The organism is Polyangium mundeleinium (genome assembly GCF_028369105.1).
GTDB lineage: Bacteria > Myxococcota_A > Polyangia > Polyangiales > Polyangiaceae > Polyangium > Polyangium mundeleinium.
Genome location: NZ_JAQNDO010000001.1, coordinates 13,082,228 through 13,139,898, shown reverse-complemented (window position 1 = coordinate 13,139,898; position 57,671 = coordinate 13,082,228). Strand labels below are relative to the sequence as shown.

General features: G+C 65.2%; 37 protein-coding genes and 2 tRNA genes (2 of these 39 running past the window's edge). 22 read left to right on the top strand and 17 right to left on the bottom strand.

What is annotated here, in order from left to right; genetic code table 11:
- On the bottom strand, positions 1-7,863 hold the 5' portion of the coding sequence (locus POL67_RS52050) for a Tc toxin subunit A-related protein (RefSeq protein WP_271930524.1). Its footprint begins 1,473 nt before the window's first position; only the first 7,863 of its 9,336 coding nucleotides appear in the window; it begins with the start codon at positions 7,861-7,863; its stop codon lies off the left edge, out of view.
- A 1,837-nt stretch (positions 7,864-9,700) separates the two neighbouring features.
- On the opposite strand from POL67_RS52050, the gene POL67_RS52045 reads away from it, so the two are divergent.
- Together POL67_RS52045 and POL67_RS52040 are read left to right on the top strand one after the other, a co-directional pair.
- Positions 9,701-9,889, top strand: a complete 189-nt coding sequence (locus POL67_RS52045) for a hypothetical protein (RefSeq protein WP_271930521.1) — start codon at positions 9,701-9,703, stop codon at positions 9,887-9,889.
- A gap of 310 nt (positions 9,890-10,199) precedes the next feature.
- Complete coding sequence (locus POL67_RS52040; RefSeq protein WP_271930518.1) at positions 10,200-10,970, top strand: sigma factor-like helix-turn-helix DNA-binding protein; 771 nt, start codon at positions 10,200-10,202, stop codon at positions 10,968-10,970.
- A 585-nt stretch (positions 10,971-11,555) separates the two neighbouring features.
- Here the strand turns inward: POL67_RS52040 and POL67_RS52035 are convergent.
- Positions 11,556-13,001 (bottom strand): transposase, encoded by a 1,446-nt coding sequence (locus POL67_RS52035; protein WP_271930516.1) that lies wholly within the window; start codon positions 12,999-13,001, stop codon positions 11,556-11,558.
- Between the two features lie 294 nt (positions 13,002-13,295).
- On the opposite strand from POL67_RS52035, the gene POL67_RS52030 reads away from it, so the two are divergent.
- The 5 genes from POL67_RS52030 to POL67_RS52010 all read left to right on the top strand — a co-directional run bounded on the left by POL67_RS52030 (position 13,296) and on the right by POL67_RS52010 (position 19,915).
- Positions 13,296-14,096 carry a hypothetical protein gene (locus tag POL67_RS52030; RefSeq protein WP_271930513.1) on the top strand — a complete coding sequence of 267 codons (801 nt, stop codon included), beginning with the start codon at positions 13,296-13,298 and terminating at the stop codon, positions 14,094-14,096.
- Between the two features lie 29 nt (positions 14,097-14,125).
- Positions 14,126-14,440, top strand: a complete 315-nt coding sequence (locus tag POL67_RS52025; protein ID WP_271930511.1) for a helix-turn-helix domain-containing protein — start codon at positions 14,126-14,128, stop codon at positions 14,438-14,440.
- The gene (locus POL67_RS52020) at positions 14,437-17,268 is read left to right on the top strand and encodes a hypothetical protein (protein WP_271930509.1); all 2,832 of its coding nucleotides are present in this window, start codon (positions 14,437-14,439) and stop codon (positions 17,266-17,268) included. The genes POL67_RS52025 and POL67_RS52020 overlap by 4 nt, the downstream gene beginning before the upstream one ends.
- Positions 17,265-19,268 carry a DNA polymerase gene (locus tag POL67_RS52015; RefSeq protein ID WP_271930508.1) on the top strand — a complete coding sequence of 668 codons (2,004 nt, stop codon included), beginning with the start codon at positions 17,265-17,267 and terminating at the stop codon, positions 19,266-19,268. Before POL67_RS52020 ends, POL67_RS52015 begins: the two co-directional genes overlap by 4 nt.
- A gap of 104 nt (positions 19,269-19,372) precedes the next feature.
- Positions 19,373-19,915: a hypothetical protein gene (locus POL67_RS52010; protein ID WP_271930506.1), complete on the top strand. Its 543-nt coding sequence runs from the start codon at positions 19,373-19,375 to the stop codon at positions 19,913-19,915.
- Positions 19,916-19,976: 61 nt separating this feature from the next.
- Here the strand turns inward: POL67_RS52010 and POL67_RS52005 are convergent, their stop codons facing one another.
- Genes POL67_RS52005 through POL67_RS51995 form a run of 3 tightly spaced genes read right to left on the bottom strand, consistent with a single transcriptional unit; the run spans position 19,977 to position 21,495 of the window.
- Positions 19,977-20,102, bottom strand: a complete 126-nt coding sequence (locus POL67_RS52005; protein ID WP_271930505.1) for a hypothetical protein — start codon at positions 20,100-20,102, stop codon at positions 19,977-19,979.
- Between the two features lie 17 nt (positions 20,103-20,119).
- Entirely contained in the window at positions 20,120-21,238 is a 1,119-nt protein-coding gene (locus tag POL67_RS52000) for a phage antirepressor N-terminal domain-containing protein (RefSeq protein WP_271930502.1), read from the bottom strand.
- Positions 21,235-21,495, bottom strand: a complete 261-nt coding sequence (locus tag POL67_RS51995) for a hypothetical protein (RefSeq protein WP_271930501.1) — start codon at positions 21,493-21,495, stop codon at positions 21,235-21,237. Before POL67_RS51995 ends, POL67_RS52000 begins: the two co-directional genes overlap by 4 nt.
- A gap of 479 nt (positions 21,496-21,974) precedes the next feature.
- On the opposite strand from POL67_RS51995, the gene POL67_RS51990 reads away from it, so the two are divergent.
- Positions 21,975-22,577, top strand: a complete 603-nt coding sequence (locus tag POL67_RS51990) for a hypothetical protein (RefSeq protein WP_271930499.1) — start codon at positions 21,975-21,977, stop codon at positions 22,575-22,577.
- 905 nt (positions 22,578-23,482) lie between these two features.
- Here POL67_RS51990 and POL67_RS51985 read toward each other — a convergent pair.
- From POL67_RS51985 to POL67_RS51975, 3 genes are all read right to left on the bottom strand, one after another.
- Complete coding sequence (locus POL67_RS51985; RefSeq protein WP_271930496.1) at positions 23,483-28,123, bottom strand: DNA polymerase; 4,641 nt, start codon at positions 28,121-28,123, stop codon at positions 23,483-23,485.
- A 292-nt stretch (positions 28,124-28,415) separates the two neighbouring features.
- Positions 28,416-28,880: a MerR family transcriptional regulator gene (locus tag POL67_RS51980; protein WP_271930494.1), complete on the bottom strand. Its 465-nt coding sequence runs from the start codon at positions 28,878-28,880 to the stop codon at positions 28,416-28,418.
- A 1,137-nt stretch (positions 28,881-30,017) separates the two neighbouring features.
- Positions 30,018-31,490 (bottom strand): ParB N-terminal domain-containing protein, encoded by a 1,473-nt coding sequence (locus POL67_RS51975; RefSeq protein ID WP_271930493.1) that lies wholly within the window; start codon positions 31,488-31,490, stop codon positions 30,018-30,020.
- Positions 31,491-31,638: 148 nt separating this feature from the next.
- Here POL67_RS51975 and POL67_RS51970 point away from each other — a divergent pair, with 148 nt between their 5' ends.
- The 3 genes from POL67_RS51970 (at position 31,639) to POL67_RS51960 (ending at position 35,020) form a co-directional block, all read left to right on the top strand.
- Positions 31,639-31,839, top strand: a complete 201-nt coding sequence (locus POL67_RS51970) for a hypothetical protein (protein ID WP_271930491.1) — start codon at positions 31,639-31,641, stop codon at positions 31,837-31,839.
- Between the two features lie 396 nt (positions 31,840-32,235).
- On the top strand, positions 32,236-33,060 hold the full coding sequence (locus POL67_RS51965; RefSeq protein ID WP_271930488.1) for a hypothetical protein: 825 nt from the start codon (positions 32,236-32,238) through the stop codon (positions 33,058-33,060).
- A gap of 391 nt (positions 33,061-33,451) precedes the next feature.
- The gene (locus tag POL67_RS51960; protein ID WP_271930485.1) at positions 33,452-35,020 is read left to right on the top strand and encodes a tyrosine-type recombinase/integrase; all 1,569 of its coding nucleotides are present in this window, start codon (positions 33,452-33,454) and stop codon (positions 35,018-35,020) included.
- A 142-nt stretch (positions 35,021-35,162) separates the two neighbouring features.
- Here the strand turns inward: POL67_RS51960 and POL67_RS51955 are convergent, their stop codons facing one another.
- Entirely contained in the window at positions 35,163-35,789 is a 627-nt protein-coding gene (locus POL67_RS51955) for a hypothetical protein (RefSeq protein ID WP_271930482.1), read from the bottom strand.
- A 249-nt stretch (positions 35,790-36,038) separates the two neighbouring features.
- On the opposite strand from POL67_RS51955, the gene POL67_RS51950 reads away from it, so the two are divergent.
- The 4 genes from POL67_RS51950 to POL67_RS51935 are packed head-to-tail and all read left to right on the top strand — an operon-like array spanning position 36,039 to position 41,338.
- On the top strand, positions 36,039-37,967 hold the full coding sequence (locus tag POL67_RS51950; RefSeq protein ID WP_373372394.1) for a type VI secretion system Vgr family protein: 1,929 nt from the start codon (positions 36,039-36,041) through the stop codon (positions 37,965-37,967).
- A 31-nt stretch (positions 37,968-37,998) separates the two neighbouring features.
- Positions 37,999-39,087, top strand: coding sequence for a DUF2169 family type VI secretion system accessory protein (locus POL67_RS51945; RefSeq protein ID WP_271930477.1), 1,089 nt, complete (start codon positions 37,999-38,001; stop codon positions 39,085-39,087).
- The gene (locus tag POL67_RS51940; RefSeq protein ID WP_271930473.1) at positions 39,084-40,340 is read left to right on the top strand and encodes a DUF4150 domain-containing protein; all 1,257 of its coding nucleotides are present in this window, start codon (positions 39,084-39,086) and stop codon (positions 40,338-40,340) included. Before POL67_RS51945 ends, POL67_RS51940 begins: the two co-directional genes overlap by 4 nt.
- 29 nt (positions 40,341-40,369) lie before the next feature.
- Positions 40,370-41,338: a type VI immunity family protein gene (locus tag POL67_RS51935; RefSeq protein WP_271930470.1), complete on the top strand. Its 969-nt coding sequence runs from the start codon at positions 40,370-40,372 to the stop codon at positions 41,336-41,338.
- Between the two features lie 42 nt (positions 41,339-41,380).
- Here POL67_RS51935 and POL67_RS51930 read toward each other — a convergent pair whose 3' ends face one another.
- From POL67_RS51930 to POL67_RS51920, 3 genes are all read right to left on the bottom strand, one after another.
- Entirely contained in the window at positions 41,381-43,246 is a 1,866-nt protein-coding gene (locus POL67_RS51930; RefSeq protein WP_271930467.1) for a DUF2169 family type VI secretion system accessory protein, read from the bottom strand.
- A 273-nt stretch (positions 43,247-43,519) separates the two neighbouring features.
- A tRNA-Lys gene (locus tag POL67_RS51925) sits at positions 43,520-43,595 on the bottom strand.
- Positions 43,596-43,661: 66 nt separating this feature from the next.
- A tRNA-Arg gene (locus tag POL67_RS51920) sits at positions 43,662-43,735 on the bottom strand.
- 200 nt (positions 43,736-43,935) lie between these two features.
- Here POL67_RS51920 and POL67_RS51915 point away from each other — a divergent pair.
- On the top strand, positions 43,936-44,946 hold the full coding sequence (locus POL67_RS51915) for a penicillin-insensitive murein endopeptidase (RefSeq protein ID WP_271930463.1): 1,011 nt from the start codon (positions 43,936-43,938) through the stop codon (positions 44,944-44,946).
- Between the two features lie 4 nt (positions 44,947-44,950).
- On the opposite strand, the gene POL67_RS51910 is transcribed toward POL67_RS51915, so the two are convergent.
- The 3 genes from POL67_RS51910 to POL67_RS51900 all read right to left on the bottom strand — a co-directional run bounded on the left by POL67_RS51910 (position 44,951) and on the right by POL67_RS51900 (position 47,175).
- Positions 44,951-45,391, bottom strand: coding sequence for a hypothetical protein (locus POL67_RS51910; RefSeq protein WP_136934088.1), 441 nt, complete (start codon positions 45,389-45,391; stop codon positions 44,951-44,953).
- Between the two features lie 119 nt (positions 45,392-45,510).
- Positions 45,511-46,296: an exodeoxyribonuclease III gene (gene xth / locus POL67_RS51905; RefSeq protein WP_271930459.1), complete on the bottom strand. Its 786-nt coding sequence runs from the start codon at positions 46,294-46,296 to the stop codon at positions 45,511-45,513.
- A gap of 42 nt (positions 46,297-46,338) precedes the next feature.
- Positions 46,339-47,175, bottom strand: coding sequence for an alpha/beta fold hydrolase (locus POL67_RS51900; protein WP_271930456.1), 837 nt, complete (start codon positions 47,173-47,175; stop codon positions 46,339-46,341).
- A gap of 62 nt (positions 47,176-47,237) precedes the next feature.
- Here POL67_RS51900 and POL67_RS51895 point away from each other — a divergent pair, with 62 nt between their 5' ends.
- Positions 47,238-47,726 carry a pentapeptide repeat-containing protein gene (locus POL67_RS51895; RefSeq protein ID WP_271930453.1) on the top strand — a complete coding sequence of 163 codons (489 nt, stop codon included), beginning with the start codon at positions 47,238-47,240 and terminating at the stop codon, positions 47,724-47,726.
- 72 nt (positions 47,727-47,798) lie between these two features.
- On the opposite strand, the gene POL67_RS51890 is transcribed toward POL67_RS51895, so the two are convergent.
- Positions 47,799-48,458: a response regulator gene (locus POL67_RS51890; RefSeq protein WP_136934084.1), complete on the bottom strand. Its 660-nt coding sequence runs from the start codon at positions 48,456-48,458 to the stop codon at positions 47,799-47,801.
- Between the two features lie 239 nt (positions 48,459-48,697).
- Here POL67_RS51890 and POL67_RS51885 point away from each other — a divergent pair, with 239 nt between their 5' ends.
- The 5 genes from POL67_RS51885 to POL67_RS51865 all read left to right on the top strand — a co-directional run bounded on the left by POL67_RS51885 (position 48,698) and on the right by POL67_RS51865 (position 56,920).
- The gene (locus tag POL67_RS51885) at positions 48,698-49,111 is read left to right on the top strand and encodes a response regulator (protein ID WP_271930439.1); all 414 of its coding nucleotides are present in this window, start codon (positions 48,698-48,700) and stop codon (positions 49,109-49,111) included.
- A 130-nt stretch (positions 49,112-49,241) separates the two neighbouring features.
- A complete protein-coding gene (locus POL67_RS51880) occupies positions 49,242-52,085 on the top strand; it encodes a glycoside hydrolase family 65 protein (RefSeq protein WP_271930430.1) in 2,844 nt (947 codons plus the stop codon).
- Positions 52,082-52,990, top strand: coding sequence for a universal stress protein (locus tag POL67_RS51875; RefSeq protein ID WP_271930428.1), 909 nt, complete (start codon positions 52,082-52,084; stop codon positions 52,988-52,990). The genes POL67_RS51880 and POL67_RS51875 overlap by 4 nt, the downstream gene beginning before the upstream one ends.
- Positions 52,991-53,093: 103 nt before the next feature.
- Positions 53,094-55,409 (top strand): ATP-binding protein, encoded by a 2,316-nt coding sequence (locus POL67_RS51870; protein ID WP_271930422.1) that lies wholly within the window; start codon positions 53,094-53,096, stop codon positions 55,407-55,409.
- Between the two features lie 194 nt (positions 55,410-55,603).
- On the top strand, positions 55,604-56,920 hold the full coding sequence (locus POL67_RS51865) for a choice-of-anchor L domain-containing protein (RefSeq protein ID WP_271930413.1): 1,317 nt from the start codon (positions 55,604-55,606) through the stop codon (positions 56,918-56,920).
- Between the two features lie 53 nt (positions 56,921-56,973).
- On the opposite strand, the gene POL67_RS51860 is transcribed toward POL67_RS51865, so the two are convergent.
- A protein-coding gene (locus tag POL67_RS51860; protein ID WP_271930408.1) for a TonB-dependent receptor family protein crosses the window boundary here: on the bottom strand, positions 56,974-57,671 show its final stretch. It continues 1,558 nt past the right edge of the window; the window shows 698 of its 2,256 coding nt (coding positions 1,559-2,256); its start codon lies off the right edge, out of view; the stop codon is at positions 56,974-56,976.

Below are 57,671 nucleotides of genomic sequence, written 5' to 3'. Positions count from 1 at the left end.
GCTCCGCTCGGAAGCGGTCATGGCGTAGTTCTGCCCGATCGCTTCGGCGACCCCGGCTGCTTGCACGCCACCAATTTCGACCTGCCACCCCGAGCCCACCGCAAACTGGGGAATCGGCCTAAGGATGGAGGCAATGAGGTGCCACCACTGAGAATGGCCGGTTGCGATTGCGGCGTCGATCGTCAGGGCTCGTTGCTCTTTTTCCTTCGCGATGGTGTAGTCGATCCTCTCATAGAACTGTCGCCGCTCCTCGATGACCGCCCGGGAGCGACGCAGCGCCTCGAGTGATTCCTGGGCCTCGTCGACCTGACGCTTGCGCACCTCGCGCACGCTCTCGAGCAGCTCGATCTCTTGCGTCTGTCGCAGCAGCGAGAGTGCCTCCCCGTCGCGCTTCTCGATCGCCGCGAGGAGCGACGCGCCCAGGGAGATCACGCTGCCCGCGAACTCGACGGCCTTGGGCTGGAGCACCGAGAAACGATAGACGGGGATCGGGGCATTGACCTCGGAGAGCAGCTCGCCGAAATCCAGCCCGTCCGCAGCGGCCCTCACGAGGAGCCCCGGATCAATCGGGGGCTCGAAGAGCGCGAGCTGCCGTACCGTGCCCTCGATGTTCATGCAATGCCGGATCTTGAACAGGCGATCCTCGACGGTATCCCAGAGCGCCAGCATTTCATCGTTCGGCGGCACGCAGAAGTAGAGCGTCCGGAGCACCGGCGTCGGCTCGCGGCGCGGGCGTCGAGGGTTCGGCTCAGGCGGCGCTTGGATGATCGTTTCGATTTCGACCAGCGCATTCGAGAACGCATCGACGTTGGGTTCGAGCTCGGCGTAGGACTTGGGCGGTACGCCCTCGGTCTTCACGAGGCGTGGCCGGTCGCCGAGGATCCGCGACGCGAGGATGTAGAGCTGCGTGGCCTCGTTGATCGACTCCATCGTGTCGCGCCGGAAGAGGCTGTCGCCCCACGAAAGGAGGTTCTCGACGTACTTCATCACGACCGATTTCTGGTAGGCGAGCGGCCGCATGCGCGCGATGAGGTGCGGATTGAAGGGATTCTCTCTCCAGCGGTCGATCTGCGCGGTCATGTCCTGCGTGGCGCTCGAATCGGGAGACACGCCGAAGAGCTCCGCGAGGAGCTTGGCGTTCGGGTTCTCCTCTGCGAGCTGCTCGAGCTGCGCCTGAATCGAGGCGAGATCGATGTTCTCGCGGAAGGGGCGGACGTTCCAGAATCGCTCCGCCCCATTCCCCGGCGCCCCGCCCGTCGGATCGAAGATGTAGCGGAACCAGCGATCCGCGTCTTCGAACCGGCCGTTCGTGGAGAGGCGCGTGGCGACGAGGAACGGCGCGTGGAAGAAGAGCTCCCAGTTGTATTGAGAATAGGCGCCGCCGAAGGAGAAGTCGACGTCTTCGATGGGGAACGGTTTGCCAACGAGAAGCGTCGGCCCGTAGGCATCGTCGAAATACTCGTTCCACGTCTGCTGGAGGGGCGTCGAGCTCGACGTGTCCGAGCGGAGCAGCCCATCGATCCCGCCGCGCTCCAGGCGCCGAACGAACTCGCACACGTAGGGGTGATAGAACGTGTGGAAGCGGTAGTAGCCCTGGACGGTGGCATTGGCCCCCATGTCGAGCTTGGGCTCATTGGCCCATTCGAGGACGATCGGGTCGAGCCAGCCAGAAGCCTGCTGCCCCACGGGCGCCGGAACGTTCGGGAAGGCCTGGGCGATGTCCTTCCACGTGATCGTCGCCCGGTAGCGCGCGTCCATGAAGAACGTGCGCGTGCTGTCGGAGTACACGAGCGCGTCGCGCGCATCGTCGTCGACGACAACGCTGTCGTGGGCCCGATCCATGAGCACGGAGAAGCGTCCCGGCGTTTTCTGGAGCAAACCCATGGTGGACAAGCCCCAGGGCGAAGACAGGAACGATTTGGGCGCCGGGATGACGAAGGAATCGTCGTTCCCCGGTCTCTCACCCACTTCCATCAACCGCATGTATGCCGGTAAGGAGTACTTCGGAGCCCAACCATTGAGGTAAGGCGACTCGTTCACCTGGACGGCGGTCATATCGCCGACGCACGGGTCGAGCAGGAAGTGACCGAATTTCTGGTACGCCACGAACGGCGGATACGGCGGAGGCACCGGCATCCCTGGCAACTGGGGTAGCTGAGGGATCATAGCGTACACGCTGACCATGCAATCGATCCGCAGCGTGCCGTTTTCGTGCGCCGCGACGAACGACATCCAGCCGAGGTCGGAGCTCTCGCCGATGACGATGGGGCTGCTCTTCGTCATCGCGACCGGGCCAAACCCCGTGCTCTGGTACTGGGACCATGCGAGATTGATTCGCTGCCGCTTCTTGTTGGTTTCCGTCGTGTACGGCTCGAACATGGGCCAGAAGAGGTGGAGGCGCCGATTCCAGACGGTGGTCACGAGGTGGTCTCCCTGGATGTCGAGCTCGACCTTCTCCCAGGGCGTCCAGTAGCTCGAATCGATCCGCCTCCGGTAGTAGTACTTTCGCGGCATCGCGTGTGTCCGGGCAATGACGTGAACGATGTCGACGGAGTCGTCGCCGTCCTCGCGCTCATGGCATATCGCCGCCACCTCGAGCCGGCTGACCTCGTGCAGGCTCCCGAGATACTCCCGGTACGCCGCCTCGGCCGACTCCGCGGTGACCTCGCCTTGCAGCAGCCGGCTCTCCAGCGTCTCGAAGAATGGCGTCTTGTCGTCCCGCAGCTCGGGCTCGATCCAGTTCTCCGGGTAGAGGAATACCTTCCGGTTCGCCTCCCAGATCCTGTAGCTCTTCATCCAATCCCATTCACGCGCGGCCTCTTCGCCGAGCTCCGGCACGCATTCCTCGAGCCCGAGGAGCGCCCGCTGCACGAACGTCTGGACGGAGCTGATGGCCTGCTTGATGCGGGAGGTGAGCTGGCACGGGCTCATTTCGACGTCGATGAGCAGCTCGTCGAAGAGCTCGTTCGGCCCCGAAAGGTTCCGCTTCGCGACGAGATACCCGACCAGCGCGTCGCGCTGCTTCGTCCGCAGCGTGTCCCGCAGCGAGCGCGCGACCTCGATCCAGCCGGCGTCGTCGTACTTGGCCCGCGCCATGCGCTTGATGTCGAGCACGATGTCAGCGGCGTTCTGGGCAGCGGGCGGGAGCGGGGCGTCCACGGTGGCCCAGAGAACCGCCTGCTGAGAGGAGACTCCCAGCTGCGCAAGGACCTGAAGTGCGCGGTGCAGGCAGAGTATGGCCTTCTCGTCGAGGAAGTCCGATTCCGCGACGGGGTAGACCTTGAACCCGAAGGCGGTCGCGGCGAGATGCTGGACCTGATCGGGCGCCCAGCCGGTTCGCTCGGCGAGCATCTGGCAGAAGGAATCGAGATCCTCCGGGGCCGAAGCATTGGAAGCTGCTTCGAAAAGAGGGCGCAGGTCCACGTGCCCCTGCGGCAGCGTGTCGAGGAAGGATACGAGGTCGACGAGCCGCATCAGGTCGCCGAAACGTGCCCGCCAATCCGCGGCCTCGTCGTTCCCCTCGACGAGGTGAAGCCTATTCAGACCCAGCCAGATCGACGGTTCATCCGTCGGATAGAGCCACACGAGCTCTGAAGTGTCGAGCCCGAGCCGCGTCACGACCAACGCAGCCTTGTGCAACCGGCGGATCGCATTCTTTCGATCATCGTTCGTCGCAGGCGTGGGCGGCGTGTACTCGACCGACGCGTGCATTCCGGGCATGAAATCGAAGAGCGCTCGTGCTCCGCTCGACGCGAACGAGTCCAGCGTCTGCGTCAGCAGGTGGTCGATCGTCTCGAGCTCGAAGTTCATTTCGGAGGCGAGCGCATGCTTGACCTGGGTCTCGGTCCGCGTCCGGCGCAAATGGTTCAACACGCTCGCGAGCACGTGAGCGAACCGATCTGCCTTGTTACCGATCCCGGGACCATCCTGAATGCCCGCCGGGCCAACCGGACCGACCAGGTTGTTCAGCGTGAGCGCCATCTCGTCCCCGTCCCCGAAGACCTGCTTGAGATGGAGCTGCATGAACGCACGCTCGGCAGTGCGAGCCTCCAGCGACGCGGTCGATGGCGTGTCGAGCACCTGGATGATCTGCTCGGCGACGGCGGGCGCTTCGGCGGGCGCGACGCCGTCGAGCACCTCCACGAGGCGCGCGCGAAGGTGCGCATTCTCGGGATCGCTCTCGAGCATCGTCTCGTTCGAGACCTCGGTGGCGAGCGCTCCGAGCTCGCCCGCGAGCCCGTCGAGCGCCTCATCGGAGAGGCCCGCCTGCGTCCCGGGTGGCGCGGCGTGCCGTACCAGGTAATGCAATTCCGCGATCGTGAGCTTCGAGCGCTGCACCTTCCTCACGAGCTCGACGAACGCCCGCGTCGTGGCCGGCACGGCGGGCGGCTGCGGTGGCTGCGGTGGGTCGACCACGACCGTGAGCGCTTCGAGCCCCGAGAGCTCGAGAAGGACCAGGAACTCCTCAATGCTGATCTGCAACCCTCTGGCCAGCGCGACGATACGGTGGAGCCGGGAGAGGTTGGCCAGCGAAAGAGGCGCGTTCAGGGCGAGCGGGCTCGTGATGCCCATCTGCTGCTGGGCGACCTCGGGAATGGCGAGCAGCCCGAGCTCGAGCACGTTGATGCCCAGGGCGACACAGATCCCAGCCGCATGATCGACCACGGTGCCCGTCGCTGTCCCTCCCGGCACGTTCGCGAGTTCGGCGGATTGGGCCAGCGCCGACTTGGTGAGGAACGTCGTCTCGTAGAGCGACGTGCCCCACTCGGTGGAATACGTCCCGATGTCGCCCCAGAACGAAAGCAACACGGGCAGCGGCAGGTCGAGCTCCTTCCGCAATGCGACGAGATCGGCCACGCGGCGCACGAGCTCCGCGTCGATGTCCGTCGCGCCGAACGCGGAGACCGTCCAGTCGAGCTCGGTGATGCTGAAGCCGAGCCGCTTGCGTAGCCGCAGGAAGCGATGGATCCTGCCGAGCACCTCTTCATCGAGCCCGTCCAGCAATTTCGCATCGATATCGCAACCCGCCTCGGGGTTCAACTTCACCGCTGGGGGGGCGATCTGATTCACGTATTTCGTGGCGAGCAGTTCTCGCAACTCCTCAAACGAGATGCCGGCCTTCCGCAAGAATACGCGGACGTACTTGAGACCATCATCTTGGCGGGTGATCCAGTCCGACCCCGTCATGCCCCAGCAGGCCGCCGTGGTCGGCGGCGTTGGCGATGACTGCGCAGTCACGATCCCCCACTCCCGCTTCGACATGCGCAGCCGCTCGCGCGCGATCTGGTCGGCCGGCGCGAGGAAGGTTTCGAGCAGTTCGTGCCGCTGCACGCCGAGATGTTCGAGGTAAACGCGCGCCTCTTCGCCCCATAGGTGGAATGGCAGCTCGAAGGGATGAATGGCGTCCGCGAGCTCGGCATACGCCGCGAGGCGGGCACTCGGGTGGATGATCTCGGGCTCGGCCAGGAGCTCCTGCGACGTCCCTTCGCTCGTGATGTTCGCCGGCCAGAGGAGATCGGGCTCCTCCACCTCGTTGGCGATGACGACCTCCAGGATCTCGTTGACGAGATCGATGTAGGGCAGGGTCGTGTTCGTGTTCTTGCACGAGAGCAGCAGCCGCGCGATGTCCGGCCTTCGCCCCTTGGGACCCTCGGACTGCCCGCTCAGATCGCCGATGAGAACGTCTCTCGCCGAGAACTTCGGCCCCTCGGGGGGGAGATTGGAGTCTTGCCGATCCAGATACTCGAGCAGATCGACGAGATAGGCGGCAGGGCCGTACACGGAGCGGCAATGCTCGCACGCGCAACCGTCCGGGGAGCCGAAGAGCGAGGCCCAATCCGCGATGAGAGCGTGCGGGGTCTTCGCGGGCGAGACCAGGTCCGGAAGGGAGAAGAGCTGCAGGCCATTGAAGCTGCTCCCGAACTTGGCGAAGAGCGCGGTGGCGGCGGACGCGATCCACTGAGCCCTGCCGAAGATCACCTCGGCTCGCTCCGTTCTCAGGCTGGGGCCAAACTTGGCGACGAACCGACGCTTGCCCATGCGGTAGATGCTCTGCGCCGAGTGGAGACCGGCGTCGAGGAGCAGCTTGATCTCACGGTAGCTGGGCGTGATGCGGAAGAGCCGCTCGATTTTCTTCAGTTGCTCGGTCACCGCGGGGACATTGCTCACGCCCGTCATCCTGTCGTTCGTTTGCGCGAGATACCTCGACACGCGCACCGCGCCGAACTCGAAATTCGGGTTGTTCTCGAAGAATACGCGGATACCGGCCCCCGGCACCTCGTCGGTCACCCGATCCGCGATGACCGCCGTCGGGAAAGCCGTCTCCACCGTGCTCTCGAGGATCTTGGCGTAATTGTCCCAGCGTTGTTCCTCATTCGCCCCGGGCGTGTCCGCAGGGCAACCGATCGGCGTACCCTCCTGATTCTCAAGAATTTCCTTCCAGTCGCTCGCGTCATATTGAGCAAGATCTCGGGTGTTGATCAGGGTCCCCGTGCTGAAACGCTTCGCAAGCTCGGCGACGAGGTCTGCATGGTAGCGAGTCAGGGTGCCTAGCTGCACGACGAGCTTGAGATCCGCGATCGTATCCGGATCCGTGATGTTTGTCGGCGCATTGGCGAGCGCCGACCAGAATTGCTCCACGGTTCCTTCGTGCTGGATGGCCGCGCGCAGAAATGAGAGTCGTTTTGATTCGATAACGGAAACGCGACCGGGAGGAGCACTTTGTACTCCACGCTGGTATGCCAGGAATACCTCGGAAAGAGAATTGCCGCCGGGCCGGGCATCGGACACGAACTCGACCATCTTGTCGGCGAAGATCTGCATCATGGTGTTCACGTCGGCGGGTGACTCGACGGACATGATGTTTGCATCGATGGCCTGCTCGATGGCCTGCCGAAGTATAGAGAGGCGTTGCGAGAGGAGCCCTTGGCGGGTCTGGGGCATGCCTTGCCGAAGCAGGGCGTAGATGAGTGTCGTGTCCATGTGATGAGGGGGTGTGGAAGGGGGCATGAGGCCCATGGCTGGCGCGAGCTGGGCCGCCTTCACAAGGAGCTCGATGAGGTCACGACTCTCACCCGTGGAGCAGGCGATCTCTGCGATCTGGGTGCTATTCAGCAAATGGATGTTATTTGCCCCTACCGCGGCAATGACAGCCGTCTTGACTCGCTCGACTTCTTCCTGACCTCGGAAGGTCGCGTCTCCTTCGACGAGGTCCACGATCGCAGTCGCAGGAGCACGGCAAATCTTCCTTGACGTGGCGGGTGCATTAGGCGCGCGGACGATGAGATCGATGAGATCAGCGCCCATCTTGCCGATGCGCCCAAGCTCCTCGCTGCCATACGTGATACGATAACGTCCCTCATCATCCGTAGTTGCATACGGTGCATTATTGAAGCCATCCAGGCGTGTATCGTCGGACACCGTCTTGTGATATATGCGAATCGTGTACCCAGCGCGTGCATGGCCTTGCGCATTGGTGAGCCGCCCTCGCACGACTCGTTTGCATGGCTGTTCATTGGTGCGCGTCGCGCTGAGGTCGACGGGGATGCGGATGCGCTGCGTACCAGCGGAGGGCTGCCATGTCACGGTGGGAGGCGCGAACTGACCGCTCTTGAAGAGACGGAACTTGAGGTCCGGCCTGCGATCGAGGAAGAGCGAGTCGAGATACGCGTCGTTCAGAGCGATGGTGAAGTCCCCGAGCGCGTCGGTCTTCGCGATGGCTACGAGGTCCTTGCAGAGGCCTTCTTGATCCCACAGCTCGACGTACACATCGCTGACGCCGTACCCGGTCGCAGCATCGACGATCCGGCCCTCGAGCCGGTAGATGGTCACCGTGGCGTTCTCGAATTCGAGCTGTTCATTCATGATCACCGCGCTCCTTGATCAAGTGACGTCGCCTCTCACAGGACGACCAAAGCCATGCCAGCCCGAGGCACAAACCAACGGGCAAGGCGCCTACGAGTACACCACGGCCCGCTTCGTCACATCGAATGCGACGAACACGTTACCCGGAGCACGCGCGGTGTCCCCGGGCGCGAGCATATGCAACTCCATCCAGCTGCATGCTCGCGACGGGACGCGCGCACTCGTTCTATGGATCTACCAATAGATACCACGGGGCAAAAAGCCCCGTCTATTCCTGTTCTTACAATTTAACAAACAATTCGCTTCTGCCCCCGATAAGCGCTGAGAAAATCTCCGCGTATCGCAAGTCAGGTAGCTGGGTGCAGCGACGCAATGCACGAGGCAACGCGACGGGCACACGTCGGCAAGGCTCCCGTGTAAGGGAAGCCATCAGTTGTCTGGCAGATTGTGATTCGCAGAAAACAGTCGTTCCGTCCACGGAAATATTATGGGACGGAGTAGTTCGGGAGGATATGTGGGTACGGTGTAGTCCTGTCTGCGCTGAGCGAAGATGGCCGATCGATGGGAATATGGCTGGATCCGACGGCTTCGCGCGCCCCCGCCTCACGCGAATGCCGCTACGCAGAGGCTCGGCCGGCACCGCCCGGCAGCAATAAAGGAAGTGGCGGGCTGGCACTGGACTGAACTAGGACAGTAAATGTCCTATCTTGTTGGTTGTCTGCACATATTATTAAAAGTCAAGAGGCCGACCTGATGGCGACACGTCGAGGGATCTGCCACCGTGCCAGGTGATCGCTCGACGTCTCCCCAGGTGGAGAGCGAGCGGGGGCTACAGGGCGGTCAACCGCGAAGGTGGAGCTCGAGCAAGGAACGGGGGCCGCGGTCACGGAGCTTGTGAACCTCGCCTCAGGCATCCTGCGAGGAGGGGATCACGCCCGGCGTCGGAAGGCTGCGGCCGCAACAAGGCTCTTCCGATCCTGGCACCGATTCGTATACTTGCACGTGAAGCGTTTGTCCGAACAGACGACAAGGAGCGGGCAAATCCTCAGCCTATCGAAGGGCAAGGGGTGTCGACCTCCGTCCAGCATGAGCTCAAGAAGCGGCGGGGGCTCCCGCGCTCCTGCACGACATCCTCCTCGATGCCGCGGATGAGCGGCTGGCTGAGGGGTACGTGATGATTACGCGCATCGAGCGCACCGTCGTCGAGGTGCCCATGGACATCCTGGAGGGGCACACTGTCTGGGGGGCGATGCTCGCGCTTGGAGACGTCGTGGTTCTGCGGTGGAGGGCCGAGTTGCGAAGCGGGCTGGCCAGCTGTTTGCCAGCAAGACCTACGCCTGCGAGTACCGAGTGCCTTTCCGACCTGGGTGTCTACCCGGGGCAGTCCAGCTGTTCGGGTGATGAACTGCCTGAGGAGCCCACGGACTACTTGCCCGATGGCTTAGGCCCCGAGGGCAGGTTGGAGGGGACCGGCTGCCCGCGCGACTGATAGTACACCGGGTTGGTCGGATTGCCCTGATTGCTCTTGTTATTGCCGGCGGGCGCGCCAGGGGCCGGCTTGCCGCCGCCCCCTCTGGCTCCCGAGCTTCCGCCTGCTTTCCCACCGCCACCCTTGCCCATGACGCACCTCCGATGATGTGGCGCCGGAGAGGATCATACATCTCGCTCACGATGGCGCTACACGAGATCTACAGGTGCATCCGTAGGAAGGCAGCCCAGCAACTTCAGCCCAGGCGGCGGGCGGGATAAGAACGATGGACGGAATCCTCATGAATATTCTTTGTCGTGTTGCTCATATGCCGTTCTCGATCTGGAGCAAGTGCGCTGCGAGAAGACGGTGAAGCTCTTCCGCCGACTCGGGCTCTACAGGCGCATCCTCGAATCGACCGGCATCGAGCCGAAGATCGCTGTCGAGATTGAAGCGCAGATGCTCTCCATCATGGAGGAGGGCATCGCCGAGCAGCACATGCTCTGCTCCCGGTTCGTGCGGGGCGAGCTCGCGTTCGCCGAGTTCGTGCGGGAGTAGAAGGTCTGGTACACGGAGTACGCCGCGTGGTGCGACCGCGTCACCCTCGACGCGTTTCGCTACGCCGCGTGAGCCCACGCGGGGACGGGCTACTTGCCCGTTCTTTTAGCTTTGCGGGCCGTTCCTTTCTGAGCGCGTTTCGCCACAACGTGATGACAAGTTCGTCCTCCGCAAACATTCGTCACGTTGTGGGATAAGAACAATGAGGAGAACTCCTCATCATCGTTGAAACGTCTCCGCGCCTGCGTGGCGCGCGTTCTGCGCGTCACGGGGCAAGGGCCTCCGTGTGCGCGCTCCCATGGAGGACCCCGTGACGACCACGATTCCGAAGAACATTCGCCAGGAGTTCGAGAAGAAGATCCTGCGCGGCATCTTCAACCCCGTCGCGCGCTTCTTGCACGAGAACATCCGTGAGGAGCGCATGCAGGAAGTCCTCGGCTTCACCTGGGCGCTCTACAAGCGGCACGCCGAGGCGGGCGACATCCTCGACGACGCCCTGCTCGTGCATGCCTGTCGTCTGCGCGCCATCGACCTCAGCCGCCATCTCGCCTCCGGTGATCGGACCCAGCGGCTGAAGGACGTCTTCGACCAGCGCAACTACAACCGCCGCCGCGTCGAGGTCCTGGGCCTCGGCGAGTACCTTGCGGAGTTCGAGGACAACCCGCAGCTCGACAACCAGGAATCGAACGCGGATATTGGCAGGGCGCGGCCCCGCAGCCTGAACCCGACGGGTCGGATCATCAGCGCCATCAGCTTGAACGAATGGCTGGAGACCCTCAGCCCGCGGGACCGCCAGCTCATCGAGCTACGCGCCGCTTGGCACGACCTCGACGAGATCGGCACCACGCTCGGCATGGGCAGGGTTGCCGTCTGCCGCAGGGTCAAGGCGCTCGGCGAGCTCCTGGCCGAGCACGCTGGCATGCCGGATGCTGTCCATCGCAGGCAGCTCAAGCGGGCGAAGGCGAGCGAGGAGCCGGCGCCGGAGAGCGGCATCCGGGCGAAGACGCGGGGCCGGCACAGGAAGTCGGTGGGCTCCCCGGCGTGGCACAAGCCGTCCCGGCGGGTGCGACGCGCGGCGTGATGCCGCGGAGGACGGGCCTGGTCCTGTTCTCTCTAGCGCCAAAGACGCGAGGATCCAGGATTTGGTGCGCAGTTCTGCGTCACCGCAGAGCGGTTGTATGGACAAATAGTCGCGACGTCACGACTTTTCCCCCGATGGGAACGCCGCCCCCACCTCAACAAGCCCTCCACAGAGACATCGGCAATAGGAACGGGATGGGAACGCCCCGATGGAGAAATTGCGGTTCCCTTAGATGAGCAGCTTCCCCCGCGCTTCCCCCAACGTCCCCCGCGCTTCCACCCCTCGTAAGTACACGGAATCATTGTTTCCACCGTTCCACCCGTTTTCTGGCGACATTCGCATCGCAGGCGTGTCCGCCGTGGTGACCGTGCGGCAGCGGGTGCTTCTTCATGCCCACGCAGGCGGACCATCCACGCGACTCGAACGCGCGTCAAGGTTGCCTTGCCTTCCCCGATCTGCCTGGTTGCCACCTGGGCCTGGTCGTTCGTCGCGGAACCGCCCCAATGGGGGCTGGGGCAGCGACGAGCCCGAGGATGAAAGCTGATGTGCTTGTTTGGCCGGTCACGACCCTAACAGCCCGTGGATCTACGCAACCGCAATCGCGCTCCCAACATCGGCCACCTCACCCGGGCGCATCCCGCGCCACACGGCCCGGGAAAATCGTGCCAGTTGCCTCGACATGCCCCGCACCAGAGCCACCATGGCTGCCCATATCACCAAAACTGCAAGGGCAGTGCCCTTCCGGGCCGCGGCCAGGCCCCGCGGAGTCCCAGCGCCGAGGATTTGGCGTAGTACGAGCCCCAAGTTGAGCGCGGCGACATGGGCCAGGTAGCGTTTTCGCACATTCTCCCGGCCCCTGACCCGCACCCTCCTCATTCCGCCCGTCTCGCATGCATGGGCGAATGTTCGCTCGATGAGCTCTCCACGTTTGCGTTGAAGAGCGCGCCCCTTTGGACGACGCACACGGTTTCGGTTCCCGTAAAACGCTTGCTGCATATCCCAACCCTTGTCGACCCATTTGCGGAGGGGCTGGCTCCTCTCGGGGACATAGGTGCGGTAGCCGGCCTCCTTCAACGATAGGAGCAGCTCGGCCTTGTGATACCCCTTGTCCGCCACGACCTCGATCACGGCGCGCTCGGGCTGCGCGTCGCTGCAGCCGCCCTCCGGAGGAGGATCGTCGTCCGAATCGCCGTCCTTACCGCTCTTCGTCTGCTCGACATTCGTGCGCGCCTGCTCCAGGCTTTGCGCCATCGTCGCCGGGTCAGCCTGGTCCGCTGAATATACCTCTGCGGCGACCACGACGCCGGTGCTCATGTCGACGACATGCTCGCTCTTGTAGGCCAATCGCGTGCGGCCATCCTTGAGCTTCGTGATGCGGGCATCTTCGTCCGTGGGGCTTTTCCAGTCGGTATTCGACGTCTTCTTTCCCTTGCGCTTGCGGTCGAGCCGCCGGGCATCCTCCACGGTCGGATTCTCGATGCCTTCCTCCTTCGCCAGCCGCTTGATGTAGTCCGCGTACACCTCGCCCGTCTCGCGCCGCACGATCGCCTTCATCGAGGCATCCGCGCGGAGATACGTCGAGTCCACGCCCATGACTTTGCCCTGGAGAAGCCCGGAGCGATGGACGACCCCGAGCACGAAGGCGAACATCGCCTCGAAGACCTCACTACCGAGGCGCTTGCGCATCTTGGACAGCGTCGAATGATCGGGCACCGTTTCGCCGGGCAACAGCCCGAGGAACTCCCGCAGGGACAGCGAGTCCGAGCACCGCCATTCGAGCCCGCGCTCGGACTCGATCCCCTCGAAAAAACCGACCAGCAGCATCCGGAAGTAAAGCCCCGGCGGGATCGACGGCCTGCCCGCCGTCCCGTCGGCCTCGAAATACTTCGCGCACGCCGCCTCCATGGCCCGGTCAAACCCGTTCTCGCGCAGAAGCTCGTTCAGCTTCTCGTAGAACCGGTGCCCCGGCGACCGCGGCAGCGAAGGCGCCGCCACCCAGAGCGACGCCTGCTTCTCTCGTCTTCGCCCCATCGACATGACGCGGACAAACCTAGCATCATCTCCCCGTCCCTGTCGATCGTCCTTCGGGATAGGTCCACGGGCTGCTAATCGGCCGTAGGTCGCTCTCACGCTAAACGAGCCCGAAAACGCGGTGGAGCGGTGGAAGCAATGATTTCAAATGGTTACGAGGGGTGGAGGTGCGGTGGAAGTGCGGGGGAGCCGTGGAGGGAAGGCCCCCTCGCGCTCAACGTCGTCAGCGACCACTCTTGCAGGTAATGTCGACGAATTGCACCACCACCACCACGGCTGCGCTATATTGCATGCATGGTCGTGTTGAAGGCCGAGCCGATCATCACGGTGATCGCGCTCATCCGGCCCGCGGATAGCGTTCCTCTCCTTTCTCCCGCGGCTGGCATATTCGAGCGGCTGCTCGGTGAACTGCTCCTGCGGGGCTCCAGCGATCCCAACACCGACATCGAGCGGTTAAAGGCCGAACTCAAGATGCCTGGCGTGCGTGAGTGCGCTTCGTTCTTCGTGTACGAGGAGGAGTTTGGCCGCATCGTCGCTACCGTCGCGTACTACGGGCCCGGCCCCGTCGATGCAGACGTGGTGAAAAGCCTATGGCCTGTTGCAGGACCCGAACAAGCCACGCTCGTCGCTCAGATGGTAGAGGTCATCCAGCGGGCGCTCCCTGTGCTCGCACTCTCGGAGGGAGGAGAAGGGCTGCGTCGGCTTTTGATCGATGCGGATCGGGGATGGTCCGTCGCCGCGGGGTACACGCCACCGCCTCGTAAGAGAGGCCGCCCTGCCGACGTGGTACAGCAGAGCGTGCTTGTGCTCGGCGTGCGCGAGGAGATCTTCGCAGAAGGCGCGCGCCCGTATGAGGAAGTCGCGACAACGATCGCTGTCGTCTCCAAGACTGAGGCCACCAAGGAATCTATTTACCGCCTCATGAAGAAGGCCCGGGAGAAAGTTCCCGACGTCCCCGAGGGCTGGAAGGACACGCTGCTCTGCGAGCGCATCTCGCCGCTCCACTCCGATATGTTCCGCGCGTCTGCGCCGGGCGCGGACCCGCCTCTCCTCGCAAACAAGAAGAGGGGGCTCTGGCCGCGCCTTCCCCGCTGAGCGGTTGTCCATGGGGATACAAATCCCCGATGTCGATTTCTGGCAAGCAGGAGCCTTTCGTTGACCTGATTTTTATCCCCATCGACGATTTTGCTGGTGGAGTGCATAACGGGCACAAGCTTATGCACACCACCAACAACATTCGTCTGCGCCGTCGCGAGCTCGGCCTGTCCCTGGATGAGCTCGGGCGGCGCACCAATATCGAGCGATCCCGCCTCTCCCGGGCAGAACGAGGGTACGTCGAGCTGGGGCAGGACGAGCTGAAGCGGCTCGCCCTGCATCTCGAGATTGACGAGAGCCAACTCATCCCGCCGGACGAGTCCACGTCGGGAGGTGCCTCGTGAGCACTGCTGACGAGCTTACCTCTGCCATCGATGGCACCGACGCCTGCTCGCCCCGTACGGGGGGCGAGGCGCTCGCCGAGATTGTCGCACAGCATGCGCAGATCTACGCGCCGTCGCCCGACACCAGCGCTCCGACCACCTGCGTGTCCTTCGGGCGCATGCACAGCGACGTGACCTTCCCCATGGTGGTTGAGGTCCCGCGCATCGCCGAACTGCTCAATAACGTCGCCGACGCGGCTGTCGCCATGGGGCTGCACGACGTGCAGTTCTGGCTGCAGCAGCGGACGAACAAGGCGGGGGCCCCCGAGACCATCCATGGCGCCGTCGTCGATGTTGATGTCCTGACAGCTGACATCCTCGGCGAGGTCGAGCGAGCAGGCATGCCGATGCCGGCGGCGTACTTCCAGACGCTGAACGGCTACAAGCTCGTCTATCCGCTCGACAGCGCCATCAGCGCGGAACTCTTCGAGCAGATTGCGAAGCGTCTGACCCTCGGGTTCGAGGGCGGCGACCCGGGGAGTTGGAGCGTCTCCCAAGGCCAGCGCCTGCCGAAGTGCATCAAGACAACTGCGAGGGGCCAAGTGTCGGTCGACTTCAAGGCGCAGCTTGCCAACCCCATCCCGCTGACGTCGGACATCTCGTCTGTGCCGTTCCCCCGGCGTGTGATGCGTGCGCTCGGCGGATGGAGCCCTGCCCCTGCCGATCGGGAGAAGATTCGCGACTACCTCATCGAGATGGGCATCCCTGCGCCGGAGAGCCCGGGGCACGCGCTGTATGCGGCTTGTCCCGTGAGCGACGAGCACGACTCGAAATGCTGCTACGTCAACGTGGATGATATTGGCGCCGTCTCCATGACCTGCCTCGGTGGCCACGCCGGTGAGGGCAGGAAGTACTGGTCAGAGGCGAACCTGCTGATGCTCGCGGGCGGGGATGCTGCGGTGGGCGAGGCCATCTTCGACCCCTTCAAGCATCTCCCCGTCACGTGGGCGGCGCGGGAGCTCTTCGAGTACAAGCTTCGGGATTGGCCGGCCTCTCTGCGGCATGCCGCCTTCGACGTCTGGGTTCGTGAGAAAGCCCGGCTCGAGGCCAAGGTCCCCGCGGCCCTCGACGTGACGCTCGACGTCTACAAGCGTCGTCTGCTGGGCGATCGCGAGTTCGGTCCGGTGAAACCCTACTTCTCGGAAGTCGAGCAGAAGCTCGCCTACGATGATGCGGCTGGTCGGCGTTCGTTCGTGAACTGCAAAGAGAGCGGTCCGAGCACGAAGTCAAATCTGCACGAGGCGCAGGCAACGGCCGCGTGGACGGTCTGCGAGGAGGAGAAGAGGGACGGGTCGATCGTGCACGTGCCCGGGTGGGCCCAGACCACGAGCTCCCTGATGAACAAAAGCACCATCGGCCAGCGAGCCGCGCTCCGGGTGCTCGGCGTGCCCACCATCATGCGCTACGACCTCCCCGTCGCGCATGTTCAGGATGGTTGGGGCGTGGAGCCACGCACGAAGGTCATCACGGCGACGAAGGCGTTCCAGTTCCCGGCGGGCGTGGAGGAGATCCCCGCGCTCGAGTTTTTCTTGAAGCTCTTCCGTGACGGCCGCCTGCCGCTCGCCAGCGAGAATGATGTGCACCTCTTCGTGGCCTGCCTCGCGGCGCCGCTCCTGCGGGACATTGGCCGCGGGCAGCTCGGAATCTGGTGGGTCATAGGTCCCCCGGGGGCAGGCAAGGACTTCCTCGCTGAGATGTGCACTGGTGCGTGGGAAACGGTGAGCACCGGGCCCTCTCGCGTCAGCTTCGATCTCAATGTGACGAACGACCTCGAGACGAAGCGGTCGTTCGCTGCCGCAGAAGGCGCCGTGTATGCCCGCGCCAAGGAGGCCGGGAAGCGCCTTGGCATGATCGAGACCCTGATCCAGGTCGCCGGCACGAGTACGCTGACGGCCCGCGGGATGAAGGAGAACGAGCGCAGCATCCCCAACTCGTTCGTGATCCTTGCCGACTCTGCCGAAGACCTTCCCGATCGTCGGGAGATCAGTCGCCGGACGGTCATGATCAGCGTGGCCGACATGGACGATTCGATCTCGAAGGGGGCCGTTCTCGACGAGGTGAAGAAGGCCGCGCCAGGGCTGCTGCTCAATCTGAAGCGCATCGTCGAGTCGAAGCCACCGGAGTGGTATCTGCGCCAGACTGATACTGGCTCGCGGCTCCTGATTCCTGTCGCCCTGGCACGCCTCCTCGGTGCCACGCTGCCCGAGGTCCAGGGACAGGATCTGAGCGACATCTTCGAAGCAATGCGGGACTTCATCACGACGCCAACGGCCAAGGACGAGGGTGAGCGCGAGCGGAAGAAGGCGATGGACCGCGGCGCCAAGGAGTCCGGCGAGATGAAGAGCCTGCCGTCGTATCGCCTCTCCCTCTTCATCGATCAGATGAAGGGAATCGCCGGCTACAAGGAGCTGTTTGCGACCTTCGGCGATAAGGCGCGCTCGCTCGCGACACGCATCATGCGGGAGTCGGGGTATGCGGCGGTGCGCACGGGCAAGCGGCAGTATCTGGCGGTTCAGATCGGCAGCATCGAGTACGCGTTCAAGCTGACCCGGAACTACCGCAACTTCATCCTCGTTCCCAAAGCTGAGTACGAGAGCAAGACCCTGTCCGGGCAGGCAGGTGCCAAAGTCGCCAGCACGCCCCCGACCGATGGTGCGGCGGCCGAGAGCGCGGCGTCCTCGCCCGACGTGGAGCAGGGGCAAAAGAGCGAGCCGTCGCCGATCGTGTTCAGCGACGCCGACCTGCTGAACGAGGGCGGGCCGAGCAGCAATAAGGAGAGCGCATCGTGAGGCCCGGCGTCGAGGACAGCGTCTTCGTCGACTTCGAGACGATTACAACGGCCGACCTGACCCTGAAGAAGATGACCACGCACGAGTACGTGACCGACCCGCGGTTCGACGTCCTCTGCGTGGCCATCGCGCGCGGGCGCGAGGATGTCCGGGTGTACTACAAGGACGCCCCTGAGGCCGCCGGCCTCGCGCGGGCGAGATCCGTGCTCGTCGAGGCGAGCAAGGAGGGGTGCAGGTTCGTCGCCCATAACGTGGGCTTCGACGGGCTGATCTGCAAGCTGCTCTGGGGCGTCTCGTTCGGGAGCTACTTCGACACGACGGGCTATGCCCGCTTCCTGGGCATCCAGGCGGGCCTCGCGAACACGGCAGCGTTCTTCGGCAAGAAGAAGCTTGAGGCGCCCCCGTTCAACGAGGCGAGCCTGTCGGATCGGAAAGCCCTCCAGCGCCTGGCGCGCTATTGCGCGACCGATACGGCGCTCGCGCGCTTCATCTTCAACCAGGCCGTCGCTGACGAGATGTACCCGGACGCCGAGTTCGCGGTCAACGGCATGACCGCCCAGGGCAATCTGCGTGGTCTCTCGGTAGATATCGAACGGGCTGCGGCTCTAGCTGCTGAGCTCGCCGAGCTGCGCGCCACGGCTCTTGACGAGTTCGCATCGACCTTCCAGTTCGACACCACGGACCTCACCAAGGTGAAGAAGGTTCTTCGATTCCTCGATGACAAGTGGGGCATCAAGCTCTCTTCGCTCGACAAACGCGATCCGGGCCGCGCCGATGCTGTGGTCCACGTCCCCGAGGCCCAGCGTTTTCTTGCGCTGCGCCAGCGAATTCATACCCTGCACAAGGCCACGCAGAACGTGGCCGCCTACGCGAGGATCCCGCGTCGGGTGTACAATTTTCTCCACTACCACGGCGCCCATACTGGTCGATTTACAGCGGGCGGTCGTGATGCAGGCAAGCTCAACATTCACACGCTCTTCAAGACGAAGAACAGCGCGAAGATCACCGAGCTCGGCCGCGAGCGCACCCTCATCGTGCCCGAGGAAGGCTCTTCCTTCCGCGCTGCCGATCTGTCGAACATCGAGGCCCGCATCGTCGCCTTCCTGGCGGGCGAGCATGCGCTCCTCGACCAATTCGCGGCGCCGGGCAGCGATGTGTACATCTGGTTCGCGCAGCCGATCTTCCCAGATGTGACGATCGTGAAGGGGGGCGAGAACGACCACCTCCGCCAGCTCGGGAAAGAAGCTGTGCTCGGGCTCGGGTTCGGCATGGGGTTCAACACCTTCCTCGATCGTGTCCGGACCGCGGTGCCGGGCGTGAGCATCGACCTGGTGCAGAAGATGTTCAATGCGTACCAGGGCAGCTTTCCGAAGATCCGAGCCATCCGGTACGCGTTGCACCGGCAGTTCGCGGCCGTGGCGGAGCAGCGCGTGGCCTTCCCCGAGGTGCCGTGCCCCATGTACTTCACGAGCGAGCCGGCATCAGCAGGGCCGAGCGTTGTCGTCACGCTGCCCACCGGACGCTCGCTGTTTTACCGCTCGATCGTCGGGGAGGATGAACTCGGCCCATACGGCCCGAAGCGCGCGTACTGGTACGCCCCCGCTGCCACCTGTCATCCGTCGGTCCGGGCGCGAGCGCGCGGTGCTGGCCAGAAGCGGTTCGCCGACGGTCAGGTTCGTTCGCGGATCACGCCGCAGGTCCTCGTCGAGAACGTGGTGCAAGCCGTCGCCCGCGACCTGATGGTGCATCAAGCGCTGCAGCTCGAGCAGGAAGGGCTTCGAGTGGCCTTCCACGCCCACGATGAAATCGTGGTTGCATGCAACAAGTGCTCGTGCCTGGAGGCGACAAACCGGCTGCACAAGGACGGCTGTGCCTGGTCCGCAGCCGGCCTGGCTATGAAAAGGATCATGTCGGCGGTGCCTCCCACCCTGCCAGGTCTGTCAGGGCTGCCCGTCGCGTGTGAGGTGAAGGAGGATGTACGAGTGAGTTATGCGGGGTGACAGCACTTGCAACCACCCCCCGTCATGTTCGGTACAACGGTTTCGGTAATACGCGCAAGCTACGCGCGTCGTTTGTGTAGTGGTAGAAGGATAGGAGAAGTATCATGAAATTTGGTAGATTGAACTCGTTCGATGATGACGATAATGAGCTGTACGTTGCAGTTCTGAAGGACGCGAAGCGAGACTACCGCGCGGCCCTCAAGCACATTCAGAGCAGGGAGACGTTTCTTGCGAGGCATCTCGAAGGGCTCGGTTATGACTCGGAGAATCTCTACGCGGCCGAGACCTTCAGCTACCCTGCGGACGAAGTGAAATACAATGGTGGACTCAACTGGATCCACTCCAAGGAGTACATGCTCTTCTTCGCGAAGGATGATACCGGGTGGCACTTCAATGTTGCTCCCACGGCGAGGATGCCAGAAGGGGGGACGCTGATCATGGATGAGAGGGCACGGCGTCTCCTCGACAGTCCTGCTGGGATGGTGCTGCGCTGCGCCGCTAGGATCGACAGGGATATCGTCAGTATTCTCGATCAGGTCGCCTCGGTCGTCTCGACATGGGCCCCCATGCGAAAGGCTGGTAAGAAGCCAGCGCGGCGTGCCGGTGCGAAGACTGGAGGCCCGCCGCCAAAGGAGGATTTGCACTGAGATCCATGTGACAGTAGAAGCAGATTCTGCAGGCCACCGGGGCGTCCTGGTGGCCTGTTCTCTATCGCGCGATAGCGGCGCCGAGGAGGTGCACCAAGCCGACCCTCGCCAGCGCTATCACGACTGCCAGCGCGCTACAGATCACAACCTCCTTCACGCTCTTCAGCATGTTCACCTTGTGTGTCATGGCACCCTCCTCATGCATCACTGGAGACTGATGATCTGCTGAATCTTGTCATCGAGGGCGAGCTTGCCACGCTGATTGAAGACCCAGTGGTGGTGGACGCCGTGCTCATTCGTGAACGACTTGAACTGGCCAAACTCGGAATTTCCGTGAATCCCCAGGAGCTTTGCCGTGTTGTTCACCCGCTGCGGGCTGCAGTTGTGGGGCTGGCCGATCTCCGTTGCCGTGAACGTCGCGCCAGGGCTGATCGGGGGCGGTGGAAGCCGCAAATCGACGGCAGGAGGCGGGGGCACGGGCAGAGAGATCGTCCTCTCTCCGTCTAGCTCAGGCATCGGCGCGCCCGTCGTCATCTCGTCGAACGCTCGGTCGAAGAGCGGACGATCGCGCTCCGTGTAGCTGAAGACCTGGCGCTCGGCGCCGTTCACCTCGCGTGGCTGCTTCGGTGGGTCCTGCCCGTACCGCTCGAAGAACAATGCCTTTACCCGCTTGCCGAACTTCGGCCCCGTCTCCTTTCGTTGTGCAGAGGTCAGGCCACGACCCTGCAGGTATCCATCCACCGAGAGGAGTGGGTTATCGATCATCGGCTTCTCGCCCGTCACGAGTGCGACGGCGTGCTCGACGCGATGCCGCAGGTAATCTTCGCCGTAGAGGCCGGGGATCGCGGCCAAGAGTTCCAGCGCGCGCTTTTGGCGTAGGGCGAGCAATTCGATCTGCTCCGCCAGCAATGGGGTCGGGGTAATGGGGCGGTACTTTTCTTTGCGCCCCTGCGGCATCAGTGTGCCCAGGAAGTGGGCCGATAGGACATCTGCCGCCTCCTGCTGAAACCGCTCGAGGGTGGGGCGGAGCTCGGGCTTTACCTTCGTGACGTTGATCGTGGCGAGCCACATGGGGAACGCTTTCAAGGGGATGACCGAGACCTTGCGCCGTTGATCATCGCCCGAGGTCTGCGTAACCATCATGGTTACGCAGGCCCACGGCTTGTTCTTCATCTTCGAGAGCTGCCGCTGCTCAGCCACGCCCAGCACCTCGCACACCCGCCGCACCGAAACCCAGACCGTCCCTGCCTCGTCCTTGCCGGCTTCCAGCTCGGCGTCGCAGACGTTGACCTTCACCAATTCGACTTTCTTCTCGTCCTTCATGATCGCTCCTCCATCTTTCCGATCCGACGCTCGTAGAGCTCCCGAATCGCGACACGCACCACCTGCGAGCGGTTGCCCTCAAATGCCGGCAGCACCGCCAGCTCCCCGAGCCTCTTATCGTCCTCGGGCGTCACCCGCGGTTGGATAACGGGCCCGCCAATGACGGTCGGCCTTCCCGGCGGCCGACCCGTCCCCTTTTTGCTAGGCATCGCAGCCTCCTTTTGCTCGAGATTAACAAGGGCCTTCTTTTTCCGCAAGCAAACGCTCTACCTTGCTTCGATACGGATTCCGCGATCACCCGCGGGCAGCCGACATAATCGGCGATTCGAGGCACTACCAGGCAACCGATCCGCGGATTGTCGCTGTGATCCGCGGATGAATAGAACTACGCAGCGCGGAGCACCCGGTCCTGCCCCAATTCCAAGCATTTTCTCTGGCGCAATTCGCTCAGGCAGGGTAGATTCGCGGAACTACAATTCAGCGATCGTGCGATCGCCGAGCGCCCGGGGAACTACGCTGCATCCTTTACGCTGCCAGCGTCGATGCGGAGGTCGGAATGTTCGTGTACTGGAAGAAGGTCCCGCTCTCGGACCGAGCTTATCGAGATCCGTACTGTAACCACGCTGGTCGTGGGCGGTCGACGCTGACGCCGCTCATCAAGCAGTCCTATCGTAAAGACGGAAAACCCAGAAACCGCACCTTATGGCGACCTTCGCGGGGCATCAGGACGTGCTGCGTGGAGGATAAGAACGACCCTACGGCGCGTGTTGAGTGGTGGCAGCAGTTCGAGACCGACTTCTGGCGCATGCAGGAGGGCCTTGACGAGTCCGAACGTGCTCGCCTGCGCGAGCACTATGCGTGGATCACGGACGAGATCGCCGAGTTCATCCCGCATCCTTCACCGGCCGAGGAGGCGTTGTGGTTTTGCATGAAGAGCCTGCAGCAACCCTGGCGATCTGGAGAAACGTTTGAGCAGCGGCGTACGCGTCTTCTTCAGGAGGCGCGGCGGCTCGTAGACGAGCGACAGCGCCTATGGTGGGAAACAGAACGCGGCTTCTGGAAGCAGAGGGCAGAGACCGCTCAACATGAGCCGCCCCGGGAGCGCACGGCAGGCAGCACGCAGGCTCCGGGTCCGCAGAAAGCAGCCGACCCGACCCCGTGGTTCATTCGGGAGCTCGGGCTGACGTGGCCGTGTACCGAGGCAGAGGTGAAGGCTGCTTGGCGCCGAGGGGTGAAGACACGTCACCCAGATCAGGGTGGATCGAGTGAGAGCTTCATCGCCTTCAAGAAAGCCTATGACAACGCGGTCGAGTTCTTGCGAGGACGGGCGGCTGCATAGCCTGGCGGGATCACCCGCCGCGGCACGCGCCACCCCCCACGTCGGCACGCAGTACAGGCGCATGCGCGGCCCGGCGACGACGACGACGGGGCGGGGAACATCAACCACAAGAACCACCCCACCTCCTCGACTGCTCCGATCGCAAGTCTTCGAACGCGATCAGGAATCAGGCGCCGAGGCGGATCAATCGCTCACCTAAATGGCTGGACCAGGATGCGTCGGTCGAGATGGTCGCCGGCAGCGTGTCGTATTGCGGATGCCGATTGTTCTGCGCAAGAAGGGCCCGTCGGCGATGGACGCAGACCCCCTGCAACCCCAGTCTCAAGTTCGCCAGCGAGGCCCGGCCGTAGCTCGGCCGCTCGGCGACAAAGTCGCGACGTCGCGACTTTCTACGCGGTGGACCTGCCCGAGACCTTCGCAGATCTGTCGCTGGCTCTGCGGCGGGCTTTTTGCCCGTCGCACCACAAGGCTCTCGGCCCCGGTCCAGCCTGTACCCCACCACCTCGAGTGCCAGGAGGACGACGGCAGGCGCTGGCAGGGCTCCAGAGCCAACCTCTCCGAGGAACCATCTCCATACACGGCCCGCGTCGATCCCAAGCCCCCGGAGAACGAAACCCTGGTTATCCAGCCACTTCGCGATCCGGATGGGCCTGAGCTTTGGGCTAGATCAGAACATCCGTGTGCCTGGTCCCGAGGGAGTCATAGCGCTGTGTAGAATCACAAGGGGACGTGCCGAATCCCTGTACGGGCAAAAGAAGCGCCGATTCTTGCAACTTTAGCTGTGCTTCACGCTGGGTCGGTAGAAGGCGTGGGGGTTGACCGGCACGCCCAGGATCGTGATCACGGCGGGCGAGAACCGATGGGCAGGGAGCTCGCGTGCCCACCGCCCGTGGCCCGTGGCCCGTCTACTTCTCCCAGCGCGACGCAACTCTCGGCTCGACCACGATCGGCACCGAGGGCACGTACTTCTTCATCCCGGCGACCATGCAGTCGCGCATGAGCACCTTGACCTCCTCGGCGTGTTCTTCGGGGGCTTCAACGAGGAGCTCGTCATGCACCGCGAGGATCATCTGCGCCCCGAGCCGCTTGAGGTGCGGTGCGAGGAGCACCATCGCCTGCTTCATGCCGTCGGCCGCGGTGCCCTGGATGGGGAAGGCCAGGCGCGCGTTGTAGTCCTCGTTGGGGTCGAAGTAGTACGAGATCCGACCGCTCTTCGTGCGTAGCTCGGCCGGCATCTCCTCGGCCATCTTCTTCTGCCACGCGGCGATCCCGGCGTGGTTCTGCAAGAACGTCTGTTTGAACTGCGCCGCCTGCTCTAGCGTGAGGTCCACCTTGTAGTTCTTCTTCGCGTAGGCGATGAGCTTGTTCACGCCCATACCGAACGAGCCGCCGAAGTTCACGGGCTTTGCCCGGTTGCGCTGCTCGTCGGTGACCAGGTTCTCGGGCACGCCCATCAACAACGACGCCGTGTGGCGGTGCGGGTCTCCGTCGCTCTTCCTGAAAACCTCCTTGAGCTTCTCGTCGCTCGTCTGGTCTGCGAGCACGCGCAGCTCAATCGCGTTGTAGTCCCCGATGATCAGCTTCTTGCCCGGGGGAGCCTGAATACACGAGCGCACCTGCTTGTCGCGCGGCAGGCCGAGCAGGTTTGGCTCTTGCGTGCTGAAGCGGCCTGTGACGGCACCGATCTGGTTCAGCGTCGCGTGCACGCGCCCGTCCTCAGAACGGCTGAAGGCTCGCAGCACGCCATTACCAACACCCGTGACGAAGCCGTTCTTGCGCCGGTAGAGGACGAGCTGCTGGGCCACGGGGAGGTACATGTACGGCGCGAGGGCCTCGCTGTTCGTGCGCTCGACCTGGAGACCGAGCCGATGGAGAGCCGCAAGGACTTCCTCGTTGTTATCGATGTTCTTCACGCCCAGTGTGGCAACGAGGTTCTTCTCGAGCTCCGCGGCTTCGCTCGTCCACATGTCGACGAGCCGCTCCCATTCGACTCGGTTGGTGGGTACACCGCTCCCCTCCATCTGCGCGACGATGGGGAGCAGCTTGAATTCGAGCGCGGCTACTTCTTCGAGACGCTCTTCTTGGAGATCCTTCTGGAAGATGTCCGCGAGGCGCAGGACATCCCGCGCCTCTTCCGCGAGCTCACCCCACAGCTCGGGGCTCGGCGCGGTCGACCAATCGATGTTCGTTTGGACAATCTTCTTGCCGAGCGCGCGCTCGAGGGAGAAGTACTTGTGGTTCTTGAGGTGCCTGCCGCCGTCGAGCAGCCGCCACGCGATGGCCGTATCCACCACCGTGCCTGGCATGAAGCCGAGGTGGTACTGAAACTGCGCGAGCGCGCCCTTGAGGTCGTGGCCGACGATCGTCACCTGGCAGAGGGCATCGGCGACAGGGCCGAGCTCCTCACCGCCGAACGTGTGGAACACCCGCGCATGGCCACCGGGCAGGGCGACGGCGACGAGGACAGGGCCCTCGGTGATATCGGGACCCGTCGAGTGGACGACCAGGCCCACGCGGCCAGCACGGAGAATCGCGCCCGCGAAGTGGTCCCGATCACCCGGCCCCGCATCGTACGATGCCGCGCCCCGGTGGGGGCGTGCTTCGGGGCGCGCTTCGGGGCGCGAAAACCGTAGCGATTCAGCGATGTTGGGCTGGTCGGGCCCCGAAGCCCCGCGAGCCCGGGGGGAGAGAGAGGGCCCATAGGCAGACTCTGCATCCGCGCGACCAGCCCCCACGTCGTTCTGCGGCACGTAGGAGTAGATCCTCTCCCCCTGAGCGAACGGGGCTTCGGGGCCGGATGGAATATCAACCATGTCCAGCTCACCATCTGTCCCCGTGACCATCGGGATCTGCCGCGTCTCATGCGTCTCGCCGGAGCCCGAGCTGGGCCCCGTTCCGCGCCCCGTTCCGTTCTGGGGAACGGGGCCTCGGGGCGCGGCCCCGGGGCCGGACGAGACCACCCCCGCCGGCTCGGGTGAGCGGATGACCGGGAAGGGCAGGCCGAACTGCGGGCCGGAGCTACCGCCGCCCTGATTGCTGCCGCCGTCGCCGCCGGCCCCTCCGCCGCCGGGGCCATCGTCGGGGTCGTCATCTCCTTCGTCGTTCTTCTCCTCGGCGCACTCGTCGATTCGCTCGGAGATCGCGTCCCGCAGCTCGAGCTTCTCCCGAACGAACCACAATACGCGCTCGCGCTGGCCGTTCGGACCACCCACGAACTTCTTGCGAGTCGACCGGCCTTCCTCATCGCCCGGAAGAACGAACCCGTCGTCCACGAGCCGTGACCAGAGCATGCGCTGCGCGAGGGGCATCGACTGCCCTGCCGCACGCATGGCCTCGACCACAGCCGTGTAGACGGCATCGGGGACCAGGTAATAGTGGTCCTTGTCCTCCCAGCCGATGCCTTTCCCCTCGGCCGTGTCGAGCGCAAACGCCACGTCGACCGTCTTGACCTTGCCCTGCACGAGGAGCGTGCGGAGCACGTTGATGAAGCGGTGGACGGGGTTCACGTCGACGGCCGCGCGGCTCTGCTCCGCCGCGTTGGCGCGCAGCGCGGTGCGGGCCTTCTGCAAGAGCGCACTGGACCCCTTCTCATCGAGGACACCGACGTCCTTTGCGAACAGGCAGAAGTACTCCATGCCCAGCAGCAGGTGAGCCATCGCCGCCGGAGCGCGGAGGTGCTGGCCTTCCTGGTGCAGCTCGGCGCGCAGCTCGATGAAGCGCTTCTCCATCAAAGAGCGGAGGCCGTTCATCTGCGACTTCAACCACAAGATGTAACCGAGCATCGCGTGCGGCAGCCGGTCACGGTTCTTCTGCAAGTCGGTGAGCCTCACGCGATCGACATCGCCCGGCTTCATGCGGACCGTGATGAGACGCGCCTGGATCGATTCCCCGCTCGGCGCGTCCTCACCCGTACTCACCACGAGGGCGCGTGGGGGGCGGTCGGGACGCGCGGTAAGATCGGCGCGGAGACGGCCGCGGCTGTTGGCGTTACCGATCGCACGCAGGATCTGCGCCGCCTTGCGATGCAGATCATCACCGGCTTCTGCCTTTGTCGGAGCGAAGTCATCGATGGCGACGAGCATGTCCTTCGCGGTGAAGATCATCTGCTCGAGGCGGTTCACGGTCCACGTCCAGCTCGCGGGCAGGTGCTCTGCGTCGAAGTTCCCGTAAAACGCCATGAGCAGGGCCACGAGCGTGGTCTTCATGGAACCCGTGGGCCCGCAGAGCGAGACGGTCGAGTCGCAGTACAACGCGTGCTGCAAGGGGGCTCGAAACGCAGAAGAGAAGAGCGGCACGGTGATCCGCGGGTCGGCCAGCTCGAGGAACGAGAGCGCGAGCTTCATAGCCTCCGGGATGTCCTCTGCCACGGCCGGGAGCTTGTAGCGCGCGAGCTCCCCTTCGAGGCGAACCGATACATCCGCGGCCCCCACTCCGCCGTTGGCGTGCAGGAACATCATCTCGCCGTTGTGCTCGCGCCAGCCGCTGTGCGTGAACGAGTAACCCCTCGTCCACCTCGACGACTCCTGGATGGCAGCGAGCAGATGAAGAGGCGCCCGCTGAACGGGATACATGATCGCGTCGGGGCCCCATTGCTCGATCGGCCACAACTCGTGATCGAGATCCTTGGCCTCGACCCGCCTCGCAGGCAGGGCTTCACCAGCCGCCAGCTTCCCGGACACGACGAGGTGTCGCTTCTGCTCGGCACCGTCGTCGACAACTTCTTCCCGTTCGATGTGCGCCGTGAAGTTGCAGAGCGGCTCGACGCGCGTCGTGTCGCCGATCCCGGACACAATGCAAAACTTACCATCGTGAACGACGTACTTCGACATGGGCGGCGCCACCTCGGCGTCGCGCTTTCTCCTCGCCTTGAGCTTGCTCTCGAACTCCTTCAGGGCCCGCTTCAACGCGTCCGGCTTCACCTTGTACTTGCCGAGTTCCTCGGCCACCGCAGTCTCGGCGACGACCCCGCGCGCTTGGACCGCCGCCAAGAACGGCATGTCCGCGAGCAGCGCCATCGCCGCCTTCGTACGCGCCTCATGCGTGGGCAGCGTGGCAAGAATGGCGACGCGGTCGATGGGGTTCGCTGGCATGGCCGCGGCGAGCACATCGCAGAGCGCCGGATACCCGTTCGCGGCGCGGAAGTCGTCCGGCCCTTGATCTTCGCCGTCATCGCGCAGCGGGAGCGCCGCCACCTTCACCTTGGCGCCGCGCAGTTCGAGCGCGATGACCAGCCGAGCCTCTGCTCGCGCGACATCTGGGTTCACCGCTCGGCCGGCGTCGAACACGACGACGACCTCGCGACGGAAGAGGGCCACCGCGCTCCATGAATCATTGAGCTTGTGGTCCTTCGTGAGCGTCGAGTAGACCCCGCCGAGCCCAATGGCATTGAAGAAGTTGTCCTGGAGGACCAACGCCTTGCCAGGTGACTCGACGATGTAGATAGGATTGGAACCCTCGAGCTCGCACCCTGGCGGAACATAAATGGGCACCTCCCGCCCGGCTGGGGCGAGATAGCGGGGTTCGCCGTCGTCGACGCGGATTCGCACGTAGCCGGGCACGTTGGGGTACGGGAACGCGAGCCCGCTGGAGGGAAGAGGCTGATCCCGACCGAGCAACTCAGCACCCGCCTCGGGCGACACGGATCGCAGACCAGCTTCGGCAGCCCAATCTAGAACGATGCTACGGTCTTTCAGGTATTGAATGTGATGGGGCTCGAAGGGCAGCACCCGTTCGCCCCCGGCATTGGATTCCGTGGAAGCGTATGCTAGATTCACTGTCATCTCCTTGGATGGCCCCATCCGCGGCCCGGCAGACCTGGCGGATGGAGCCGTTCTTTTTTCAACGTCCGTTGTTGTTCTTTCGGCGCTGCGCTTCCGTGTTCGCGATCCGCTCGATCCCACGCCGCACGTGCTCTGCGGCGGGACCGAGGTCAACGACGTGGCTCACGCACCGCTCGCTCGAGCTCGCGGCCGACTTCTTCTTTGTCTTGTCGAACAACGCGACTTCTTGCCCATCGGTCCAGATGGCCACGTTCACGAGTTCGTGAAGCTCGGGGAACCCGTGGCCCCGCTGCACGTAGCGCAAGGCCCCGACCATCGTCCGCACGCGGATGCCGGCCTTCAAGATCTCCCGCGCGAGCCGCAGCGCGAGCAGATCTCGGGCTGTGAACCGACGCGGCGAGCCGCGCCCCTGACCTCCTCCGGCGCTGGGCTTGAGGAGCCCGCTGCGGAGAATCTCGTCCAGCTTCTTATAACGCAACCCGGAGACCCGGACCGCGTCGCCTGCCGTATAGGTAATATCCATGCTGTGGGTATTCCATCACGGGGCATCGCAGAAAGGGAACCCCACCCCCTTCTGCAGGTCTTCATGGCACAACAAGGACTTGTACCGATCGCGCAAAAGCCTTCGTTTCAAGCCGAAAGAAGAACGCGCGCGACAAGTAGTCAGCGACGGAACAACTACTTGTTCTTCTGAAACAAGTACGTTCCCGGACAAACATGAACAGGCAGATGCCGTGCTATCGACTCTCGGAATTTCAAACCCCGGAGAGGGGCGCCTGGTGACCTGGCCAAGGTGACAAGCTTGTAGTATCCTTGCCGCTTGCCGCTTCCCGAGGTAACGGTGATGGAAGAGCAGGTTCTGCCGCAGGAAGCCCAGCCCGGCGCCCATGGCGAGGTCGAAGAGGTCGTCTATGGGCCCGACGATCTACGGGCCCGACGAGGGGGATGTCTGGCGGCTCGTTGACGACGATTACTACCGCGTAGCTGATGCCTAGCCCGATGAGGACCCCGAAGACGTTGCCCCGGTCAAGTCGGCGCTCCTCTGGCAGTACAGCATCGCGAAGCTCAGTCGCCAGACCGTGGGTGTGACGCCCGAGCAGTTTGCGGCGATCCGGCGCAGAACGGCGGCGCGCCGAGATGGCTCGCGCGGGGCGGATGAAGGCGCAGAACAAGGCTGCCTTCACCTCACGCCCCGAGACCGCAACGACATCGCGACCTCGTACGCCCCCGGACGCGCCGCCCCTCGACACGCCCGAGCGCTGCTACAGCCTCGCCGCAGCCATCACCACCAGAACCAGGCCCAGCCCCCGCCGTCGCCGCGGTCACCTCGGCCCCGACGGCTACCCCCCACGCCTCCAGGCCCTCACGCTCGGCGAGTGCGGTCTCCGACAAACCGCTCGCCCCGCACCTGCGCCCGCGTCGCACTCTACATCCGCCGCTCGACAGAGGAACACCAGATGGCCGCGGGCTCGGGAAGTTCTCCGACGTCAACGGGTCTTTCGCGGTTCGGTGCTGCTTTAATACTGTCGTTCCGCGCCGCTCGGGCCATGCTCCCGTGCGCCTGACCCGGGCGGGGGGCGTAAGGCCGCCCGTTTTCGCTGGGCCAGCGCACCCTTCCACGAGGGCCGGGCCGACGCCCGCTATGTAGGTCAGAAGCTATTCAGCCGCTTCCAGTGGCGGCCTCTTCGTGGAGCCGCAGCTCGCGGTCGATCTGGGTGAGGAATTTACGCACGGTCGACACGAGATCGGCGTTCATCCTGCCCGGCTTCGAGCGTTTCAGCTTGTCTCGTGCGTCGGCGAGCGCCCGCGGAATGCTAGCCAACTCCTGATCATCGATTTCAACTTCATCCGTGCTGGCGAGATCCTCGGCGCGGGAGGCAGGCAGGCGGCGCGCACCCGCGGGATCGATCGGCATCATGAAACCCTGCGGTACCGCGGGTGGGATAACAAGCTCCTCGCCCTGGGACAGGAGCCCCCCAGCTCCGGAATGACCAGGGCTGGCGTCTGCGTGGCCGTGGGGCTCGCCCGAGCTCGTCGATGCCTCGGCATCACCCGCGTCTTCCTCTGCCTCCGCGGCATGTGCTCGCCGGGAGAGGCGGTCGTTCAACCCACGGTCCCGCAGAGCCTCGCAGATCACGTCAATGGCCGCCTCGCCTTGCTGGACCCGCGCGACGACGCGAGCCTGGGTGAGAGCGTCCAGCCCGACCGCCTTGGCCACCTCGGCGCGCGTCATCTTGGCGTCGCGCGCGAGCACGGCGTTCTTGATGGCCGCCCCGTACACCGCGGCGAGGTCGTCGAGGTGCGCGGCAAACCGACCGTCACGCTCGATCGTGCGACTGCCCACTTTGTAAACATCTGCCAGCCGCTCCGACAACTTCTCGCCACCCTGGCGAGAAGTATCGAGGTCGGTGCGGGCCCCCTGCCGCTTCTCCAGGTTGTAGATGCGACCGCGCAGGTACGCCTGCGCCTCGGGCGTGAGGTTCCGCCGGCCGAGTTGGTTCTCGATGACCCATAGGATGGCGGACGTCCGATCAGGGAACTCTAGGATCTTCTTCTCGTAGAAGATGCGGCGGGTCCGGCAGATCGCGCGCCGGGTGTGGCCATCGAGGAGAACCTGACGCGGGCCGTCTTGCCAGACGACGAGCGGAGCCACGCAGCCGTGGGCGCGCAGATCCTGCTCGAGCAGGGCGTACTCCTCGTTCGACTCGCGCGGGAGCAGCGCTTCGATCTCGGGGTCCGTCGTAATCCCATCGTCGGGGAGCTCGACTGGAGCGTCCGCGACTGCATCGGCGGCGCATCTGCCTTGCCCGCGGCGGTTGTGAGCCAGGACGTCCCCGATGTGACGCGCCGGTGCAGAGCAGCCGGTGCAGGCGAGGTGCTCGAAAGGGGGGCGCCGTTCGCCACAGCTCTCGCAGTACAGACCGCCAGCGGCCAGCTCCTCGTCCAGGCCGTCCAGCGAGACCACGAGCTGGCCGCCGAGGATGAAGAGCTCGTCGCACACGCCGCAGTCCAACGCCTCGGTGCGAACGCCGGGGGTGCCGCATGTCGCGCAGCGCGCCGCCGGCGCCGGGGCGTGCATCATGACCGACCGCTCCGCCGTATTGGTGGTGCGGGAGCTGATCGGCTCCGCCATGCTGGGCCCCGACCGTCGACACCGTCGACGAGGCGACGATCGACGCTCGCGAGGCCGTGTAGGCAGAGCCGGAAGCGGTGGAGGCTGATCTTCGGCCGGGGCTGCGGCGGCCGGAGCCGCCCCTGTGCCTGGAGAGGCGCCGGGGACGATGGTGCCTCCCTCGGCGTCCCGCTTCTCGGTGCCGGGCGTGGTCGTTGGAGCTGCGTCTGTCACCGACTCGGTTGGCGGTGCGGCCATGGCCGGCTGCGCCGTCGTGAACGGGCCCGCGATGCCGATCGCGTCCTTGTCCCCGGTCACCATGCTCGGCACCCCGGCGGTGGGCGTGGTCGGCGTGACCGCGAGCATCTGAAGAAGCTCGGCGACGAGCGGCCAATAGAACTCGGGCACGTGCACCGTCCCGAGCTTGACGACGTTGGTCGCCATAGCGCCGATGGAGGGGCTCACGTCGTACCTCCTCTCGGCGCCAAGGATTCAGCCCGGAGGCACGCTGCCGTGTCGGGGAACGCCTCGCTGCGGTTGACGCCCGAGGAGTTGCAACGTCGCCCTCGGCACAGCTCCATCATCCAGATCTCCTCCAATCTCGATCCTCCTGGCGTGGTTCGCCGGGATCTTCGCCCCCTCTCGAGCGCGCCCTGCCGGAAATGAAGTGAGCTATGTTCAGGTTCTCGTGACCAAGTCGCGGTCGAGCAGCAAAAGCCTCACGAAAGCGGCGCAGCGCAAAACGACGCGACCGCGTAGGTCTCCGATGCCCAAGATCGGAGCGCGCCTCTACGAGCTATCGATGGCGACGCTCGGCGAGGCGGCGCTCGAGCTGCTCCGGCTCGCCGTCGAGCACGAGCAGCGGCACCAGCCTGCCGACGAGCCGCGCTCGACCGCGAGCGATCGCAAGAATCGCCGCGCGATCCAGGAGGTCAGCGGCGCAGACGCGATCCTGCGCGACGTGGTCAACCTCGTTCTCCGGCACCGTGACCATCGCCAAGAGCTCGTGAGGCAGGTGCGAACGGCGCAGGCCCTGGGCGAGCTCGTGGACCTCGCCAAAGAGCACACCGCGACGTGGAAAGCGGCGCAGGTTGAAAGGGAGAGACAGGGCTTGCCTCGCCGGAGCCCGGACGGCGACGCCTCGTTCAGGAACGAGCTGGCCGGGCTCGTGCGCGCGCACTTCAAGTTTTGGGCGTTGGAACTTCCCGAGGAGCTGGTCCCGAAGATCGTCGAGGCGTTGCTCTCGCGCCGCAAAGCCGACGTGGGCCCGTGGCGGAGGGTCGCGGAGGTCGTGTCCAGCAAGTTGACCACGATCGGGCCCGACTCGCTCGAGAAGATCTCCGCAGCGCTCGGCGAACATGAGCAACGTGCTGGCCGCTTCAAGACCCCAGAGCACGCGGTGCGCGCGTTTGATGATGACCCCGTCGGCGGCACCGAGATCCTCGAGTACGTGGTGCACCTGCTCGTGGCAAGGGGCCATCCCGTTCAAGTCGAGCATGCGGTGATGAGGGCGTGGAACGACGCGATCTTGGCGACCCGAGACGACACGGCATCGCCACCTTCGGGAGACGATCCGACCGCTTCCTCCTGACATCCACCGCAAGATCGAAGCACTCGTTTGCGGTAAGGGCGTCGCGCACCTGGGGTAGCACCCAGGCATGCACGCCAAGAGCGGCTCGATCGGACGAGCGAGGTTCGGCGCGTCCTCGGCTCATGGGGCGCGCGGCTCACGCCGGACACGTGGTCGAGCGCTCGCAGGCATGGGCGTCTCCCGAGAGTGACCCAACGTGGACCACTCCGCCCCTCGTCACCCTCTCGCAGGTGACGCCGACGCTTCGACGTTCGGCAGGGAGCAGCTGTGCGCCGAGAAGGCCCGTCCGTCGCGTTGCACAACGGAAGGCCGCCGCGGGAATAAGAGAAGCGAAGAGCTCCCCCTGCACACGCAGGTCCCCGCCATCCATCACGGCGTCGAGCTCCTCACGGTGGAGGAAGTCGCACGCGTTCTGCGCGTCGCGACGAAGACGGTGCGTCGGTGGATCAACGCCGGCCGGCTCGTCTCCCGCCGTATCGGACCGAATACCGTGCGCGTCGACGCCTCGAGCGTGACGCGTCTGCTGGCGGCTTCGCCGAGCGAAGACGCCGACGGGATCTTCATGGGGACGAAGAAGGAGGGCTCGCCCGGCGGGCCGCGACTTCTACGGCAGCGAGGCCGCTCCAAGGTCTGGACCGCAGTCATCAACAGCGAGGAGGTGCCGCTCGGCACGACGGACGAGGCCGAGGCGCGCAGGCGGCTCAGGGAGGCCACATCGACGACGTCTGCTGCGCCGCCATCGACGCAGCCGAGCCGCGTTCGGCGGCCCTGGCGCGTCTACCAGGAGGGCGGGCGCTTCGTCGTGAAGTACTACGACGCGGAGGGGAAGCGACGCACCCACCGCCTCGACGAAGAAGCCGGCGTGCTGGTCACGACCGAGACAGAGGCCGAGAAGTATGCCGAGGTCTGGTACCGCAAGAACGTCGAGCACTCCGGGCCGGCGCCCGTGCCCGTCACCCGAGTCGTGGCGGGCGACGCAGAGCGCATCACGTTCGAGCAGTTCGGGCGCCTCTGGACGACCGGCGAGCTTGCCAAGCGCTACCCGGACCACGTCAAGCTGAAGCGCACCGCGAATGCCGACGAGGGGCGGCTCAGGATGTACGTCTACCCGATCATCGGAAGCCATCCGATGTCGGACTTCGAGGGGCCGGCGGGGCTCACCCTCACGGAGAAGGTGCTCGAGTCGCTGCCTCCGGTCGGCCCGACGTTCAGCAGGGGGTCACGTCGCCAGGTCATGCAGGCCATCAACAGGCTCTTCGTGCTCGCGGTCTACCCCGCAAAGTTGCTGTCGGGGAACCCTCTGCCGAAGGGGTTCTTGCCGAAGGCGGACACGAACAAGGCCAAGTCGTACGTGTACCCCGACGAGGACGCCAAGCTGCTCGCCTGCCGTGGGATCCCGCTCGTCAAGCGGCTCTTCTACGGGCTCCTGGCGCGCGAAGGCTTCCGTGTCTCCGAGCTGCTCTTGCTCGAGTGGTCCGATCTCGACCTCGACCGAGGGGCGGTCAACCTCGACCACAACAAGACGGACGAACCGCGCACCTGGGCGCTCGATCCCGGCGACGTCGAGGCGCTTCGCCGGTGGAAGAAGCACTTCGCCGGCAGCCGCGCGCCTAGCAAGCCCGTCCTCGTCGACCGCTTCGGGAACACCGTGAACAGGTTCAGCGCCGCGGAGGACCTGCGCGAGTACCTGAAGAAGGCGGGCGTTCACCGGCCGCAGTTGTTCGAGGCGAGCGGCACGCGCATCCGGCTCCGGGCGCACGATCTGCGAGCGACCTTCGTCACCGTGCACCTCGCCGCCGGCAAGACCGAGGCGTGGATCACCGACAGGACGGGGCACAAGTCGTCGCAGATGATCTACCGCTACAAGCGGCAGGCGCGGACACATGCCGAGCTCAGCCTCGGTACCCTGAAGCCGCTGTACGAGGGGATTCCCGAGCTCGCCGAGGTCACGTCGACCTGAACTCGTCCCAGAATGCGGAAGCCCACTGCTTCATAAACCGGTGGGCTTCCGCGTTCACTATCCAACGAACGCTAAGGTGGCTGTACGGGCCGTCGAGATCGGTTCATCGCGGCTTGCGCGTGGGTTTGCTTTCTTCGTCATTTCAGCGAATGTCGCGCACCCAGAATGTGCAGCCCGGAAGCATGGTTCCGAGCTGGCGAAGCACCTCGGCCATATGCCGCGCTCGGAGGTATCGGCCGATATTCATGATGCTATTCTTATCCCGTATATGGGGACTGTTTGCATAATACTCATCCGCCAAATCACCGAGCATGTGGCCAAATTCATGCGGGGGCGAGACAAAATCATAAGCTTTCGCTTTGCTTTCGTTCATCACGCCGTGAGGCTCCGCGTCCGAAACGATGAGCGTGCTCTTGCGCAGGGGGAACACGGTCTCGCTTCGCGCATCGTCTCTCTTTGTCTTCACCGCGCGGATGCTCCATTGGGCAGTTTGCTTGACAGTCCGCCAACGGATATCGAAGTTGATGCGCAGACCGGCACGGCCGAACCTCGTGACCATCCAATGCTTGCCCTTGACCCCAAGGGTGACGCGATTGCTCCAGGACGACCAGATTTGCCGATCCACCTTGGTGTGGAACGCAAGTTGTTCCTGGTACGTCCACGCCGTCTCCGGCGCCTCGAACTCCCACTTGTAGGCCCAATCCTGCTGGAAGAAAACGCGGCCCAGCGTCGTGTCCACGTCGATCGTGCCCCAAGCCAGCTTGCTCACCACGTGCCCCATCGCGACCACCCTCGAACGTCGACCGCTCTGTGGGGGCGAGGATAGCCGGAGTTCGCCCCTGATCCAAGACCCACGAAAGCCTCAGAACAGTGTTGACGCACGAAGCTGGGACACCGTACGGTTCTTCGTGAACGCTCACACGGACTCGGATCCCCAAGGATGTCGCACGCATCCTCGCGGGCACGGGCGGACATTTAGATGCAGTCGTGCCGTGTAAGCGAACCTCGAGGGGTCGTGATGTCGAACGGGCTCGATCAATTGCGCAACCAGGCACAGCAGCGGCCGAACCTGAGCGTCACGGTGGCCTCTGGCGACGCGCTCGACGTGCGGCGTTTCTCGGTGCGGGAGGCGATGTCGTCGCTCTTCGAGGTCAACCTGACCGTACACACCGACGAACACGACATCGACTTCGATCGGGTCCTTGGGCAGCCAGCCCGCTTCACGATCCATGCTGGCCACGAGCGCTTCTGGGCAGGGATCTGTAACCACATCCAGCACGTGGGCGGTGATGAGAAGGGGCAGTCGATCTACCGGCTGACCATTGTCCCCGAGCTGTGGCTCCTGACACAGCGACGCGACTACTACATGTTCCAGCAGAAGTCGGAGCTCGACATCGCCCTCGAGGTCTTGGACGACTGGGGTATCGAGCCGGTGCGCAAGCTCTCGGGGACGTACAAGAAGCGCAAGTACCGGGTCCAGTACGCAGAGACCGACTACACATTCCTCTGTCGGATGCTGGAGGACGCGGGCATCTCGTTCTACTTCGAGCAGAGCGAAGACAAGATGCGTCTTGTGCTCGCAGACGCGCCGCAGCGGGCCGAGCCGCGCGCACACGCGCTCGCGTTCCACGACGATGTGTCGATGGTGACGGGCGAGTACGTGACGCAGGTAAATGTGGGCCAGGAGGTGCGCCCTGGCCGCTACACGATGCGGGACCACGACTACCGCAGGGCCGCCAACTTCAAGCTGATGTCAAGCGCAGAAGGGGCCAACGTCGAGATCGAGAAGAAGCTCGAGCGATATCATTATACGCCCGGGGCGTTCCTTTTCGGCGCCACGAAGGGCGACGATACGCCCAGTGCGGACGACAAGGGGAAAGCGCGGACGGACGAGGGGGAGGCGGCACAGCTCGCGCAGAAACGCCTGGAGGCGAAGCGGGCGAACGCGAAGACGTGTACGTTCATGACGAACGCGCTCGACCTGGCACCCGGGTTGGTGTTCCAGATCAAAGGGCACCTGCGGGAGAAACTGAATCGAGAGCGGCAGCTCGTCGTGGAGGCGGTGCACGAGGGGACGTCTTATGGCGAGACGGTACACCATTGCGTGTCGAGGAGCGCGGAAGTCCCGTATCGGCCGCCGGTGGAGACACCGAAGCCGAAGGTGAACGGGGTGGAGAGCGCGACGGTGGTGGGTCCGCCGGGCGAGGAGATACACACGGACGAGTTTGGCCGGGTGCGGGTGCATTTCCATTGGGATCGCGCGAGCCAGATGGACGACAACAGCTCGTGCTGGATCCACGTAAGTCAGCCGTGGGGCGGGGCGGGGTACGGAGCGACGAACCTGCCGAGGATCGGGCAGGAGGTGCTTGTGGATTTCCTCGGGGGGGATCCGGACCGCCCTGTGATCGTGGGGCGGGTGTACACGAATCTGCAGAAGACGCCGTACAAGCTGCCGGAGAACAAGACGCAGAGCGGGTGGAAGAGCAATTCAACGGGCGGGGGTGGGGGGTACAATGAGATCATGTTCGAGGATGCGGTGGGGAAAGAGCTCGTCCGGATGCAGGCGGAGAAGGATCTGACGAAGCTCGTCAAGAATGATGAGAGTGTAATGATCGGACGGGATAGGGAGTCGGCAATCGGCAACAACGAGAGCCAGACGGTCGGGAACGATTTCATAAAGCTCGTAATGAACTGCGCGCGGGAGATGGTGGGGATGAATCGAGCGCGCGGCGTGGGGAACGACGAGACGGTAGAGGTGGGACGGCATCAGGTGGTGGCCATTGGAAAGACGCAGACTACGAATGTGGGGGAGAAGATCGAGATCGTCTGCGGGGAGTCGAGGATCGTAATGGAGAAGTCGGGGAGGATTGTAATTTCCGGGTCGGATATTACGGTGAGCTCGACTGGACATGTTCAGGTGTGGGGAGATCCCATTGATTTGAATTAGCGCTGAGTCGCGACTTGACCTGAGGCGCTCGATGCTGGCTACCAACGCAACACCTTTCGCCGCGCTCGGCTTCGAGCAGATACACCGTGATGGGAGCGCGATGGCAGTAATCGCGGTGCGTGCAGGCTTCTTGCTAACGCCCGAGAAGAGGTTACTGCTCGCGCCCGATCAACATCTCATCCTCGCTGACGAGTATGAGGGCGATCCTCATCGCACGCCGCTCGTCGGCGTCTGCGATATCGTACCATTCAAACCTTTCGCCGACGTTACGATACTAGGAACGGCATACCCGCCCGAGGGCCGGTGCTCCACCAGGTGGTATGTTGATGTTATTGTGGGCGATTACGACTGCACGCTGCGTGTCCACGGCCCGCGCGTTTGGACCCCCGTAGACGAGCATCATCGACGCACTTGGCGCCCGGGTGACGTGAAGGAGGCTGAATGCGTAGCGATCGACTATAGGTTTGCCGCTGGTGGGCCGATCCTTGGCTCACCAGACGGTGACGTCGAGCCGCGCAACCCTATCGGGCCTGGCATACTCGACCGTGCGCAGACGCCACCTGAGACGAGATCGCCAATGCCTATGATCGATAGCGAGGCAGCGCCTATCGACAATCCTTTCGCTCGGCCAGAACCGCAGGGGTTCGGGCCAGTGCCGCCATGGTGGTCGTGGCGGCAGAAGCACGCCGGAACCTACGATGAGGCATGGCTGAAGGAGCGCCATCCCGTTCTACCTGCCGACTTCGACTACCGCTTCTACCAAACCGCCCATCCGCGGCTGATTCTACCGCGCTATCTCGTCGGTGACGAGATCGTACGCCTCGAAGGCGTATCGCCCGACGGTGGGAGCGTTGGCTTTCGGCTACCCCGTCTATCACCCTATGCACGTTTCTCCTGGGTCGACGGTCGCCGAGTGACAGCACTTCTGAACTGCGACGGTTTGCATATTGACGCGCGTACCCAGCCCTGGCGCGTCGATATGACCTGGCGCGGCTGGATCGCCATGGGTAAGGGCTTCTCCTGGATCGATCTCTTCGTAGCCGCGCAAGGTGATGCATCGCTCGTGAATATGCCGAGACTTGGCCTGCATGGGCTCGAACGGACGGAGGCACCCGCATGAGTTATCCGCGCGAGGGCAGCCGTGGCACCCCCGAAGGGCTCGTGATTTCGACTTGCCCCGACGTTTGTCTGACGCCGGTTGGCTCCGCCATGGTACCGGTGCCCTACTCGATCGTCGCTAAGCAAAGCGATCACGCCGACACTACCAAGAGCGTGCGAATGACCAGGCTGCGCACGCATACCACTGGATCGATCATCACGACATGCACAGGTGACTCGCCGGGTACTGGCAAAGGCATCAAATCGGGAACGACCGAGGGCATCTGTGAACCCAAGACGTTTTCTCCGACAGTACGCGCTGAGGGCAAAAACATCATCCGTCACAGCGACGAATGGTGGATGAACAATGAGAATACCGTCGGCAAGCTGGTCTATGTAAAGGATACGCGGGTGCATTTGGCACAGGCGGCTACGGGTGCGATGACTGATGTACGGCCATCGACGTCCTTGGGATCAAGGCTAAAAAACCAATCAACCTCCGGTGACGCCAGGGGCGGACTACTCGCACAAATCGCCAATTTTTTGACATTTGGCCGTATGGCACAACGCCAAGTAGAATTCGAAATTAATGCATTACAGGCAGTATTGGACGCGCCAACGACACCGCCATTCAGCCAACAAGAACGACAACTACTGCAAGCCGCAATTGATGACATCAAGGCACACGATCTACCAGAGGGCAACGTCGAATCCGCAGCAGCAAAGCGAACAAAGGCCATTGAGGCCGCCAACGTACGGGTTAGCACATCAAAGGAGCTGGATGAAATTTGTAACATTGCTTGCCAATGCATGGCCAACAAGGGAGAACACAGAACATACACAGATTGCGTAGCAGCGAAACTTCGAGAAAAGTACTATGATCCGAATAGCGGACAGCACCCTAAAGGAGGATTCAGACGGCCCAAGAGCCCGACTGCAGATGGCCCACGCCCGGAGGTGAACTACCGCCCTGACGGGAAAGGCGGCTACGAGCCGATTTTGAGCGTAAACGACGACGGCATGCCGTCCAATGTTCCTGTGGTACGTGATGCAGCACGGCCAGACATCTCGTGGTGGAAAGGTGGGGCTTTATGGAAAATTTTCGAGCTAAAATTCACTCAGTCCAATGGGGGAATCGACCCACCTACAACGATGCAACAAGATGGTGTCTACGAAGACATTGCTGACAGCCAAGGCCTTACCCCAGGCGACGTGATCACAGTCGACATAAAGGAACACTGTGTGTGCACTGAGGGCGGCGGAAAAGCCAAATAGTCTCTATCTCGGGGTGGTTGGAGATGAAGATGCAAGCCCATGATCCGCTCAGGCTCGACCCGGAAGACATTGAGACCCGCGGTGTAGTGCGTAAGCCAAGCGGTGCGATTGTTTCACGCATCGGCGTGTTGCTATCCGTATATTTTCTTGATGGCTGGAAACACGAAAAGCGGGAACAATTGCTCCTCATCCTCCAAGATTATGTCTCGCGCTTCTCGGACAAGGTTACCCACTATCAAAAAGACGACGCCCGAAGCTTGAGCCGCTGGGATGGCGAAGGTCTCCCAGGAGACTACCGCTCGCTCGCCGACATCGGCGCGCACAAACAGCTATCATGCCACATGCAGCACGTGGATCCGAAAGGAGGAGACGACCCCTCACTCTGGCGCATAATGCTCCGTGGGTTTGCGAAGAATAACGCAGCACGCCCTCTTTCCGGAATCAAGGCCCATTTCCCACCGACTTACGTTTTCGCCGACCCTGAACGTTTCGTCGAACTCGTGCGTACGTGGTGTGGCCGAGTCGATGCCATCCATGGTTCAGCTGGCCTCGGTGTCCTCACCGTGCCCGGTAGAGAAACTACGGAGGAGCCCTATCATTACCAACTCTTGCGTCGCTATCCCGCACTAGAGTACGATGCGATGGGAAACTATTGGTCGGAGACACGCAAGGGCGGGTATGAGCAGCCGCGCTCCTCGAACTGGCTAACGATTCTGGGACAGCAGAACGTCGCTGCACTGGGAGGCGTTCAATCAATTCAATCGCGCCTGGGTCCCGGCATGACCCTTGAACATTACGAAACCGGTGTCATCATCCGCGCGGGGGTGCTACCGCAATTAGGTGATGCGGCTACCAATACGATTCCGGATGCGTATCAAATAGCGGCGCGCATCATCAAGCCCATGCGGTATGAGGGCTACAAGTGGGGGGTCATCAAGGTGCCGGACAAATCCGACTGGCTTGAAGAAACGCTGAAGTGGGTTAGGCGGTTTGATTGAGTGTGCCTGATTGCTGACCGAAGCAACAAGTTTCTCGGGCGCTCACCCAGCCACCACCCGCATTGCCGCCCGTACCTCCGCGCCGACCTTCAGATCCATCACACACCTCCCCATCCAAACCCGCCGGATCTGCATCATGGCCCCTTCCGGCAGCCCGAGCTTCCTCAACTCCGCATCCACCCCCCTGCGCTCCGCCGCAATCAACAGCCCCGCATACTCGCTTGCCGTGATCGGCCCCCGCTCCTTTTCAAGCCGCCCGACATACGCCTCATCATACGCCGAGAGCATCTTCTTCCCCCCACGATCGACCTCGACCTCGACCGCGGCGAGCCAGTACGCATCCAGCTCCTTCCACACTTCCCTCGTGAGCCCCTCCTCCGCCAGAATTCGGTCATAATCCCCTTTCCTCCGCGCGATCGAGGCAGCAATTGCTGCGCACCGCTCCAGCGGATACTCCTCGACGGGCAGCCTCCGCTCGGCCGGCTTCGCAACGTCTGGCGCATCGCGCTCGGCCTCGCCGCATTCGACAACGGCCGCCTGCGCTCCCGGCGACTCGCGCACCTCTAACATCTCCGCCTTCGCCAGCGGCCCGATCATCGGCGGCGGCGCAGGCAATGGGCTCGGTGCCTCCTCCTGCTCCACCTGCACCTCCACGACAGGGGCCTCCGGCAAGCTCGGCACAACGAGGGGAACCGACTTCAGTGGCTCCTTTGCCATTGGCGGCAATGTCTTCGCCATGTCGCCGTCGTCGTCCGCAGGCTCGCTCACCCCCTCGAACGGCAACGCCTTCCCCGCAGGCCTCACCATCGGCGCGAACAGCGTCTCGGATCCATCCTCCGATCCCCGCCGCGCCCACCGCGAGAGTTCCTCCACGAACTGCTTCCGCTCCGGTTCAGATAACCTCGACGACCCCGCCACGAACGGCAGCACCGGCCCCGCTTTCCTTTCGAGCGGTCCCACGAGCGTCATCGTGGCTGCCACATCTCCTTCGTCGTCGACGCCGGCCTGCTGCTCGCGCGCCGCCTCGCGAAGCGGCATCCCCTCCAACCAGACCGCGATCCGCCTTGCCTCTGCTGCATGCCGCAGCCCGACTTGGCCCCGCCACACCACCGAGCACACCCCTCGATCCGTGTCGATCCAGAGCGTGTCCGCGAAGAGCTGCACCTCCTCCCGCTCCCCCGTCGCTCGGTCCATGACCGCTCGCGGCCTCAGGTTCGGCAAGCTCGTCACGAGCCGCGGATGCTCCGGATGCAGGTTCTCCAGGACGATCCGCTCGTTCGGTCGTATCCCGGCGACCTGCTGATCCAGTGGTGCGACCTGAAAGTACTCATAATCGCATCGCTCAGGGAATGGCCGCCCCTCCCACCCCGGCGCCAGCCGCCCGAGACGCGCCGATGCCCGCGGCCACTCCGGCGCGATCGGCCCAAAGCAAATCGGCACGAACGTATCCGCGCGCGACGAAACGAACATCCCCGGCGGCTGCAAATTCGGAATGGGCACCGTGTCATACCGGTCCGGCGCCGCGTCGAACCGCATTCCCACCGGATTGCTCGTCTCGGGCCCGCCCGCCGCGCGCTCCCACGTGAGCGGCACTTTCGTCACCCGCGGCCCCTCGAGCAGCGCTCCGTCCTGCCATCGAATGACCCGGTCACACCACACCTCGATCGACTTATCGAGGTCCCCGACCACGAGCCGCACCATCCACGACCGCGCCGGCTGTTTGCCGGGAGCATACGCGTGCCCCACCAGCACCACGTCCGCCTTCCGCTTGTAAGGGGCCCGGTCGACCTCCGTCGGGGCCTCCTGCGCTTCGGCCAGCGTTGACTCCCCAGGCAAGAGCCGGAACGTCCCCTTCACGACCACCGTCTGCGCGTATGCTCCCGCGCTCGGTTGCCAGACGAAGCTCATGGCTGGTAGCGGACAAAGCGACACTACGACCATAGGACGGAATGTACCGGGATCACACCCCGCAGTCACGCATCCGCAGCGTGGTCGTCGTGACCGGCAGGACGCACCGTCCGCGCCACTTGGGAACGAGTCTCCTCCAAAGCCGAAAGCCCGACGACCATCCGGTTCGTCGGGCTTTCTTTTGCCTGTCTGTCAGGCTGCTTCGACTGTCCCAGCCGTTGTCCCGGCTGTCCCAGCCGCCCTGCCCTGGCGACTGGATTCCACTGCGATCATTGGTGGGCCATGAAGGACTTGAACCTTCAGCCAATGGATTAAGAGTCCACTGCTCTACCAATTGAGCTAATGGCCCGGTTTTGCTGCTTCGATTTTCAACGGCCTCCCGAGCTCCCCTGGGTAGAGTCGACTCGGAACCCGGTACGCCCGGCCCGATTCGAACGGGCGACTTTCGGATTCGAAGTCCGACGCTCTATCCAGCTGAGCTACGGGCGCATCCTGCGCCGCCCTCGGGTGGGACGCGACGAGGCTTCTACCCGGACCGATGACCCATGTCAAGCACCTGAATGCATTCTTTTTTCTTGTGGGCCAGATCATGAACCCGATGCGGCGGAGGTCGGTCGCGCAAAACCCCACGATCGGTCGCTCGCATCCCCTCCCCCGCGCGCCACGAGCGCGCTAACGTCCGCGGCATCATGCGCCTGCTCGCCCGGATCGCCGCGCCCCTCCTCCTCGGCCTCGCGCTCGTCGCCACAGGCCCGCGCGTCTCCGAGGCCGCACCCGGCGCCAAGGCGGCGAAGTCCGAGCCCTCGAAGGAGAAGGACAAGGGCAAGGGCAAAAAGGACAAGGGCGAGCCGAAGAAGGGCGCAGAGAAGGAGCGGAAGCCGAAGGGCGCGCTGTCGGCGGGGGCGCCGAACAAGGGCAGGCTGTACGGGGGCGAGAAGCTCGCGTCGAGCAAGTCGGTCGAGGTGCGCGGCGGCGCACACGCGTACGCGCTGCCCGACCTCGTGCGGGTGCTCCGTCGCGCAGCCGCCAAGGTGAGCGGGAAGCACAAGGGGTCGGTGCTGTACGTGGGGGACCTGTCGGCGAAGAGTGGCGGGGCGCTCTTCGGGCACAACTCGCATCAGTCGGGGCGCGACGCGGACGTCGGCTTCTACATGGTGAGCGAGAAGGGCAAACACGTGAACCCGCACCGGTTCGTGGCCTTCGGCAGCGACGGGCGCGCCCGCGGCGGCGAGGTCGTGCGCTTCGACGACGAGCGAAACTGGGCGTTCGTCGAGGCACTGCTCACCGACACGAAGACCGACGTGCGGTACCTGTTCGTGTCGGCAGGGCTGCGCACGCGGCTGCTCAAGTATGCGGCCAAGAAGAACGTGCCGAAGGACCTCTACACGAAGGCAGCGGCGGCGCTGATGAGCCCCGCGGACGCGGACGTGCACGACGATCATTTCCACGTGCGGATCGCTTGTCCCGAGAGGATGCGGCCGACATGCGTGGAGGATTCGTATCTGCGCGGCGGAGGGAACGCGGCGAGCGCGGCGGGCGCGGCGAGCAAGGACGCGAAGGGGGAAGCGGCGCCGAAGGAAGCGGCGCCGAAGGAAGAGGCGGGCGAAGCGAAGGAAGGGAAAGAAGCCAAGGAAGCGGCGCCGCCCCCGCCCGTGGCCACGAAGGCCGACAAGGACGAGGGCGGCGCGTCGGACCGCTAACGCTTCACGACCAGCGGAGTGAGCGCACGATCGCCTCGCGATCGGCCTCCTCGTTGTCACGTTCGTCCCAGGGGCAGACGTAGCTCGCCTGCACGACGCGGTCGCCGTTCGAGAGGAACCAGATCTGCACGAAGCAGCCGCGCACGAGGTAGGTGGCCGTGGCGACGACGCCGTCGGGCCGCTCGTGGGTGCCCATCTCCAGGGGTTCGAGCCTGCGGCGTTTGCCCCAGGCGCGCGCGAGGGCTTCGAGCTCTTCGGGCTCGCCGCCGGGTTGCTCGTCGTCGTCGTCGAAGAGCATCTCGGCCACCATGAGCCGGCCCGTGCCTCCTTCAGCCGCGAGCGCGACCGGAGGCAGGGTGCTCGGATCGGAATAGGTCACGTCTTCGAGACCCGACCATTCGGGGGGAAGGTCGAGCGAATAACCATCCAGGTTGAGCCGCATCACGCGGAGAAAACTAGCAAATCGAGCGGTTCGATCGGAGGCGAAATGGAGGCAGATCGGACGGGTTATGTCCGATCTGAGGGCGGTCGTTTCTTGGCCGATCGGACAGGGATTGTCCGAAGTCAGGCTTGACTTTCGCCGATGTCGATCAGGACGGGGGCGTGGTCGCTGGGTCGTTCGAGCTCACGGACGCTGCGGTCGACCCACACGTCCTTCGTGCGCGCGAGGAGCGGCGGCGTGACGAGGGCGAGATCGATGCGCAAGCCATGGTTCTTGCGGTAAGCGCCCATGCGGTAGTCCCACCAGGAGTAGACCTTCTCCTCGGGGTGGCGCTCGCGCAGGGCGTCGACGAGGCCCCAGGAGAGCAGGCGCCCGAGAGCGGCGCGCTCGTCCGGGTGGCAGAGAACCTGCCCCTCCCAGCGCTTGGGCTCGTGGACGTCGAGGTTCGTCGGCGCAACGTTGAAGTCGCCGCAAACGAGTAAGGGCTCGTCGGGCTTGTGGTGCGTGGCGAGGTCGAGCCCGAGCCGCTCGAACCAGGCGAGCTTGTAGGCGAAAGGCTTGGTGCCGACGGCCTGGCCATTGGGCACGTAGACGTTGACGATACGGACGCCCTCGATCGTGGCGGCGAGGAGCCTGCGCGGGGCGTCGTCCTCGTCGCCGTCGAGGTTCTTCTTCACGTCCTCGATGCCAAGGCCGTAGCGCGCGGCGATGGCGACGCCGTTGTAGGTCTTCTGGCCGAAATGGACGACGCGATAGCCCGCGTCGCCGAGGGCCTCCTCGGGGAATTTGTCGTCCTCGACCTTGGTCTCCTGCATGCAGAGGACGTCCGGGCTCGCACTGCCGAGGAAGGTGCGGAGATGTTCGAGGCGGGCGCGGATCGAGTTCACGTTCCAGGAGGCAATTCGCATGGCCTCCCCTCCGTAGCCCGGAAAAACCCTCGCGCAAAGTCCTCAGCCGCCGAGGGCCGCGCCGAGGATGCGAAGGAGGCCCTCAGGGTCGTCGACGTGCACCCAGTGACCGGCGTTCGGGAGGACGTGGACGCTGAGCGTCGGGTCCTTGGCAGCGAGCGAGGCGAGGCGCGCCCGATCGTCGGCGCTGACCGTGTCGGAACGGCCGCCGATGACGAAGCCAGTGCGCCGACGGCCGTCGGGCCGCTCGACGACCGGCCAGAGGTCCTGGGCGAAGTAGTCGGCGAGCAGGTCGCGGATCGCGGCGAGGTCGAGGCGGAAGCGGAAGGCGTCGCCTTCGCGGCGGACGTTCATCGCGAGCCAGTCGGCCTCGGCGCGCGAGACACCGTGCGAGGTGACGAGCTCGAGGAATCGCTCGCGGGACGGAAGCTCGGCGGGGAAGGATTCGAGCATGGCGAGGATCTTCGCCGCGCCGACACGGTCCATGCCCGAAGGACGCGCGCTCGGCGTCGAGTCGAGGACCCAAAGCTGGTCGAGCTCGCCACGCCTGCGATCGGCGTACGCGAGCGCGACCTTGCCGCCGAAGGAGTGGCCGATCACGCCACGCACGTCGAACGGGAGCGCGGCGCCAAGCCGAACGAGATCGTCCGCCGCGGCCCCGAGCGTGTGGGGCGGCGGGAGTGACGTGGAGAGGCCGTGCGCGCGCAGGTCGACGAGCACGAAGGCCCAATCGGGGCAGGCCGTCACGAGCGCGCGGGTGAACGTCCGGAAGTTGCCGCCGGAGCCGAAGATCCCGTGCAGCACGAGCATGCAGCGCGAAGGCGAGGCTCCGGGCGCGGTGACGATGGCGTGATGGGGAAGCGTGACGGGCTCGTGCATGGCGTCCTGGATGTGGCCGTACGGGGGAAGCCGGAGTCGGCGATGAGGGGTAGCATGTACGCATGAAGAAGAAGGCGCGATCGAAGCCCACCGGCCCTGCGAAGACGACCGGAGCCAAGTCCGGAAACACACCGACGTTGCCGACGAAGGTTTCGAACGCGTCCTTCGAAAAAATCGAACTCGACGACGTCACGATGGCCGACGCGAAGGTGCGCGACACGTCGTTCGAAGGCGCGTCGTTCGAAGACGTGAGTTTTTCCAAGGCGACGATCCACAACGCGTCGTTCGAGGACACGAGGCTCGACGACGCGAGCTTTGCGCGGGCGAGCGTGAAGAACGTGTCGTTCGAGTCCGCGACGTTCGACGACGTGACCTTCGCGAAGGCGAAGATTCACAACGCTTCGTTTGAAGGGTCGTCGCTCGACGACGTGAGCCTCGCCGGCGTGACGATCACGAACTGCGCGATCGAGGGCCTCACGATCGATGGAGTTCGGATCGATCTTTTGTTGCAGCACAAACGATCTGGTGCGCCGCGTGACGGCGACACATGATCGAAGCTTCGAGGGGATCGTTCGGTTTTTCCGATGGATCGGGCCCGGAGGTCGGGCCCGCGGAGCGAGGCGCTAGGCCTCGATGAGGCCGGTGCGGACCGCGATGCGCGTGAGCTCGACGGCGCTCTTACAGCCGAGCTTCGCGTAGATCCGCACGCGGTGGGTCTCGACGGTCTTCGGGCTGATCGTGAGCCGCGCGGCCGTCTCGCGGGTGGAGATGCCCGCCGCGAGGAGGCGCAAGACCTGGCGCTCGCGCGGCGTGAGCGCGTCGAGGCCGCCCGTGCCTTCGGGCGCAGGTTTGCGCATCGCACGGACGACAGCGCCCGCGATGCGCTGGCTCAGCGGCGCGCCGCCGCTCGCGATGCGTCGAATGCCATCGATGACTTCAGCGAGCTCGCTCGTCTTGACGAGGTAGCCCTGCGCCCCCGCGCGCAGCGCCTCGGCGACGCGGAATTCGTCGTCGTAGCAGCTCAGCACGAGCAGCTTCGCAGAGGGCACCTGGACGCGAAGAGCCGCGAGGAGCTCGATGCCGTCGCGATCGGGAATGTTCAAGTCGACCAGCACGACTTCAGGCTTGATCGACTGCACTTCCCGCAGCGCATCGGCCGCCGTGCCCGCTTGCCCGACGACGGTCATCCCCGGCTCTGCCTCCAGCGCTTTGGCAAAACCCTCCCGCAACACGGGGTGATCATCGATGAGGTAAACGCGGATGCTGTTATTCGTGTCCGACATGACAAGGACCGCCCTTCATCGAATTGGGCCTCAGCCTGACTCGCGCGTCAAGTGCGGCTGTGGTCGGGCGCACGCGGAACACGCCCTACGGAAAGTCCCTACCCCCACTCGATTTCCGCCTGGACAAACAAGCTCACAAAGTCGAGCCGGCCGTTCACAACGTATGAATCGATCGGCCAGCGGCGGCAAGGGGTCCGGAGGCTCGACGACGCGGGGAACCTGCTCGATGGAAGGGGCCCATGAGCCCGAGCCCGAACGTGCCGGCCGCGCCACCCGGTAGCCCCTGCGACAAGAAATCCGGGCCCTCGGTTTTCATCGTGGATGACGATGATGCCTTGGTCGAAGCGCTTTCCGATCTGCTGCGGGAAGAAGGCTACGACGTAGAAGCCCACACCGTGGCGAGCGTGGCGCTCGCGCGGCTGGAAGCAGGCGCCCGGCCCGATGTGATTCTCCTCGATTACTTGATGCCCGAGATGAAAGGCGACGCGTTCCTCGCCGCGCTCGATCGCGCAGGAATCGACGTCCCCGTGATGGTGCTCTCCGCGATGAACGAGTCACGGCTCGACGTGCCCGTCCGCCGGGTGCGCGCGATGATCCGCAAGCCGTTCGATCTCGAAAAGCTGCTCGACGAGCTTTCGCGGCTGGCCGCCTGAGCGGCGTCCCGCACGTCCGGCCGTTTCGCGCTCCGTGCGCAGGGGATGCAAATGCCACGGAGCTGCACGGATTCGGACGATACGCCGGGGGCGCGGAGGCGGCACGGTCCTCGCTCGACGGACGAGGCCCATGACGTCCACCGCTGCTGCCGAGATCCGAGAGCCTACGCCCGGTCGCTCGTCCGGGTTCGTCACGACGTCCGCCCTGCCCGAGCTCGATCACCTCTTTCGGCTGTTCGTGCTTACCTGGGACCCGCGAGGCGCATCGGCACAAGCGCCCGAGTCGACGCGGGCGCTCGGCCTCGTCGAAGCGCTGCTCGAACGAGGCGCGCGGGTGGTGATCGTGACGGAAGCGAGCCTCGGCGCGCTCTTGCCGGCGATCGAGGCGGCGATCGCGGAAGAGCCGAGAAAAAGGCTGTACGCCGCGGCAGACGGCGGCGAGCACGTGTTCGGGTTCGACCACCGCGGCAGGCCCGTCGAGATCGCCCCCACGGCGGACCACGAGGACGTGCTTTCGTTCATGATGGGCGAGCTCGCGCGGCCGTTCGGGATCGAGTCCGAGGACGTGCTCGTCGTGGGCGAGGCGTTCGGGCCCGCCGGGCTCGCGGACATCCTGGAGCAGCAGCTCGCGCTGGAAGCGCAGATGGGGCCGTTCGCGCCGCCACGAGACCCGGCGTGGGTGGTGGTGGAGAGCGGCTTCGACGTGGCGCGGGAGCACGAGATCGAGTCGCTCCTGACGATCGCGAACGGCTACCTCGGGGTGCGCGGGTCGATCCCGGAGGGCAGCAGCGTGTCGCGGCCGGCGACGTTCCTCGCGGGCGCGTTCGAGCCGTCGTCGGACGTATCGCCGGTGCCGGAACTCGTCATCGCGCCGGACTGGGGGCGGCTGCGGTTCACGGTGGAGGGCGAGCCGTTCGCGGTGGAGACGACGGCGATGGAGCGGCACCACCGGACGCTCGATCTACGGCGCGGGCTCTTGCTGCGCGAAGGGCTCGGGACGGGGCCGGGCGGGCACGCGACGCGGATCCGGACGGCGCACCTCGCGTCGCTCGCGAACCGGCACGTGCTCTTGGAGGCGGTGGAGATCACGCCCCAGAATTTCTCGGGCACGGTGGTCGTCGACGCGGTGCTGTCGGGCGACGTGAAGAGCGGGAGCGGCTCGTCGCACTGGGCCGGGTTCGTGCCGCGCCACGGGCTCGTGGGGCCGATCCTCGTGGGCAAGACGCACGGGGGGCTCGCGCTCGCGCTCGCATCACGCACGACGGCGGCCGATCCGGGATCGCTGGAGATGCGCTGCGAGCGGGAGATCGGGCCGGTGTCGGCGATGGAGCGGTGCACGCTGCACGTCCGGCTCGGCGAGCCGAGCGTGCTCCATCGTGTGGTCGGTCTGTTCACGTCTCGTGACGGAACGGCGCCGGTGCAGCGGGTCGAGCTGCTCGAACGGGAAGCGGCGGCGACGTCGTTCGACGCGTTGCTGGGGGATCACGTGGCGGCGTGGCAGACGCGGTGGAGGCAGTCGGACGTGGAGATCGACGGCATGCCGTGGATCGAGCGGGCGCTCCGGTTCGCGCTCTACCACCTGATCGCGACGGTGCAGCCGTACGATCCGCGCTGCTCGATCGGCGCGCGCGCGCTCTCGGGCGAGGCGTACCGCGGCCACGTCTTCTGGGACACGGAGATCTTCATGGTGCCGTTCTACGCGCACACGTGGCCCGAGGCGGCGCGGACGCTCCTGCTCTACCGGCACCTCACGCTCGACGGGGCGCGGCGCAAGGCGAAGAAGCTCGGCTACGAGGGCGCGCTCTACGCGTGGGAGTCGGCGGACACGGGGGACGAGACGACGCCGGAGTTCGTGCGGAGCCCCGTCGGCGAGATCGTGCCGATCCTGTCGGGGCTGGAGGAGCACCACATCAGCGCCGACGTGGCCTACGCGATCTGGGCCTATGCGCAGAGCACAGACGACGAGCGGATTTTGCGCGAGGAGGGCGCGGAGATTCTCGTTGAAACGGCGCGCTTATGGGTGAGCCGCGGCTCCATCAAGGCCGACGGCAAGTTCCACATCGACCGGGTGATCGGGCCCGACGAGTACCACGAGAGCGTGGACGACAACGCGTTCACGAACTGGATGGCGCGGCAGAACCTGCGGTACGCCGTGGCGATCGCGCGAGGCGTCGGGCGCGCGAAGGCGGCGGCACTCGGGGTCACGCCGGAGGAGATCACGCGCTGGGAGGAGACCGCAGCGCGGATGTACCTCGGCGAGGATCCACGCACGGGGCTGATCGAACAACACAAGGGCTTTTTCGATCTCGAATACGTGGACGTGGCCGCGTACTCGCCGCGCACGGTGCCGATCGACATGCTGCTCGGGCGGGAGCGGACGCGGAACTCGCAGGTCGTGAAGCAAGCAGACGTCGTGCAGCTCCTCGCGCTCCTGTGGGACGAGTTCTCGCCCGATGCGCGGCGGAAGAACTTTCTCTATTACGAGCCCCGCACCGCGCACGGCAGCTCGCTCTCGCCGGGGATCCACGCGCTCGTGGCGGCGCGGCTCGGGCTGCTCGCGACGGCCACGCGGTACCTCGAACAGACGGCGTCGATCGATCTCGGCAACAACATGGGCAACGCCGCAGGCGGCGTACACGCAGCAGGGCTCGGGAGCCTGTGGCAAGCCGTCGCCTTCGGCGTGGCGGGCCTGCGGACCACGCCCGAGGATCCGGAGACGCTGATCGTCGAGCCGACGCTCCTGCCAGGCATGCGGCGCGTGTCCTTGCCGATGCAGCTCCGCGGCCGCTCGCTGCGGGTGCACGTGCTGCCGGGCGCGGTGGAGGTGCACGTGGTCGAGGGGACCGCGCCGATCGGGCTCGCCGTCGTCGGCGAGACGGGCACGAAGCACACGGTGCGCGCCGAGCCGGGACGGGCCTACGTGGCGCGGCGCAAGAACGAAGGATATCTGGCGTGGGAGGAGATCGAGCCATGAAGCCGGCGGATCTCGCGGAAGGGACGTCCCACGGCGTCGAACGAGGCGCCGAGGAAGGGCCGCGCAGCGAGGCGCGGCCGAAGAGGCAACGGGTGCTCGTGGCCCTGAACGGCGCGGACACGGCCGCGGCGGCCGCGGCGATCGCGATGGGCCGGCTCGTGGCGAGGACGCTGCACGAGCCGCTGCACGGGATCTTCGTGTCGGAGGCGAAGGTCGCGCCGGGCGAGCTGGCGAGGCTCCTCAGGCTGCCCACGCACGCGCTCGACGGCGTGGTGCTCGACGTGGAGGTGGGCGATCCCGTGGAGCGGATCGTGGCCTTCACGGAGGCGCACCCGACGGCGTTCGTGATCGTGGGGGCCGAGAGCGGCCGGCATGGCGGTCTCGGGGTCGGCGACCTCGCGGCGCACACGCTCGAGCGGTCGCACGCGCCGGTGATCGTGGTGCGGCCGGAGGAGAGGCTCTCGCTCGCACGGATCCTCGTGCCCCTCGACGGGACGCCGAGCACGGCGAGCGCGCTCGAGCCGGCGGGGGACCTCGCGCGGCGGGCGGGCGCGTCGCTCGACCTCGTGCTCGTGGGCGAGGCGCAGCACAGCCCCCACCTGGAGCCGGGCGCGATGGGCGCGCCGCAGTACATGGACCAGCCGCATCACGAGTGGCCCGCGTTTTCGGCCGAGTTCGTACACCGCTTCGCGAAGACCATCGGCCACTGCCCCGAGGACGTGCCGACGCGCTTCTTCCTCGGCGCCGGCGACCCCGCGGACGAGATCCTCCGCTTCGCCGACGTCCTCGCCGCGGATCTCACCGTGCTCGTGTGGCATGGGCTCCGCAGCGAGGAGCACGGGGCGGTCTTCGAGCGCGTCCTGCGTAAGGCGACGTGCCCCGTGCTCGTACTGCGTTGCTGCTGACGGGACGTCGAGCGCCCCGCGCGCGGCGTCAGTCGAGGACGTTGGTGGCTCATCGCGAGGAGGGCCGGGCGGGGGGCGGGGTCGGGTGGTATCTTCCGGAGATATGCCCGCACGTGAGCTGACCGCAGCGGAGTGCCTGAAGCGCATCGATCCCGCGGAGTTGTCGTTCCAGACGACCGACGAGGTGGAGCCCGTCTCGGGCATCGCGGCGCAGGAGCGCGCGCTCGCGGCGCTTTCGTTCGGACTGGATATCCGACAGTCCCGGTTTCACGTGGTCGTCGTGGGTCCGCCCGGCTGCGGACGGACCTTCTGCGCGCGTCAGGTGGCGCGGCGACTCGCGGCGACGCTGTCCACGCCGGACGACATGTTGCTCCTGCCGAACCCGCGGCGCCCGAGCGAGCCGACCGTGCTGACGTTGCCCGCGGGCGAGGGTCGGCCGTTCACGGAGGCGATGGAGGAGCTTTACGCAAAGCTCCTGGAGTCGATCCACGGCGCGACGGAAGGCGAGCGGTGGAAGCAAGCGCGGGCGCGGGGGCAGCGGCGCGTGGAGGCGGAGGAGTCGCGGCTCGAAGAGGAGCTCCGCACGCAGGCGAAGGGGCTCGGGCTCGACGTCGTGCGCGCGGGGCGCGAGTTCCAGGTGACGCCGCTCGTCGACGAGAACCCGCCGAGCGAGTCGATCCGGCTGATCACGACGGCGATCGAGGCCTTCGAGGAGCGGCTCGCCGAGGTGCAGGACGAGGCCGACTCCGAGCTCCGCGCGACGACGAAGCAGCTCCTCGGCGACGCGGTGAAGGCGTGCTTCTCGCCGGTGCGCGCCCGCTTCGAGGGCCGGGCGGAGCTGCTCGCGTTCCTCGGCGAGGTGGAGACACTCGTCACGCGCGAGACGCGCCTGCTCGTGGACGAACCCGGCAACGACGAACAGCCGGTGCTCGTGCGGGGCATCGTGGTGCCGACGTTGCTCACCGAGCACAAGCCTGGGTCGGGCGCGCCGGTCGTGGAGGTCCCGTACCCGACCTTGTCCGCGCTCTTCGGCCGGAGCTACGCGCCGCCTGACACGGGCACGCCGCCGGAGCCGGGGTTCGCCGTGGCGGGCGCGCTGCACCTGGCGAACGGGGGATTCTTGATCCTGCCGGCGAACGCGCTGCTCAAGAACGAGGCGCTCTACGAGCAGCTCAAGGCGTGTCTGCTCGCGAGCAAGTTCATCGTGCCCGAGCACAACCCCACGTATTACCGCGGCACGAGCGAGGAGCTCATGTTCCCGCCGATGCAGCTCGACCTGAAGGTCGTGCTCATCGCGAGCCCCGACCTCTACCAGGACCTGCACGAGGCCGACCCCGAGTTCTCGCAGCTCTTCAAGGTGCAGGCGCGCTTCGAGGGCACGATGCCCCTCGGGGCGGCGCTCGCGACGTACCCCTCGTTCCTCGCGGACATCGTGCGCGAGCGACGCCTCTTGCCGCTCACGGCCGACGCCGTCGCCGAGCTCTTCTTCTACGGCGGCCGCCTCGCCGAGAGCCAGCGCAAGGTCACGGCGCAGCTCGGCCTGCTCGCGGAGGTCGCGACGGAGGCGAGCTACCGCGCGGCGCGGAAGGACAAACGCATCATCGACGGCGCCGAGATCAGCAGCGCGCTCGCGGCGGCGCGCAGGCGCAGCGATCATTTCCGCGACCAGGTCCACGAGCTGCTCGCCGACGGCACGATCCGCATCGAGGTCACGGGTCGGCGCGTCGGTCAGGTGAACGCGATCTCGGTCTTGAGTGACGGACCGGTCACGTTTGGCCGGCCGTGCCGCGTCACGGCCGTCGTGTATCCGGGCACCGAGGGGCCCGTGAACATCGCGCGCGAGGTCGAGATGAGCGGCCCGATCCACGCGAAGGGCGTGCTCGTCTTGTCGGGCTTCTTGTCGCTCCGGTTCGCGCAGCTCCGCCCGCTCTCGTTCGGCGCCTCGCTCGTCTTCGAGCAGACCTACGAGGCGATCGACGGCGACAGCGCCTCGTCGAGCGAGCTTTATGCGCTGCTCTCGGCGCTCTCCGGGTATGCGCTCCGGCAGGACCTCGCCGTGACGGGCAGCGTCGATCAGCAAGGCGGCGTCCTGCCCGTGGGCGGGCTCAATGAAAAAATTGAAGCATTTTACGACCTTTGTGCGGCCAAAGGCCTCACGGGCAACCAGGGCGTCCTGCTCCCGGCCACGAATCAGCACGCGCTGATGTTGCGCAGCGACGTGGTCGAGGCTATCGAGCGTAAACAATTCCACGTTCACGTGGTTTCCGCGGTCGAAGAAGGTATCGAGCTGCTCACAGGCTCACCTGCAGGTATCGCGGACGACACCGGCCATTACCCTGCGGGCACGGTGTTCGGCGCGATCGAACACCGGCTCGAGCGCTTTTGGCGTGCGATGACGGAGACGGCGCGGGCACGTTAGCCGCGGAACGGGAGGCAGCCGACCGTTGGAGGTCCAGCGATCGCCCGGACGACGGGCTCGCGGTTCGTGCGTCCCTTCGCGGATTTCTTGCTGCACGACGGACACACCTTGCCTGTAGACTGCTCGCGGCCGCGCGGCCCCCTTTTTCTCGGGGCCCGAGGCCTCGACGCGGATCAGCTTTTCAAGGAGTGGCCATGCGGAACTTGGTGAAGTGGATCGGGCTCGTCGGCCTTGCAGGCAGCACCGTGCTGGGCGTCGCGTGCACGGCCACGGGCGGCCGAAACGTCTTTGGAGACGGGGGTTCCGGGGGCGAGGACGGGTCGAGCGGGAACGCGAACGGCGGCATGGGCGGCACGGCGCAGGGCGGCAGCGCCGGCTCGAGCGCAGACGGCGTGGGCGGCACGTTCGTCGGCTCGGGCGGCGGCGGAGGCGGTGGCCCCGTCTGCGATACCGACGTCAACGTGGACGACGACGGCGACGGGTTCAGCGAGGCGGCGGGCGACTGCAACGATTGCGACCCCAACGTGAGCCCGAACTCGGTCGAGGTCGTGGGCGACGTCATGGACCCCGCGTACAAGCCGTCGGACGAGAACTGCAACATGCTCGTCGACGAGCCGGCCGAGACCTGCGACGCGGTTCTCGCGGTCGCCAGCGCGGATGCGTTCGACGCGGCGCGCGCGGTGGAGCTCTGCAAGATCGCCACGCCCGGCGGCAACGATTGGGGCGTGGTCAGCGCGCAATGGGTCATGGCCGACGGCTCGGCCGCCAATAACAGCGCAAACTACCACCTCGGCCACGGCATCCTCAGCGGCTTCGGTCCGAACGTCACGCCGCGGGCGGGCAGCAAGCTCTTCAGCGTCTCCAGCGGCGCGGCGCGTCAGCCGTCGGATCCGGGCTACCAGAGCCCGAGCGGCTTCGACAAGGGGTACACGAGCGGCCATCCGCAAGGCTTCCCGAAGGAGTCGCCGGCGTGCCCGGGCAAGGTCACGGGTACTCCCAAGGACGCCACGGCGGTCGAGCTCGAGATTCGCGTGCCGCAGAACGCGAAGGGCTTCTCGTTCGACTTCAACTTCTACACGTACGAGTGGCCGGTCTACATTTGCAGCCAGTACAACGACTTCTTCGTCGCAATCCTCTCGCCAATCCCGGCGGGCCAGACGGACGGGCAGATCTCGTTCGACATGCAGGGCAACCCCATCAGCGTGAACAACGCGTTCATGAACGTGTGCGGCTGCGCGGCCGGCCCGCCCTGCACTGCGGGCGGCAAGTCGTTCGCTTGCCCGCTCGGTACGGCGGAGCTCCAAGGCACCGGCTTCGAGGGCCACGCGGCGACAAGCTGGCTGAAGACGCAGGCGCCCGTCACGCCGGGCAGCACCATTCGCATTCGCTGGGGCGCCTACGACTCGGGCGACGGCGCCCTCGACTCGACGGCCGTCGTCGACAACTGGCAGTGGAGCGCCGAGGCCGGCACCACCGTCGGCACGGTGCCGATCCCGCCGATCCCCAAATAATCGTTTGACCGGACACACCCCTCTCCCGCGAGGGAGAGGGGCCGGGGTGCGGCCTACCGGTGATCCCACCGCAGCCCGACGTTGATTTGACGGAATCCCCCTGTTTGAATGCCGTCGGGCAACCTCGTCGCCACGAATACCTGATCGAGCGCGTTCTTCATCGTGAGGAGCGCGCCGAGCCCCGTCTTCGCGTGTCGGTACCGCAAGGCCACGTCGACGAGGTGGTACGACGGCACGAGCCCCAGGCGGCCCGTCGGGTCCACGAGCACCGTGTTGTATTCGTCGGCGAATTGATCACTCTGGTAGCTCCACGCGACCTGCGCCCCGATCCCGATGCGGTGCTCGACGTCGAGCGTCGCGCTCGCCGTGTGGAGCGGCGCATACGGCAATCGATTGCCGTCGAACGGGCCGCCGCGGAACGTGGCAACGGAAAACGTATATCGCCCCGTCACGTCGACCGTGAGCGGCAGATGAAGCGCCTGGCCGACGCCGAACGTGACCTGGGCCTCGACGCCTCGATGCAGGGTTCGTCCGCCATTCGCGAGCTCGCTCTGGGACCCGCTCGCCTCCGTGCCCGTGACGATCTGGTTGCGGAAGCTCATGACGAACCCCGTCACCTCGGCGCGAATCCATCTCGGCCGCGCGAGCCGCATGCCGATTTCGTAGTTCGTGCTCTCCTCGGCGTCGAGCTGCGTGTCCTGGCCCCCCGGGGAAATCGCGGCCGACACGCGCGGCGGCGCATACCCGACGT

Excerpts from the sequence above, each read along its gene's own strand:
- POL67_RS51865 (WP_271930413.1), top strand. The coding sequence starts at position 55,604 with ATGCGGAACTTGGTGAAGTGGATCGGGCTCGTCGGCCTTGCAGGCAGC.
- POL67_RS51915 (WP_271930463.1), top strand. The coding sequence starts at position 43,936 with ATGCGCCTGCTCGCCCGGATCGCCGCGCCCCTCCTCCTCGGCCTCGCG.
- POL67_RS51870 (WP_271930422.1), top strand. The coding sequence starts at position 53,094 with ATGCCCGCACGTGAGCTGACCGCAGCGGAGTGCCTGAAGCGCATCGAT.
- POL67_RS51975 (WP_271930493.1), bottom strand. The coding sequence starts at position 31,490 with ATGGCGGAGCCGATCAGCTCCCGCACCACCAATACGGCGGAGCGGTCG.
- POL67_RS51890 (WP_136934084.1), bottom strand. The coding sequence starts at position 48,458 with ATGTCGGACACGAATAACAGCATCCGCGTTTACCTCATCGATGATCAC.
- POL67_RS52005 (WP_271930505.1), bottom strand. The coding sequence starts at position 20,102 with ATGACACACAAGGTGAACATGCTGAAGAGCGTGAAGGAGGTTGTGATC.
- POL67_RS51935 (WP_271930470.1), top strand. The coding sequence starts at position 40,370 with ATGCAAGCCCATGATCCGCTCAGGCTCGACCCGGAAGACATTGAGACC.
- POL67_RS51900 (WP_271930456.1), bottom strand. The coding sequence starts at position 47,175 with ATGCACGAGCCCGTCACGCTTCCCCATCACGCCATCGTCACCGCGCCC.
- POL67_RS52035 (WP_271930516.1), bottom strand. The coding sequence starts at position 13,001 with ATGGGGCGAAGACGAGAGAAGCAGGCGTCGCTCTGGGTGGCGGCGCCT.
- POL67_RS51945 (WP_271930477.1), top strand. The coding sequence starts at position 37,999 with ATGCTGGCTACCAACGCAACACCTTTCGCCGCGCTCGGCTTCGAGCAG.
- POL67_RS52000 (WP_271930502.1), bottom strand. The coding sequence starts at position 21,238 with ATGAAGGACGAGAAGAAAGTCGAATTGGTGAAGGTCAACGTCTGCGAC.
- POL67_RS51965 (WP_271930488.1), top strand. The coding sequence starts at position 32,236 with ATGCCCAAGATCGGAGCGCGCCTCTACGAGCTATCGATGGCGACGCTC.
- POL67_RS51930 (WP_271930467.1), bottom strand. The coding sequence starts at position 43,246 with ATGAGCTTCGTCTGGCAACCGAGCGCGGGAGCATACGCGCAGACGGTG.
- POL67_RS51940 (WP_271930473.1), top strand. The coding sequence starts at position 39,084 with ATGAGTTATCCGCGCGAGGGCAGCCGTGGCACCCCCGAAGGGCTCGTG.
- POL67_RS52010 (WP_271930506.1), top strand. The coding sequence starts at position 19,373 with ATGAAATTTGGTAGATTGAACTCGTTCGATGATGACGATAATGAGCTG.
- POL67_RS51950 (WP_373372394.1), top strand. The coding sequence starts at position 36,039 with ATGTCGAACGGGCTCGATCAATTGCGCAACCAGGCACAGCAGCGGCCG.
- POL67_RS51970 (WP_271930491.1), top strand. The coding sequence starts at position 31,639 with ATGGTGCCTCCCTCGGCGTCCCGCTTCTCGGTGCCGGGCGTGGTCGTT.
- POL67_RS51895 (WP_271930453.1), top strand. The coding sequence starts at position 47,238 with ATGAAGAAGAAGGCGCGATCGAAGCCCACCGGCCCTGCGAAGACGACC.
- POL67_RS51980 (WP_271930494.1), bottom strand. The coding sequence starts at position 28,880 with ATGGATATTACCTATACGGCAGGCGACGCGGTCCGGGTCTCCGGGTTG.
- POL67_RS52030 (WP_271930513.1), top strand. The coding sequence starts at position 13,296 with ATGGTCGTGTTGAAGGCCGAGCCGATCATCACGGTGATCGCGCTCATC.
- POL67_RS51885 (WP_271930439.1), top strand. The coding sequence starts at position 48,698 with ATGAGCCCGAGCCCGAACGTGCCGGCCGCGCCACCCGGTAGCCCCTGC.
- POL67_RS51875 (WP_271930428.1), top strand. The coding sequence starts at position 52,082 with ATGAAGCCGGCGGATCTCGCGGAAGGGACGTCCCACGGCGTCGAACGA.
- POL67_RS52025 (WP_271930511.1), top strand. The coding sequence starts at position 14,126 with ATGTCGATTTCTGGCAAGCAGGAGCCTTTCGTTGACCTGATTTTTATC.
- xth (WP_271930459.1), bottom strand. The coding sequence starts at position 46,296 with ATGCGAATTGCCTCCTGGAACGTGAACTCGATCCGCGCCCGCCTCGAA.
- POL67_RS51880 (WP_271930430.1), top strand. The coding sequence starts at position 49,242 with ATGACGTCCACCGCTGCTGCCGAGATCCGAGAGCCTACGCCCGGTCGC.